Genomic DNA, 57,019 nt, shown 5'->3' on the forward strand with positions numbered 1-57,019 from the left:
GTAGCCGAGGAAAGCGTAGCGTAGTATAGTAGAACCGTCTTGCAGGAAGGCAAACTGTCAACACAACTCGTGACTACCGCATATTATTGATTATTCCCATTGATCTCCAGAGCGTAAAGATATCCATCTTGACTCCCAAAGTAGATGACATCCTCCTCTACAATGATAGAGCTAAAAACCCGGCCTCCTGTTTTAAACCTCCAAAGCAATTCGCCATTATTTGCATTAAGAGCGTAGAGTTTATGATCATTGCACCCAACGTAAATAATGCCGTCAACCACCGTGGGAGGTGACATCGCGATACCTCTCATTTTGCATTTCCAAAATAGCTCACCAGTATCAATATCCAAAGCGTATAAATAGTCATCCACGCTACCAAAATAGATCACACCATCAAATACCGCTGGGGGAGTAGTCAATCTACCTAAATCCGCTTCGTATTTCCATTTTAACTCACCGCTTAAAGCATCAATGGCATAAAGATAGTCTTTTTCGGTCTTAAAATAATTCACACTAATATATACAATACCATCTGCTTCTGTTGCGGTATTTATTAAGCTTGTTTTCTTACTTTCCGTTTCCCACTTCAATTCAAGATTACCGGTAATAGTGTCAACAGCATAGAAATCCTCTTTTGTATAAAAATACACCATGCCATCTGAAACAGAAAGTATGGAACGTATAGATGCTTCATCTAATATAATGTCTACACGCCAAAGTGGTTCATGACTGTCCATATCAATGGCATAGAGGTAATAAAACGGGCTCGCCATATATACAACACCGTCAGCTATTGTAGGTTTGATATCATAATTATAAATGACTTCATTATCACCCAGATTAAAACGCCACATCAACTCACCATCCGTGCTATCAATGGCATACAAGAAATTCGTTTCGTAGCGATCACATCCGTACGAACAAAATCTCCCTACATACACAACGTCATCAGCCACTGAACAATTAGTAAAACCTTTCTCTTCATCATGATATTTCCATTTCAGTGTACCGTTATTTTTGTCAATTGCATACAGATCACCAGATGGATATGACGCATAGAGCACATCATCGACAATTTCAAAATAATGGTTATAAATAAGTCCTGTATCATAGGTCCATTTTATCGAGACAGGGCTGTTTCTTTCACATCCGATCAATAGAAAGACAATTGATAACAAAATGAATGCAGTCACATGGAACATTTTATATTTATATACGTTCCGCACGGACCCCTCCTTTGCACATCTATGATATTGCATTTCCTATTTCCGGCTTCGCACGTTTACGACAAGTACCTTCATCTCACAAAGCTGGAAAAGTATAAAATAATGTGCTAACTCAAATGAGTTATTTCAATACAGCATCACCCCAGCTTCGCCAGCTCGCCCACCAGCTTTTTCGCCCCGTCGATGATGTCGTCGATGACCTCTTTCGCGGTCTTGATGTCCATGATCATCCCGCCGATCCGGCCGCAGTAGACCATCCCCTCATTTATATCTTCCCAGACAGACCACTCCATAAACCACCTAACAATCGGCAAAACTATAACCACTATCACTCTATTCCTGTTTAAGTATACCGATATCTTTGTCTATATGATACAGATTTCCTTCCTCATTATTTTCATTTTCTCTTTACTCATCATGGTCTGTAAGTTCTTGACCATTGCTATTTATTTCAAGGGCGTAAAGATACCCATCAAAACTCCCAAAGTAGATGACATCGTCTTCAACAATGATTGAGGAACATACAGGACCTCCCGTCTTAAATCTCCAAAGTAACTTTCCAGTATCGGCATCAAAGGCGTAAAGTCTTTTATTCTTACATCCAACATAAAGTATATCATCAACCACTGTGGGAGTAGTCGCTGTGTGAGGTCTCCCTCTATATCTTATTCTTATTTTTTGTTTCCAAATCAATTTGCCGGTATCTGAATCCAACGCATACACATAAGAATTGTCACCTCCAAAGTAGATTACTCCATCAACTACATGAGGAAAATATATCCAACCCATTGCATCTTCTCTATATCTCCATTTCAATTTACCACTCTTCGCATCAATGGCATAAAGATAGCTTATTTCTTCACGACTAACAATATCATATACAGGTATGTACGCAACGCCGTCGGCTACCGTTGCGGAACTTATCATGCATTTCTTAGCCTCCCACTGAAATACTAAGTCACCAGTTGCAGCATCAACAGCATAAAAATATTTATCCGTATAAAAATATACCATGCCATCGGTAACTGAAGAAATGGAGCGTATATCAAAATATTTTGCATTAAAACGCCAGAGTAATTCATGTCTCTCCGCATCAATGGCATACAGGTTACATTGCGGGCCTGCAATATAAATAATATTGTGAGCTATTATGGGTTTGGTCTCGTAATAAACTACTTCATTACCACCCAAATTGTATCGCCACATCAGCTCACCATTTGTGCTATCAAAGGCATATAGATAATTCATTTCTGAGCGATCACGGCTCAAACAGCCAAATCTCACCAGATAGACCACATCATCTACTACTGAACAATCAGCAAAACCTCTCTCTTCATCATAATATTCCCATTTCAGCTTGCCGTTATGTTTATCTACGGCATACAGATTACCATCCGCATATGACGTATAGATCACATCATCGACAACTTCAAAATAATGAGTGAAATGATATCCTGTATCATAGGTCCATTTTATTGAGACAGGATTGGTTCTTTCACACCCTGTCAGCAGTATCGCAATTAACAACAAAGCAAACGAGATCACATAAGGTATTTTATATTTACATACATTCCGCATACACCCCTCCTTCGAAAATCCCTAGTATCGCGTTTTTCATTTCCAGCCTCGTATAAAAATAATAAGCGCCCTTATCACACGAAGCTGGGAACTACTATATTACGTTACATTGACGAGAAAAGCTTCTTCAACATTCTCACGTTCCCTCACCCCAACTTCGTCAGCTCTCCCACCAGCTTTTTTGCCCCATTGATGATATCGTCGATAACCTCTTTCGCGGTCTTGATGTCCGTGATCATCCCGCCGATCTGGCCGCAGTAGACCGTCCCCTCGTTCAGATCCCCCTCCACCGCCGCCTTCTGGGAGCGGCCCTCGCCGATGAGGTCGAACAGCTCCTCCTTCGTTGCGCCTTTCTTCTCCGCCTCGATGATGCGCTCGGCCAGGGGGTTTTTGACGCAACGGGTCGGGCCGATGGAGCGGGCGGTGATGACCGTCCCGGTGTCCGTCACGTTGACAATGGCGTTCTTGAAATTCTCGTGGGCCCTCGCCTCCACCGTGGCGGCGAACCGGGTGCCGATCTGCACCCCCGAGGCCCCCAGGGCCAGGGCGGCCACGAATCCCCGGGCGTCGGCTATCCCCCCGGCGGCCACCACCGGGATGTTCATGCCCTTCACCCGATCCACCACCTGGGGCACCAGCGCCATGGTGGTGATCTCGTCGAACCCGTCGTGCCCGCCGGCCTCGATGCCCTCGGCAACCAGGATGTCCACTCCCGCCTCGGCCCCCTTCCCCGCCAGCCCCGCCGACGGGGAGACGTGCATGACGGCGCACCCCTTGTCCTGCATCTTCTTGGTGAACCGCTTGGGACTTCCGGCGGAGGTGGAGATCGCCCTCGCCCCCCCGGCGATGGACACATCGATGAGCGCCTCCGCATCGGGACGAAGCAGCGGCACGTTCACCCCAAAGGGCTTGTCGGTCTTCTTTTTCAAAAGCTCGATCTCTCCCTCAAGCTCCTCGGGCATCATGCTCCCCGCCGCAAGGAGCCCCAGCCCCCCGGCGGCGGAGACGGCCCCGGCCAGCTCGTGATCGCATATCCACACCATGCCGCCCTGGATGATCGGGTACTCGATGCCCAGTATGTCGCACAGCCTCGTCCGAAACATAGATTCACCTCCCGGCAAAATTGATAACGATTATATCGCCCTGCAGTATACTTCCTTTAATCGCCTCAGTAAAGGCAAAACAGTTTTCTCTTGCCACAATAAAGCCCCTTCTGGTACTATGCCACCCAATCACTCCGCATCACAGAGAGGAATATCCATGCATATACGCAGCTTCAAAACGATTTTTGTTTTCACCTGTATACTCGCGCTTTGCGCCTCGGCCTGTCTCGGCGCCATGACCACCGATGAGCTCAAGGACCGGGTCATCGAGATCGAGGAGGCGTACCTGGACGGCTCGGTGGATCAGGTCATCACGAAATACGATCGCCTGAGCGAGGACAACCCGGACGACGCCGACTACCGGTATCTCCTCGGCATCGCGTACCTCTACAGTGAATTCGACCTTGAGGGCGCCACCTTCGACGCCGCGTTCGACGAGCTTTTCCGGGCCAAGGAGCTGAACCCGACGATGAAGCACGTCAACTACACCCTGGGATACATCTACTGGGCCCGGGGGGAGTTTGAGTCCGCCATCGAGGCGTACCGCGCCGAGATCGAGCTGGACCCGGAGGACGGCTGGAACTATTTCAACCTCGGCCAGGCCTATGAATCCCTCAAGGAGTGGGACAAGGCGAGAAGCCAGTATATCCTCGCGATCGACAAGGACCCCGCCATCGCCGACGCCTACAACAACCTGGGCGCCATCGAGCTGAACTGGAGGGGGGATTACTTCAGCGCCCTGGAGGCCTTCGAGAAGGCCCTGGCCTTGAGGCCCGAAGAAAAGCTCTACATGATCAACTACAACGAGGCCGTCAAGAAGCTCAAGTCCCTGAGAGATTCCCTGGACCAGGGGGAGGTGACCCTGCCGTCGGACCAGGTGGAGAAATTGAAGGACATGGAGCTCGAGGAACTTGAGATCGAGGGATATACCGATGCGGACGAGGGCACGGAATAACACAAAAGACAGACGACATGCCCCGGTATTTTGTGCTGTATCAACGGGACGGAGGAACATCCGTCCCGTTTCAGATTACCCGGATCAGGTGAGAAAACCGCCGCCATGAACCACATCGTCATATACGGCGCCGGCGCAATCGGCGCCACCGTGGGGGGGTGGCTCTATCCCCACCACCCGTCGGTGACGCTGCTTGCCCGGGGCGAACACGCCGAGAGGATGAAGAAAGACGGCCTGGTCGTCCGGCTGAGGGGAGAGAAGACCGACCCCCTCCCGATCAGGGCGCCGGTGATCACCGGCATGTACGAAGAGCCCGAGGCGAGTCTTTTGATCATCGCCGTGAAGAATTACGGTCTTGAGGCGGCGTGCCAGGAAATATCGGGCCTTTTGGGGAGTGACGTGACGGTCGTCGGCCTGCAGAACGGTGTGGAAAACCAGGAGATACTCCCGAAATACTTCGAGCGGGTCGTGTACGGCGTGGTCTGGTACAACGCGTGGATCGAGTCGCCCGGCGTGGCGTGTGCGAATAAAAAAGGGCCAATCGTCCTGGGGGTGACCACCGACGATCCCGAGGCGATCGCCCTCCGGGACGAGACGGCGGCGCTCCTTTCCCGGGGGATGGACATCGAGACCACCGACCGCCTTGTCGACGCCGTTCACAGTAAGCTTGTTCTGAACCTCACCAACGCCGTGCTGACCCTGGTGGGTCACGGGTTTCGGGAGATCGAGTCGACACGAACCCTCAAGCACATCATGACGGGGGCGCTCCTTGAGGGTATCGACATCGTGAAACGGGCGGGGTATTCGGAATATCAGTTCCCGAAAAACCCGGGCTGGGGACTCATGCGGCTCATCTCCCGGCTGCCGGAGTTCATCTCCGATATGCTGTTCAAAAAGAGCCTTCAATCCTTCGAGATCAACAGCATGGGGCAGGACGTCCTCCAGATCGGGCGCGCCGATACCGAGCTGGAATCCCTGACCGGCTACATCTTGGGCCTGGCGGACGATTTCGGCATTGCGGCACCTATCAACCGGACCGTCTATGAGCTGTGCAGGCGGGAGTTCGGCAAACCGATCTTCACCCCCATGAGCGAAGCGGCCGTCTGGGAGCTGATACAGGCGCGCATCGAGGAGGATGAGCGCTCATGATGCCTTTTGGTCCCACCCGTCACATCCCCAGCACCTCGTCCCTGGTAATCGCCCTCCCCTCATCCTGGGACCGATAGGCCGCCAGGGTCCAGAGCACCGCCTCCCGTGCGTCGTGGATGTTCGCCGCCCAGGGACCGCTGAACTCCCGCATGAGGGAATCGCCCCCCGTTATTCGATCGATGAAGTGGGTCATCTGGCGAAAATAGAGGGTGTTTCCCTTTCCCTGGGGGAGGGGTATGTTTCGATACCGGTCGAGGATGATGTTTCGGGGCCGATACACCTCAAGATGCATGGGATGATGGGTATATTCCTGGAAGGCCTCGAAGGAAATCTTGGCCCGCTCGCCGTAGATATGGCCCACCTCGAATCCCACCGGCCTTCCCATCACCAGGGTGCTCTTTTCCAGCACCGCCACAGCATTGTTTTCCAGGGTGAAGATCGCCGCCGCCAGGTCCTCGTGGGCCCGCGACTCGATAAACCGCCGGGTCCGGCACATGACGGACTCGATCTCCCCGAAGAAAAACCGCATCAGGTCGATGTAGTGGGGGGCGTGGTCGAACAGGTCCCCGCCGCCGGCCCGGGGGTCGAAATAGCGCCAGGTGCCGTATTTCTTTTCCAGATCGATGCCCCAGTCCTTCAGAAAATCGAGCCACTTCTTGAGCCGCCCGGCCCTGAAATCGGGGATGTAGTAGTGCCAGTAGACGCTCATCTGGTAGATGCGACCGAGGGCGTCGGCCTCCATCATCTCCCGAATCTTCTGGAAACCGGTCTCGAATCGTTTGGAGTGGCCGATCTGGACGATCGTCCCCGCCGACTCCGCCCTCTCGGCCTTCTGGGCCATCTTCCGGCAGTCGTCCGGGGTGGTCGCCAGCGGCTTCTCGCACAACACATGGACGCCCCGATCCAGCGCATCCTCCAGGTGCTCCCGATGGAGCCAGGGGGGAGACGCGATGACAACGGCGTCGAGCCGCTCCTTTTTCAGCATCTCCCGGTGATCTGTGTAGGCGTTCTCAACCCGGAATTTTTTCTGAAAGGAGAGACGGCCTTTATCGTCCGGGTCCGCAACGGCACGGATTACGGCCCTCCGATCCTTTTTAATCGCCGGACCGTGGCCCACCCGGGAGACCTGTCCGCATCCGATGATACCGATGGAAAGTCGCTCGGTCATGTGCACCCATCCACAAAAAAAGTATAAAGATATATATTGTGCATATCATTTCACAGCCGATATGTCTCTGTCAAAGGGAATGTGCGGGAAGTCTGTGAAAAATCACGTGCACATCACTTGGAAACTTGCTTTTTCCTCGAGAGTCGGCTATACTTCCAAAATTCGGCGACATTTTTTATTCGAGGTAAGGTGTTTCTTGATGGAATTGAAAATCACCCGCGTCTCCGATGACGCAAAGCGCTACAAGCCGAAACCTGAGGAAAAGGGCTTCGGGCTGTTTTATTCAGATCACATGTTTCTGATGGACTTTCGAGCGAACAAGGGCTGGAGCAACCCCCGCATCGAGCCGTATCGACCCTTCGAGATCGACCCCGCAGCCATGGTGCTCCACTACTCCCAGGGCGCATTCGAGGGACTCAAGGCCTACCCGACGAAGGACGGCAGGGTGCTGCTGTTTCGACCCGAGCTCAACATGCGGCGGATGTCGAGAACGCTGTCTCGCATCTGCATCCCAGAATTCGACGAGGAATTCCTCCTGGAATCCATCAGGGAGCTGGTCAAAATCGATAAAGACTGGATTCCCACGGGACAGGGCGAGTCTCTCTATGTCCGCCCCACGGTCATCGCCACGGAGCCGCACCTGGGCGTGCGTCCGGCAACGGAATACCTGTTCTACGTGATTACGTCTCCGGTGGGGGCGTACTATCCCGAGGGCTTTTCGCCGGTGAAAATCAAGGTGGAGGAAAACTACGTCCGATCCGCCGTGGGCGGACTGGGTGAGGCGAAGGCCTCCGCTAACTACGCGGCGAGCCTCCTGGCTGCGCAAGAGGCCGGCAAACAGGGCTGGACCCAGGTGCTGTGGCTGGACGCCGCCCAGCGCAAGTACGTGGAGGAGGTGGGCACCAGTAACATCTTTTTCGTCAAGGACGATGTCGTCATCACACCGAAGCTCACCGGCAGCATCCTTCCGGGCATCACCCGTCAATCGGTTTTGGAGCTCTGTCGGGAGTGGAATATCCCCACCGAAGAGCGGCAGATAGACATCAACGAGGTAACCGACGGCATCAATTCCGGATCGGTGACCGAGGTCTTCGGGACCGGTACGGCGGCCATCGTCTCGCCGGTTTCGGAGCTGTCATACAAGGGGAAAAGCCACATCCTGCCGGACCCGCAGCCCGGCCCGATATCGGTGCGGCTGTTCGAGGAGCTTTTGAGTGTACAGTACGGCGACAAGCCGGATACCCGGGGCTGGATCGTGGAGGTGTAAGGAAAACATCCATCTCCCTAAAAATAAAAAAGATGCGGGCGGCCCGAGGGCCGCCCGTTTATATTGGTCGGATGTTTTTTTTGGGGGATGCTCAATTCAGAAGACGATGGGAGATGGACGCGCCGCCCCAGAACTGGAAATAGACCCCGGGCCATAATCGCGTTTCGTCTATCAGCGGCGCCCAGTCCTTACCCGGATTGACGCTCACCCGGGCCGTTCCAGGAAGCGTCGGGGTTTCCTTGGTAATATTTTTCACCTGAAACCATGCCCTGACGGGGGTTGATCCCACCCGGGGCGGTCTGACCAGATGCAACACCTCCATTGGAGGCGCTGGGTTTTTGCATGCGGGCCGGTCGTGCTCGAATCGGGGATAGTCCCCGTCCGGCGACAGCTCAACGGCAAACATATCCCTTCCATTCGTCGCCACCCCTCCCCGCCAGATACCACTCACGGGCATAAACTCAATCGAGTCCACCCTTTTTTTCGGGAATCCGATATGTCGGCGCGCCATCGCGGCAAGACCACGTGTCACCGGCATGTCTAAAATGAACCATCCCTCATCATCTTTGAAACGGCTCCTCAATGCGACCGCCCCTTCCCGGTAGGACATCAAGAGGGGCCATGCGGCTATGTGTACATATTCGACGATCGACAGCGAAATCAGCGGCTCATCGGGCATGTCAAACACATCGGGGAGAAGTCCCCGATACAGCTTTCTGTCTGTGGGATCGATAACGGCGGAGATTCCATGGAATTTTTTAAATGTTCTTCTCATTTCCCTGGTGAACTGGTTATCTGTAGAATTAATACAACATTAAATATATAGAATATCACAGAGAAGCACGAACGGGTAAAAAAAATGACCGGCAATTTAAAAAGCCGGCACTGTTTTCAAAGAACCCAATGTTCCTGGGTGACATCCCTGAATCACGTCGAAAGGGATATGCGCTCAGGGTTTTTTGACGCTTTTCTTCCCCTTCCCGATCGGCCTCTGTCGTTCATCTGATTTCTTTATGTTCCACTTTCCATTCCCTGCCGCCGAAGCTTCATCGCCGGAGGAGGTGCCGGACCGGGAACATCATCGCCACGGAATGTGGAAACGCCGGCTCCATGGGATCTATCACGCCGGGGGGGTATCGACAGTGAAAGACCGTCTCCCCCGGAAGAAACGGGCCGTCGGCTAAAACAGCCGGGGAGTAAATGAACATGAGGGAAGGACCCCGGAGATAATTGAAGAGACGATATACCGCCAATGCCCGGGAATAGACGACATTCACCGCCAGAAGAATGGAACGAAGTATATTTGCCGGGGAAAACGGTGTTAATTCCCTCACTCCAAGGCCGCGAACATGAATGAAGAGAGTCGGGGAATTGGATTCATGATGATACTCCTTTATCTTCCAACTCGTTCGGTTTCCCCGCTCACTTCGTTTTATAGGACTTTCCGTCGTGCCACGCCTTTCCGATAATGTCTCCCAGGGAGTAAAATCGGTTATCAGGCATTGAAAGGAAAAAGGGATTCATTTTCTTCGCGTCCGGTTTGCCGTCTGTCAGAAACCGCTCTTCCGTCCACACCGCCTTGACCTCGCCGATATAGAATGTGTTGGTGGGAAGATCGACGGTGGTGTGAAGTTCGCACTCGAAGCTGAGGGGGCAGTCCGTGATCATCGGCGCCGCCTTCAGGTCTCCGTAAAAGACGTCGAAGAGCCCGGATTTGTCGACCTCTTCCGCAGATACCAGCCCGACGTAGTCCGTCGCTGCAACCATAAGGGCGTCCGGAACCCCTATGCTGAACTGGCCCGTCTCCCTGATTGCACCATGGGACGCATGACTCCGGTGCACACAGGCGCCCACCAGACACGGCTTGTGGTTGACCCTCGTGGTCCATCCAAGCGCCATGAAATTCGGCTTTCCATTGTACATGGTGCCCAGAATGGTTTGAAGCATTGGGGAGATGAATGCATTTGCCCCGATATTGACCTTGTTTGACATACAATAGCTCCTTTTGTCGCTGTTTTGGTATGTTATTTTCTTTATATTTTCAACATATCCTTGAGTTACGATTGATCTTTATATCCCACCCGTCAGTTTCTTATTGGCACCGTCGATCATCCTGGTCAGATCATTTCCAATCTCCACACCCAGAATGTCGGTATATCGTTTATAGAGGCTCGCCCACGCACGGCGTATGTCTGCGCATAGAATCCCGCCTCTTTTCGTGGGGAATAAAAGCACCAGACGTCCCTGCTCCCTCTTTTCCATGAACTCACGCGAGACCAGCGTGTCGACAAATCGGCTGACTGTGGATGGCGAAAGATTGAGAATGTGCGCCGCCTGCTTCTGAGAAATGCCGGGGTGCTCATTGGCTACCAGCAGCAGGAACGAATGGGATGGAGACAAACCCACCACCCCGAACTCCTCCTCGGCCATCCGGGTAATGATCCTGAAGAGCGTGCTGGAGGTAAAATAGAGGCAACTGTTGAGAAGATGCTGAATATAGGAGGTGTCGGATGCGTCTTTATTCAGCGTATAGCCGTCGGATTCGTTCATAGGATGGCCTCATTAGTTGTATGTACATACAAATATATATCCCATGAGCCGTTCCAAGTCAAGGATTTTATAATCAAGACATCGACCCGACCATGAAAATCGGTTGCATTCGATATTTATTTCTCCGAACGGGTTTGTTTCATTGTATCGTTTCACATCGACCACCTTCGGTGAAAGAACCGGGGCTTTTTGAATTGATTACCGGGGCGGCCCGTCGTAAAAACCCCCTTGTCCCCACAGTCATACCGGTGTATGGTATTAATGATGGACGGCTCGGCCGCCGCACTGAAAAGACACCGACTTCCTTTCCCCCACGGAGTGTTCTCATGATATCTGCAAAGGATATGCTTCGCGCCGAGATAGAAAGGATGATCGATACGGAGACCCGGGCCTGGGACGAACAGGACCCGGAGCTGTTGGTGTCGATCTTTCACGCGGACATGGTCTGGCCCTGGCCGCCGGACAATACCGCCCACGATCCCATGGCGTGGGTGTTCGTGCAGGGACGGTTCAACCGGGACCGGTGGCGGGATCGATGGCGGGAGCTGTTTGAAAATTATATACTGGTGCACAACCACAGGGAGACCCTCAGGATAGAGGTGTCGGCCGAGGGTGACGGGGCGTTTGCGGTGGTGGATGTGGACACCCTCTGGCGGCACAGGGAGACCGGCGATGCGCTTCACTGGAAGGGGCGCGCTGGGAAGGGATACACCCTGACCGAAGACGGCTGGAAGCTGATTTTCCACACCGGGCTTCTGATCTATCCCGATGAAATCGTCGCGTGAGGGCGGCGCCCCTCCCCTTCAACTCCGGACGATGAACCGCCGCCTCCCCTATCGGTGGGCGTTCGCGGTGGGTTGCGGCTCGTTCCGACGGCCTGAGGTAACAAGACTCACGAAGCGGTGCGCTGGCCCGATTCCGAGAAAGATTTCAAACATCGAGCACATAAGAAAAGCGGGAGTTCTCAATGGAAGGCACAGGTCTTGAAAAATTAGGGTATGGTGAATGGATTCAGGAAATTGCAGCCGAATACCTGAAAGACGACTTTTCCCTCGCACGAGTCATAGAGGTCAACAAGAACAGCTATATGGTGTCCGACGGCGAGCATGAGATGTTGGCGGAACTCTCCGGCAGATTCATGTTCAACGCGGAGGGTGTTACTGATTTTCCCACGGTCGGTGATTGGGTCACGATACAGGCTTTTGACGATTCCACATATGCAATCGTCCATTCCGTTCTGCCTCGTAAAACTCTGTTGAAGCGCAAAGAGCCCGGTAAACGAATAGATTTTCAGCTGATTGCCGCTAATATTGATTTCGGCTTGGTTATGCAATCCGCGAATCATCTCAATCTCAATTTGCTGGACAGGTATTTCGTTATGCTGCATGAAAGCGGAATTCAACCTATCGCTGTTTTCAGCAAAATCGACCTGGTATCCCCTTCAGAACTGGCGGTGCTGGACAACACACTGTCAAGGCTGAGAAACGAATATCTTCTTATCAGTAATATTACCGATGAGGGTGTAGAGGAATTGTCAAAGAGACTGATACCCGGCGAAACATATTGCCTATTGGGTAAATCAGGAGTGGGAAAGACATCATTGCTTAACAATCTCCTTGGCACAAAAGCATTCAGGGTTGATGAAGTACGAGAAAAAGACGGAAAAGGCAGGCATATCACGACCAGACGTCAACTGATATGTATTGATTCCGGCGGTATTATCATTGACACTCCGGGGATGAGAGAACTTGGGAATTTTGAAATTGAAGATGGACTGGATCAGACATTTGAAGAGTTTTCTTCGTATGCTCCAAAATGTTGTTTCAGAAATTGTACGCACACCCACGAAGATGGATGTGCAATAATCGAAGCCGTCAAAAATGGAGAGATCGAAAAAAGCAGATATAAGAACTATCTCAAAATCAGGAGAGAATCCGAATTCTATGAGATGTCATATCAGGAAAAGCGTACGAAGGATAAATCATTCGGGAAAATGATCAAGAACTATAAGAAAAATACGAGAAAGAATCAAATAGATTAATCAGCCGTTCTCATAATCGGACGGAATTCACACTTTAAGAAATATCCGACCCGTCGTCGACAGTTCAAAAAAGCGCACGGGTCGCATATATGCATGTATCAGGATAAAACGGACGCATACGGGCGATGCGCCCTTCCCCCGCAACTCCCGGCGGCGATCTGCCGTTTCTTCCCCCCGGTCGTTCGCGGCGAACCGCGGCCCGCTCCGACGGCCCGGCGGCCTTGACCACCAGGAAGCTGGACGGAATCGGGATTCAGCGTGCGACCGCCGCGGGTCCGGACCGGGACGAGGAGCGGCGGGAGTATTTTCGGGAGGGTGTGCTCGTGCTGCTGACGGCCCGGACGGCCGATCGGGGGTCATACTAATTTACACACAGGGAGGTGTATACGATGTCCGTCAAACGCGTGTGGCACGGCTGGACGACGGCCGGGAACGCGGACGCATACCAGGCGCTTCTTCACGACGAGGTGTTTCCCGGAATCGAGGCGAAACGGATCGCCGGCTACCGGAGTATCGAGCTGTTCAGGAGGGACCTGACTGGTGAGGTGGAGTTTGTGACCATCATGACGTTTGACTCACTGAAGAGCGTCATCGATTTTCAGGGAGAGGAGTACGAGCGTTGCTATGTCCCCGATGCCGCCCAAAAGCTCTTGAAGCGATGGGATCTATACTCGGCGCATTATGACGCGATAGAAATCCGCACATACTAATATGTGTCACATTTTTATCGAGACGTTCTCCGATACATCCCGACTAAAGCGGCGCATGACCGAGCGATGGGCTTGTCTCCGGAAGGACTATCTCCATGACATCGGTTTTCTAATCGGCGTCTGCGGGCAACGGGCGGCTGTCCAGATCCTGGGTGAACCAAATCCACAGGCCGTACCCGGCATTCACCCACATGACGGCGACCAAAAGCATCATGAAGACCGGTATTGCAAGGGATTCGTGAGCGGGCGCCATCAGGAGCGCCGCACATCCGGTGAGAACCTTAAGCAGCGGACTGAGGATCCGGTGGGTCGGCTCATCGTCCGTGTATTTGAGGGTCAGCTCGAGGGCCGCGAGGATAATTAGAAACGATCCCACCGCAACGGAAAGGATCTGAGATGCCGTATCGGCGTCTCTGGTCACGATGGGTGCCAGCATCGCCCCCATGACGGCGGTGACAATCACCAGCGGCAGGTGGAGATACGACCAAAGCCACGAGGAGAAAACCTTCCCCCTCGGTGGGCGCCGGCGGCCGATAAAATCGAAATAGAGACACCACGCCATGAATCCAAGCATCAGTCCCAGTACTCCCAAGAGTGCACCGGGAAGGCTCACTTGACCCTCTCCTGCGATGCCCCGTATGGCTCCGGCAACCGATTCGCCCAGTACGATGATCACCATCAGGCCGAACCGCTCCGGCAGCTTATTATGGGAAAATGCGGGAAGCCGCTCGGTTTCACCCACTGTCAGCCAGGGGCCGATGACCTCCGCCAGAACCCCCAGCCCCCACCAGATCATCCGCTCTCCCTCGGGCCGAAAGAACGACACTACCACCAGAATCAGGCAGATTATGTATCCGAGGGTGAATCTGGCCGACGACCTGAGAAACATCCGGTTATGGAGCCCGGCCCTGATCCATAGGAAGATGATGAATCCCCGAACCATCAGGTACGTTCCGGCAAATCCTTGATAATTCTCCCCCAGCGAATCGTGGGAAAACACCGCCAGCCCCGCCACACCCGCAATCATCACAAACGTCACCAGCCGGTTTTCGAATCCCTCGGTCTCGAACCGCTCGGCGTAATAGGTGAATCCATTCCAGATCAGCCAGACCGGGAGCATACTGAAAAGAAAAACCGGGAGTTGGGAAAATTCCGGGTGGATGGACAGCTCGTGGGCGAGTCCTGCGATGACCACGACGAACACCAGGTCATAAAACAGCTCAAGCCACGTAACCGCCCGATCAATCCCTTCGTCTTCGTCGGTTCGAAGCGCCGGCCTCTGCCAGAAAACCCGTCGTGTCATTCATCCTCCTCTCAATGAAAAATCAGAGCCTCATCGGCCCCGGCTTCTTTTTATTCCCGGATACCCGTTATCACCGATCGTCATGTCAAAAAGCCCTCGGCGGTTTTGATTACCCGACCCGCCACCCGGATGAGCATCTCCCCGCCCTCTTCTCGTGCGGAGATCGTCAGGATCGAGGGGCGTCCCATCTCGAACCCCTGCTCGATGCGGGCAAAAACCTCTCCCTCACCCAGGACGGCGTGTTTTTTGAGGTATCCCGCCAGGCACCCGGCGGCGCTGCCGGTGGCCGGGTCCTCGGGGACGTCGTAGTAGTGTCCGAACATCCGGGCGCGAATCTGGTTTTCGGAATGCTCCGCGTGGTCCGTGAACACGAAAAACAGCTTCGCATCGAGGTCTTTGACGAAATCACGCAAGAGCGGTGTATCGACCCGGCAGCGGGCGACGGCGTCGAGATCCGCCAGCGGCGTGATGAGAAAGGGGAGGCCGGTGGAGACGATCTGGATCGGCAGGTCCACCCGGATGTCGCTCTCATCGATGCCCAGGACCTCTGCCGCCCCGGCGTGGTCCACGCGGGAGCCGAAGACCGGGGGAAGCTGGGTCATCTCGGCATCATCCCCCCTGAACGTCACGGGGATGGTCCCGGCGAACAGATCGAGGACGATCTCCTCAGACGTACCCTTCAAAAGCTCCTCCCGGATGATCCAGGCGGTGCCCAGGGTGGGGTGCCCGGCGAAGGGGACCTCGCCCGCGGGGGTGAATATGCGCACCGGCCAGCCGTTTTCCCCCGGCTCCCTCGCCTGGATAAAAGTGGTCTCGGAGAAGTTGAACTCCCGGGAGATATCGAGCATGGCGTCGTCGTTGAGAGCGCCGAAGCTCTCCACCACCGCAAGCTGGTTGCCCGCGTATTTTTTTTCGGCAAACACATCCAGGATGTGGAATCTGAGCCGGATCATGGTGCGCTCCTGCAATGAAATGAATGTGTTTACTATATTTGCCTACTATGTATTTAGCATATTCCGATTGGAATGAAAAGGGAAGAGACGTCCGTGTTGACCGCATGCCGAAACAGGCTGATTTCATCGGATGCTGGGATCGGTCGGAAATGAGATGTGATATCTCTCGAGAAGATGCAATACTTCACGGTGGATAACGAATGGGTATCGAGGATCGATCCGCCACCGCGGATCGGTCACACAATACCCGCATGTTGTTGATGAGATCAGATGGTGGGAAATGGTTTGTTAGACCACCCAGAACCCCAGGACCAAAAAGAATATCCCCAAAATCAGGACGAGTACGGAGTATCCCTTCAGGAAGGTCGTGCGCTTGCGCATGGATTCGAAGATCTTCGCGTACATCCCCTGCAGGGCCATCAGCAACAGCCCCTTGATGAGGGCGATCCAGCCGAAGACGGTGATGATGACCGTCCAGTCGAGCACCCAGTCGTTATGAAACGTCACCAGAAGAAAGCCGACCACCACAGCCATCATGCCGGACAGGTACAACAGCGCCGGTGATTTGGAAAAATCCTCCAGGAGATTCTGGAGATATCCGGTTTTCGTCAGCAGCCCCCCCAGCCCCGCGGCTGTGTAAACAAGGCCGAACAATTGAAAAATGTGTGCATCGGTCATGATAGAGTCCTCCTTCCCGGCACCGTTCGGAATGTGGACCGAACCCGAGTCAAACGGGCATGGACCATCACAACGCAGGCAGCGCCGCGTAAGCACAACGGACGTTTTCTACATCCAAATATCACAATATATATTATATCACCGATATACTCTCATTTGGAAAAATCCGACTATAAAATCGACTCTCTAAGATGGACGACTCCCTTCTCTCATGTATCGTCCTCAATCGCCGGCTCCGGCCTTCGCACGCTCAAGGATTCCCCTGATGAACTCCGTCTTGGCCTCGGTGTAGGCCTCCCGGTCGGTCCGGAATCGAATCGAAAGCTCCCGCTTGAGGGCCGCATATGCCCGGGCGGTTTCGGGGTGGGTCTCCAGGTAATCACGGAAGATCAGCCCCTCCCAGAGCCGATGCCCCGCGGGGGCCACGTGCACGTGATGGGTCCGGGGGCCTCGGAACTCCCGCCTCTTGATGAATATCATGTGGTCGGTATATTCCCAGTACTCCCAATCGGGGCCGGAAAGGTGTGGTATCAGCGCGCGGGGGGCCGTATCGAAGGACGGTACCTCTACCAGGATATCAATGACGGGCTTCGCCGGAACGCCGGGGACGGCGGTGCTGCCGTAGTGTTCGATCCGCGTGACGATCCCGGGAAAATCGGCCCGAAGCCGCCTTTCCATGCGGGAAAACTCCTCGGTCCAGGCGGGGTCCGGATCGGAAAGCACGATCGCATCCTCCTCCGGAATTGGATTGTTCACATCCACCGGGGCGTGGACGGTGAGGGTAAAGGGGCGCACGTGCTCCCCCTCGGGATGGGCGCGGTCGAACGGCAGCGGGGCGGAGAACTCGCCCACCGGCCCCAGGGGCGTCTCCTCCCGCCAGGCCCATCGGATGCGGTGGGTGATCCCGGAGCGGCCGGGAATCGTCACGCTCATTGAGGTATCCGAAACGGTCAGGGCGATCATGCCCTCGGGTATTTCTCCCGAGGCGTCCGCCTCGATGCCGAGAAAACGATATTCCTCCCCGGCGCCCGCTCCCGCCCGAAAGCCGATGAGGCGGGACATTTTCGCCGTATGGGGCACCTCTCCCGTGAGGCGAAGTATCAGCGGACGATAAAAAGCAACCACCGCGTCGTCGCTTGTGTCCCTCGACGCACACAGCCGCGCCGTCCCGCCGATCATCCGGATATGTATATCACCTGCCATCTCCCGGCCACTCTACCCTATTCACTATCCTGCCTCAATGAAAAAACAGACGGGTCCTTCGGTGTTTTCCATCCCGTACACACCCCCACAGGGCGGCAACGCACACCGCCTGTATTGAGGGGGTTTTCTTGACCTGAAGGACATATCGTCCTATATTCTATACACAATTTGGTCACTTTGCACTCGGCCTTCCTCCACCGACGGGGGAACATTCGGGAAATGAAACAGCGCGTATACGCGCGTGACATACCCATGAGATCGAGAGGTTTCAATGTTTGAAGAATTGGAGCGAATCAATCATCGACCGCAGCCCTTCGAGGTATATACGGCGGATGATTTGTGGACGGATGAACACACATCGAAGCAGATGCTTGCATATCACCTCAATCCCGAAATCGACGCGGCCTCACGGAGTAAAGAATTCATTGAGCGCTCCGTCGATTGGATCGGGTCGCATTTCCGTCTGGGGGAGAATACTTCGGTAGCGGATTTCGGATGCGGGCCGGGCCTCTATACGAACAGGCTGGCGGCGAAATGGGGGGCTCAGGTGACCGGTATCGACTTCTCGAAGCGCTCCATAGAATACGCACAAGCAATCGCACGCACTGAGAATATCACCGTGCGGTACATACATCAGAACTACCTGGAATTTGAGGACACCGAGCAATTCGACTTCATCATGATGATCATGTGTGACTTCTGTGCCCTGAGTCCCGATCAACGAATGCATCTGCTTGATACGTTCTATTCCCTTCTCCCGCCGGGCGGTTCGATCCTGCTGGATGTCTATTCGCCGAATGCATTCGCACAGCGAACGGAAGCGGCATCGTACGAGCCGAATCTCCTGAATGGATTTTGGTCGCCCCACAGGTACTACGGTTTTTTGAACATCTTCAAATATGAAGATGAAAAGGTGGTGTTGGAAAAATACACCATAGTAGAAAAGGATCGAACACGAACCGTCTATAACTGGCTTCAGTGCTTTACCGTGGATTCCCTGGAGAAAGAGCTGCACCAATCGGGATTCAAAACAACCGGGCGGTATGCGGACGTCGCAGGCACGGTGTTTGACCCGGAGCTTACCGAGTTCGCCGTTGTGGGTGTGAAGGAGTAGATGGGTGCGTCTGTAGAAGACGGATACCACGCTCCCTCACCGAGCACATATGGTGCGATGTCTTCCCCGCGCGCGGCCGGACAACTCCGGCATAAATCGCGCCGTCGCATCGATCCACTCCCCCAGGGACGGTTTGGCGGCCTCGGGATATCCGTGCACAACAGGGTCGCCCGCCGGCGGAGACGGTCGATTATCGTATTCTGCAAGTTGGAGGTTTTCTCACTCGATTGCGTAGAGAAAACCGTCCCCGCCTCCGACGTAGACCACCCCCCCCATTACACAGGGGGAGGAGAAGATGATATCATTCGTCTTGAACCGCCAGAGTTCACTGCCGGCCTCCGCCTCCAGAGCGTAGAAGCCGCCGTCCCTGCCGCCGAAATAGACGACGCCCCCCACCACGCAGGGAGACGAATCCACCCAATAATCGGTCCTGAAGCGCCAGAGCTCCCGGCCCGTCGATATGTCAACGGCATACAGATGAAAATCCATGCTTCCGAAATAGACCACGCCGTCTGAAACGGCGGGGGAGGAATCCACAATCTCATCGGTCCGAAAGCGCCACAGCTCCCGGCCGGCGGATGCGCTCAGACAGTACAGAAATCCGTCCCCGCTCCCGAAGAGAAGCGTTTCACCGACCACCGCCGGCGACGAATTGACCCAGTGCCCCGCCTGAAAGCGCCACAGCTCCCGGCCGGTCTCCCCATCCACGGCGAATACGGCGCCGCCGGTGGTTCCGACATACACCACACCCCCCGCACAGACCGGTGAGGAATGAATGAAATCCCCACCGTCGAATCGCCAGAGCTCCCGGCCGGTGGATGCGTCCACAGCATAGAGGTAATCATCAAAGCTTCCGAAATAGACCACGCCGTCCACGACACAGGGAGACGATATCACATACCCCCCGGTTTCGAACCGCCACAGCTCTTCGCCGTTGTGCGCGTCCACGGCGTAAAGGGCGCCGTCGTGGCTTCCGACGCACACAACCCCGTCGATCACACAGGGAGATGACTGAACGATCCCTCCGGTCTGAAACCGCCACAACTCCCCGCCCGTTTCCGTGTCGACGGCGTAGAGGTATCCGTCGAACCCGCCGAAGAAGACCGTACCGTCCGCCACGCAAGGGGAGGAGCCGATCACCCCGCCGATTTCGAACTTCCATGCCGCATCATGAAAGACCGGGACCCCGTCTGTGGGGTAACTGCCCGTATGGGCGGGATTACCCCGGAACATGGGGATATACGGATCGGCGTCACTCTCGCCTCCCGCAACATGCACAGAAAAGAGACTTCCCGAGCAGACGAGTACCATCAGACATACAGCCTTGGATAACGTTAAAATCCCGCGTTTCATATCATCTCTCCCCTCACATAACCGGTTGTGTGTTCCAAAAAAAGTGTGTGATCCCACGATCGTTCGATACACATCCGCGCCGCCCAATCGATCTGTCGGATGTTCAGGCTGCCCGCCTTCCCCCGGCCACTCTACCCGATTCGGAATCCCAGCTCAATAAAAAAACACCGACGTCCCTTCGGTGTTTTCGATCCCGCACGCGGCCGGACAACCCCGGCATGAATCGTGCCATCATGTTGGTTCCCACCGCAGGTGTAATTCTGCGGCCTCACGATGTCCGGGCCTCATTCTCTTGTGTTCGTCGGAAGGCATTCACGACGGGGATGAAAGCGATTCGGTTTTCCCGGCTCTCTTATGGCGCGTGTTAAAACAGGTCGATGTTTTCGTACGTTTCCCTTGTCCAAGGGCCATCGCCCTTCGTTCACCCGCACCCCTGAGAAGGATACGTCCCCTCGGTATGCATCTCCCGTGTCTCCCGGACAAACAGAAACATGACATCGCCGGGCAACAACAAGACCGGTCTGTTGGTGGTGACGGTGCGGTCATCGTATTCGATGGTCACTTCATCGTCAAAGCGTTTGACGGTTCCGTCGAACCCCACAATGACCAGGTCACTTTTCCCCGGGACATTGGGAATGGAAACGGACGTGAAGTTGAAGCCGCCGTCGGCGGCAAGGGAGCCGGACACATCGACGAGTCCCGTAAAGAGGGGTGCCCCGGGGAGATAGGCCACCGTCTCGTCCCCGCTGGAGAACGTCAGCGTTTCCAGCTCGGGATACCGCCGGGACGGGATGTCTGAAATATCCCGGGCATACTCAACCAACAGCTCATCGGTCAGATCAACCCTGTTTCTGAGTGCGCTGATGTTGAGCACCCGAACGGTCGCCTCTTCCTGGGAGAGCGCAACCAGAGGGAGCGCCGTCATCGCCGCAACGACGGCAACGACAAGAAAGACACCGCGAACGTACTGAAGGGAGGTATGTCTCATATTCATCATGTTCCCACCGAAAAACCGTGTGATAGTGTATAACACAGGAGAGTTGAAAAAAAAAGGGGGAAATAAAAACAGCCAGGAGCCGCCGCGATGCATACCGTCAAACGGATGCGATTCATCTACGTCTCCGACGGCACAATCCCAAAATGGCGTTTGTACTCCCGGCTGAACTGGGCCGGGCTGTTGTATCCCACCATATATCCCGCCTCGCTGACGCTCTTCCCCTGCAGGATGTAGCTTTGCGCCCTGTTGAGCTTCATCGACTTGGCGTATTGCAGGGGAGACACATGCATTACCTCCTTGAATCTTTTGTGAAAACCGGAGCTGCTCATGTTGACCATATCCGCCAGATCATCCACGGACACCGGTTTATCCAGGTTCTGATTTACATACTCAACCGCCCTGGCGATCCGCTGTATCTGTCCCCGCTGCTGGAGGAGATGAGTCAGCGCCCCTCCCTGCACGTCACTGATAATGCGGAAATATATCTCGTCGATGATCGCATCACCCAAAACGGCCGACTCTGTCGGATTCCCGAGAGCCCTCATCAGGCGGACGGCAGCATCCAGCAGGGCATTGCTGACGGGCGCAGTAAATATCCCGGACGCATCAATGGTATCCGGTTTTGGGGGAGGCCGATCGACGTTGTCCATTTTCAGCAGCAGCCTGGTCAGCCTGTTCCGATCAATAATGACTCCGACCCCCAGCAGCGGCCTTTCCGGACTGGCCTCCACGATCTCGCACTCAACGGGCATGGGCACGAACAGGGTGAGAAACGTTCCGGCGCAGTAATCATATCGCTTCCCCTCCAGATAGATGCTCTTTTTCCCCTGGGCGCCGATTACAATTCCCGGTTCATACACCTGGGGAAAGCGATCGATCTGCTGTGAAAGACGCAGGAGGAACACATTGTCGACGCCGGCGGACACCAGACCGTCTTGGACGGTATGTTCCTCCAACAGGCAGACAAGCTCGGCCATTTTTTCGGATCGATGTCCCATTTCCCATTCTCCAATGACTGTGCTTCGAGTATATCAGATTTCCGCCGGTCCCACACATATTTCTCCATTCCGCTGGAGTTTTGTGCAAGCAATGGGCGATTATGTGTATTCATATATACACTATGTATTGGTATGGTAATAACGGTATTTGGACATCGGGTGGGGGCATATGAACATGCGAATGCCCCCCACGATACCGCCCTCGTGGATCGAGATGAATCGAAAAAGGTGACAGCCAAAACAGAAGGCGCACCGGTTTATGAACAATAAGAACCATATGGAGGTACAGATGAACAGGAGAAGGCTGTGTATTATCGGCGGAGCGCTGCTTGTGCTCATCGTCGTCGGTATCCTCGGGATACTCGGCTTCTCACACATATCCGCCAATACATTTATCTATCCCAATCGCCAGCCGATGGTCAAGAATCCCGGAGACTACGGCCTGGAGTATGAAGACGTCAACATCGAGACCGAGGACGGAGTCACCCTGGCCGGCTGGCTCATGAGAGGCACAGGAGACGACGTTGTGATCATCGGTCATCCGTTGACATTCAGTAAATACGGCTATTCCATTGAAAACGAGGGGACCCTCAGCGCCGGCTACGATCGTGACGTCGAGTTCATCCCCACCGCCAAACATCTGGTAGAGGCGGGGTACTCGGTGCTGATGTACGACATGCGGCATCACGGAGAAAGCGGTGAGATCCCGGGCGGAGGTCCCTTCGATGCGCTGGAATCGTACCACGATATCGCGGCCGCGATTACGTTCGTCTCCGAGCATCCCGAGCTGAGGGACAAGGACATAGGTCTGGTCTGTTTCTGTTTCAGCTCTGTTCAAAGCATGATCGCGATGAGCAGGGAGCCGGATGTCCTAAAAGACGCCGGGGTGAAGGCGCTAGTGTCGGTACAGCCGATCAGCACCCAAGCGTTCTACGAACACTTCGGACTTCCCGATTTCATCATCGAACAGGTGGATCGTATTTCGATATGCGAGGGGGCGCCTGCAATGAATGACTATCATCCGCTCCTGTTCGCCGGCGATGTGTGTGTGCCGGTGCTGTTCGTCCAGTCCCTCGAGGACCCCTGGTCGGACATCGACCTTTCGCGTGCTATCTATGACGCCTTCCCGACGGAGAAAGAGGCCGTATGGCTGGAAGGGGAAATGCATCGGTTCGATACGTACAACTGGTTCAACGATCATCCCGAACCGCTGCTCGACTTCTTGGGTCGGCACCTGAGCGAAGAAGACGATATCACCGTGGAGTAGGACGCGCCGATTCCGGACCGAAATCATTACGGGAAGCGTATCCTAATTTTTTTGTGCGATGATGTGACCGCATAAAAAAAGTGGCATCCACCCTGGAAAGTAAGCCGGATAACAACATCCTTATTGCAGGAAAACGACAACGCTGCTGATCGTCTCTCAAGAGGTCCGGTGACGGAACGATCACCGGTCCTCCTTCTTTTCGTATCGGCCCGGATCGCCTCGTGACCGAGTCCCGTGCCGTATGCGATACAGAGAGACGGCAGAACGCGGACGCTGTTCAGATTGATACGGAGGGAACACAAAATGGGAAAACACGTCCTGATAACCGGCGCGACGGGGATGGTGGGAGGCCTTGTCCTGACCCTGTGTCTGGAGAGCCGGGAGGTGTCGAGAGTAACGAGCCTCCTCAGGCGGAAGTCCGGGATCCGGCACGAAAAGCTGACCAAAATTATCATACAGGATTTTTCGGTCCTCGATGAGAACGCGGACTGTTTTGAAGCGGTGGATATCGTCTACTACTGCCTCGGGGTATACACCGGAGCCGTCGACAGAGTTCTCTTCAGGAAAATCACCGTGGACTACCCAGAAACCTTGGCGCGGGCCGTGCTTGCGAAGAATTCTGAAGTAACGTTCTGTCTGTTAAGCGGCGCGGGAGCCGATCGCACCGAAAAAAGCCGGATGATGTTCTCCCAGGACAAAGGGGCCGTCGAAAATCGCCTGTCACGCATGGGATTTCGGGCGTTTCACGCATTCAGGCCCGGATATATTTATCCTGTTACGCCTCGAAATGAGCCGAACGTCACCTACCGGCTGATGAGACGGTTGTATCCTGTATTAAATATGCTCGCCCCTCGATTCAGCATTACGTCGACGGACCTTGCGGCCGCCATATTCACCGTCGGAATGAAGGGGTATGAGCTGGAAATCCTCGAAAACAGGGATATTCTGAAAGTGATCGGAAGAGCGTGACAAGAATCGGAAACAAGGTGACGTACGCCCCGCCGCAGGAGCCTGCCGGCGTATCCTCTCAATATTCCATATCAAAAACGTGCAGGGTTACTCAAGGAGAGTCACCTTGAAAATGACGTTTCCGTTGTCGGGGCACGCCATTTTCGTCTTGGAGAGGGGATTGTCCTCAAAATCGAACCGGGCGCCGGAGGAAAGCGCGACGATAATCGGAAACAGGGTGACGTACGCCCCGCCGCAAAAGCCGGCCGGCGTATCGTATCCGTTGCAGATGATCTTATCGCCCTGCCGATATGAATAGGAACAGTGCCCGGTGACCTGTTCCACTTCTATTTCAAATTGTTTCATCGATTATCTTCAATTGCTTCATTGATGATCTGGTGGAGGCGGCGGGAATCGAACCCTCGTCCGAAGATCTTCACCCGGGGGGTCTAGATGCTAATTCGCCGTTTCATGCCGCGTTTCGACTCCCCGTACGAAAGGGAGATATGTCTCATATTCTTCATTCTCCCACCGAAAAACCGTGTGATAGTGTATATCACAGGAGGGTCGATTAAATCAAGGATCAAAAAATGAAATGAGATTGAATTATATATGAGGCCATTGGTCTGAGGACTATGCAATTGACATTGTTGCTTGATCTCCTTAAAGTGTTGATGTAGTTTATAAAAACGTATCGCGGTTAAGAAACTGTAATCTTCCCTAACGCCTCAACCCGTGTTTCTTCACCCAGCGGAGATAACTTGTTCTGATGTAACACATACACACGATAGGAGCATCCTCACATAATCATATGAGAGTAATCGTCCATTGAAAGAAAGGAGGTTGTATTTGAAGCAGGATCATGATTTCTCTGGTGCCGCCGCGCTTCACGGCGCAAAACTGCGCCACTCAGTGTTATTATTCGGTTATATCCCATAAGGAGATTTCAATATGACTTCATTTCCTGATTATGATCAATACGATGGTATCGGTTTGTCCAAGCTTATCAAAGAAGGGAATATCAGCAGCATAGAGATTTGTGAGGAGGCTATCCACCGAGCTGAAAAACTCAATCCAAAACTGAACGCGATCATAACGACAATGTATGACTTTGCAAGAAAAGAGGCGAAACACCCGAAGAAAGATGCTCCATTCGGCGGGGTTCCTTTCTTATTGAAAGACGTCCATCATGCCTTGAAGGGTTTCCCCATGAGTTCAGGCAGCGCACTACTCAGAAATTATGTGCCCGCATATGACGCGGAAATAGTGAGCCGATTTATAAATGCCGGATTGATTGTTCTTGGAAAGACAAACACTCCCGAGTTCAAACTCGCAAGCGTTACTGAACCAGAGGCATTCGGCCCGACACGTAATCCCTGGAACCTGGAGTATTCATGCGGGGGTTCGAGCGGGGGCTCGGCCGCAGCAGTAGCAGCAGGTATTGTTCCTTTCGCATCGGCTACAGATGAGGGGGGGTCAATTCGTATTCCGTCATCTTATTGTGGTTTGTTCGGCCTCAAACCAAGCCGGGGTCGCAATCCGGTGGGACCCGACTTCGATGAAGAATGGGACGGCATGTCCCACAGCCATGTCGTTTCACGATCGGTCCGCGACTCTGCCGTCATGCTCGATGCTGTCTCGGGTTTTGAATATGGAGCACCTTACGGTATTTTTAATAAGGAAAGGCCGTTTATCGAAGAAGTAAATGTAGATCCGAGAAAGCTGAGGATCGCTTTTCATATGAAATCAGCTTATGGCAAGAATGTACATCCGGAATGCAGAAAAGCTGTGGAGCATACATGCACGCTGCTCGAAAATCTGGGACATACAGTTGAAGAAGCCGCTCCTGAATATCAGGAAGAGGATGTCGTATTGAACTGGTGTATCATTGTAATCGGGAACACAGCCGCACTTGTGGATGGACTGGTACAAACATACGGTCTTTCCATGGTGAAAAACAATCTGGAATCAGCCAATATCGCAATGGACAGCATAGGCAAACAATTAAAGGCGCTGGATTTTGTCAAGGCCAAACGTAGATGGCGGCAGCTCGGGATAATCATGGATCAGATGCTGGACACATATGACATGGTGCTTACCCCGACCCTGGGTGAGCCGCCCGTACCTGTCGGTTCCCAGCAGCCCGGCAAAAAAGACCGGTTCTCGATGAAGTTGATCTCTTCATTCATCGGAAAGTTGATTTTAAGCAGCAGGAGGCTGACCTATTCCATATTGGAAGAAATTATTTATAACACGGTAAAGGATCAGATGCCGTTCACCTTCATTGCCAATATAACAGGCCAGCCTGCCATGTCTGTTCCCTTGTACTGGTCAAATGACGGGCTCCCCTGTGGCGTTCAGTTTATCGGCCGCTATGGCGGCGAGGCTCAATTACTGAGACTTGCAGGTCAACTGGAAAAGGCGCAACCATGGTCTGGAAAGAGGCCAAATATTCTGATTGAGAAGTAAGTGGAATGTTTTCTGTGAAGAGAGAAAAGAAACCGAAGAAGCGCACCCTCAGGAGTAGTGAGTGGTCTCACAGTTCTATCCATATTCAGGTATAACTCATTTCGTGTGCCTTGTCGAAATTATCCTGTTATACAAAAAAGGATGGATATTGTAAGTCTCATTATAACCATCATGGACTGTAAAAAAGTAAGAAGCCCTTGATTTCTCAAGGGCTTCTTATTTTTTACTTTAAACCTTTTTAAATTCTTATCTGGTGGAGGCGGCGGGAATCGAACCCGCGTCCGAAGATCTTCACCCGGGGCGTCTACATGCTTATTCGCCGTTTAATACCACGTTTCGACTCCCCGGCGAAAGGGAGTGCCGAAACGGGCGCCTGTATGGTTTTCGTCCAATCCCTACAGGCATCGGGATCGGCTTATCCCACATTGTAACGCCCAGACTGCCCCCGGTGGGAACGGAAACAGCGGACGCTGGCCGATATTACGCGGCCAGGGCGTAATCGTAGTTGTCTGCGATTATCTTTATTCCCACCATGATTAACGGGTAGGTGAGGCTCCCCGACATGCAGCACCGAGATCAATTACCCCCGTCGAACCCAAATCGCCCCCAATTTTCAAAGAACACGAGATCGGCCGAAAACACCCTCGGCCCGAAACAGCATCTATATTATTGTTTCCATCCGATATATAAATTATACCAGAATCACGGACGTTTGAGAAGATAAATCGCGATTCTCTAATAGGAATCGAACAGCGCGTATCACTCAATTTTATCTCGTTTTCCCAGGTTGTGCCTGCTACAGAGGAGTTGGATATTCTCTGGGGTCTGGGATGAACCTCCCTTAGACCAAGGTATGATATGATCAAAGTGAAGATCATCCGTACTATTGCATATAACACATCTGCCCCCATCACGCTTCCAGACTGCAAGTTTTACCCACGTTGGTATTATTCTACGTGGTTTTGGATTTTTAGGGGCTGATACAGAAAAATCTTCCTCTCCTTCAACAGCAACCAACTCAAATTTAAAAACCTTCCGACTCTCTGACTCTTCTATCCAAGCATTAACGAGATGAAACACCCCATTATAAGACCATATACCTTGTTTAATCTTCTCGTATACTCGAACTCTTTCTGGTGGACTATTTTCTAATTTATAACGATGAGCTGCACTAAAGAACAAACCATTTTGAGTAAGATTGCCAGATGGTGTAAATTCCGATTGATCAACTACTTTTGGATTAGGATTATCATTTGATCGAGGTACATCGTGACCTTCATAGATTAATCTATCCTCCTCGTATCTATCCGCATAAGGAGCATTTGGCCGTAAAGACATAAGAATTACAGAGTGATTATCACGCAATTGGTAATTCATGCCACGTTGTAAGCTTACACCTTCACGTTGACACATTTCAAGATATGATATTACCTCATTCGACATTATTGTATGAAAATTAACGTTGTATAACATTGCATGTTGTATGTATCAACAAGGAACATAGGTGATACTAATCGTGGAATACTTGAATCGGAATTTTACAATATTCTTATCAATGAAGAAGGTTTATAACCTATAAATTCCTACTTATTCCGCTCTTTCAGCGCCCGTTCCAGATCCCTGTATTCCTGTTTTTTCTTGATGGCCTCACGCTTGTCGTATTTCGCCTTCCCCCTACCCAACCCCAGCTCCAGCTTCGCCCGTCCGTTTTTGAAGTATATCGAAAGCGGCACCAGCGTAAAGCCCTTTTCCTGAGTTTTGCCGTAGAGCCGTCTGATCTCCTGCCGGTGTAAAAGCAGCTTTCGCTCCCGCTCGGGATCGTGGTTCTTATGGGTGCCGAAGGCGTATGGGCTGATGTGTGCGCTGACCAGATAGACCTCGCCGTTCTTGATGCGGGCGTACGCATCCTTCAGGTTGACCCGCCCCTCCCTCAGCGACTTCACCTCCGTGCCCTCCAGAACAAGCCCCGCCTCGTAGGTGTCGTCGATGAAGTAATCCCGCTTCGCCTTCTTGTTGGTGGCGACGATCTTGATGCCGGAAGACGCCTTCTCCGGATTAATTTTTTTCTTCTTCGTCGCCATGTGTCTCTCTCACGATACGGGTAATAACGGGTTTCAACGTGTCGGATCGATCCAGTACCGGGTGAAACAGCCGTATGCCGAAAAGGCTTGCCGCAAGGCCGACGACCGCCCCGGCTGCGGCGGAGGCCTCCGGATCCCAGCCCCATCGGGGGGCAAGCCACCCCGCCAGGGCCGCAACGGCAAACAGCCCCGCCACCGGAACCATGTACACGATGAATGATGCGCTCACAAGCGATGACTCACGAATGGAGAGCTCCACCAGGTCTCCGACTTTTGCGTTCAGGTCGTTGTTGACCGTGATCCGGGCGTCTGTGCCGCCTCCCAGAGTATGGCAGACGCCCTGGGCCGCACATCCCTGACACGCGGCGCTTCGCTCCACCAGCACGAGCGCCGTACCGTCCTTTGCTTCGATCACTTTTCCCGTTTCACTGATCATCAGATAATTATAGCAAAATGAAAACCGAAAAGAAATAAAAACCGATTGACAGCCGCCGTCCCCCTGGGTGATAATGGCGGCACACGGACTTGAGTATTGAGAAGTCTGAGAAAGGAATTCGAGAGGAAGATCAAAGGGAGACGATTTACATGTCCGACACAAAAGTCCCCGTCTATTTTGTGGACACCCGATCCGACGCCAAATCAAACATATTCGGCAAGATCCAGAAGCTCATCAAGGCCGTCGAGCTGACCGATAAAATCCCCCAGCGGGCGCTGGTAGCATTGAAAATCCACTTCGGCGAGCGGGGCAACACGGGGTTTCTGCGTCCGTCCTATGTTACGCCCTTTGTGGAAGCGGCTAAGGCGGCGGGGGCTCTCCCCTTCGTGACCGACTGCAACACCCTCTACGTCGGCTCCCGGGCGGAGTCGGTCTCCCACATGATGACCGCCCACGACCACGGCTTCACCCCAGACGCCATCGGGGCGCCGGTGATCATCGCCGACGGCCTGAGGGGCGATAACGTCGCCACGGTGCCGATCTCCGGCGATATGTACGATAAAGTCACCATCGGTGCGGAGATCGTGAAATCCGACTTCCTCATCTGCCTGACCCACTTCAAGGGGCATGAGCTGACCGGCTTCGGCGGCGCCATCAAGAACCTGGGCATGGGATGCGCGGGTCGGGACGGCAAGCTTGACCAGCACTCCGACGTCTCCCCGAAGGTCAAGCAGAAAACCTGCATCGGATGCGGACGGTGCAAGCTCTTCTGCCCCGCCGGGGCCATAACACTGGATAAAACCGCGACCATCAATCCGGAGATCTGCATCGGCTGCGGACAGTGCATCCTGACGTGCCCCAACGGATCCATCCGCATCGTCTGGAACAGCTCCACCGAGATGTTCCAGAAAAAAATGGCCGAATACAGTCTCGGCGTGGTTGAGGGAAAAAGAGACGTTTCGGTCTTTTTCAACTTTATCATTACCGTTACCCCCCAGTGCGATTGCCACAACTTTTCCGATGCTCCCATCGTGGGAGACATCGGGGTGCTCGCATCCACCGATCCCGTTGCCATCGACCAGGCCTCGGCGGACCTGGTCAACCGGGCGTCCGGAATCGTCGGCACGGCTCTGACCACCAACCTGGAGCCGGGGCAGGACAAATTCCGGGGGCTCTACCCGCACATCGACTGGTCGGTTCAGCTTTCTCACGGCGAAAAGGTGGGCCTGGGGACCAGGAAATATGAACTGTTTGAGCTATGAGGAGAAACAAATGAAAGACTACACCACCATGCTGACGGACCGGCCCACAGACGGCCTGCTCCTGGTCACCTTCAACTCACCCGACACCCTCAACGCCATCGGCCCTGCCATGCTCGACGAGCTGGATGATCTCTTCAGTTCTCTCATGAACGATGAGGAGACGAAGGTGGTGGTATTCACCGGGGCGGGGCGCGGCTTTTGCGCCGGCGCCGACCTGGGAGCCGCCGCCGCCAGCGAGGGAAGCGTATTATTCAGCGACCCGGAGCGGTTTCTCAAGCTGGTCCAGGAGCGCTTCGCCTCCATCATTCTGAACATCCGCCGCATTCCCCAGGTGGTCATCTCCGCGGTGAACGGCCCCTGCGCCGGAGGCGGCTTCTGCATGGCCCTGGCAAGCGACGTACGTATCGCCGCCCCCGAGGCGGTGTTTGTGGCGTCGTTCATCAACATCGGCCTCTCCGGGGGCGAGCTGGGCACCACGTACCTCCTGCCCCGGCTCATCGGTCTCTCCCGGGCGTCGGAAATTCTCTATTCCGGCAGGAAGGTCTCGGGCGAGGAGGCGGAAAAATTCGGCCTGGTCTCTAAACTCGTCCCGAAGGAGAAGCTGATCGATGAGGCCCTCAACATCGCCGGGCCGATACTCCAGAAAAGCTTCCCGGCCCTGAAATTCACCAAGGTGGCCCTCAACCAGAACGTGGACGCGCCCAGCCTGGAGGCGGCCGTCAACCTGGAAAACAGGAACCAGGCCCTGATGGTCTTTTCCGGCACGTTCTTCGAGATGGTCAAGCACTTTATAGCCCAGAGCAAGTAAACAGTAATCTCCGGGCGATATCGCCGAACGCCGGGGGGGGCCGATACGTCATTCCCTTCTTTTCGGAGAGGCACATGAAGAACATTGTCTTCACTGTCCTTGACCGATTCGAGAATACCGTCATACTTGTCCTGATGGTGTTGATGACCGCCGTGCTCCTCCTGGCGACCGCCGACCTCGTCTATCTCATCATCACAGACATCATCACACCTCCCCGCTTTCTTCTTGAAATCAGGGAAATACTGGAGATATTCGGTCTGTTTTTGCTGGTGCTAGTGGGGCTCGAGCTTCTCGAAACCATCAAGGTCTACCTGAGCGAGCATGTCATCCGGCTGTATGTGGTTTTTGAGATAGCCCTCATCACCGTCGTCCGGGACGTGATTATCCTGGATTCAAAGAAGCTCTCTGGCGTATCCCTGTTGGGCATTGGCGTATTGATCATCACCCTGTCGGTCGGTTATTACCTGATACACATCACCCACGAGAAGAAAAAGGGCGAAGATTCAGAATCCGTCCGTCCCCATGAATCCGATGACGAATAGTCATATGATCGGCGGCGCCTTTATCAGGGTATACGGAGATATCCCATCGCCCGGGCGCGGTGAAAAGCACGATCCCCGGTGAGGCGACCGAGGGATGCGATGCGCGATCAGAGACGGAGGCACGCATGCGTATTATCCTCATCACCCATGCAGAGACGAACACGCACCCGCCCCGGTGCCTGTCGGACGCGGGACGAGAGCAGGCGAGAGCCCTTGTGGGATTCATCGCCGATGTCATGGGAGCCGACTTCAGGATAAAAAAGGCGGTCTCCTCCCCGGCGGTGCGATGCATCGAGACGGCGCTGATCGTCCTGGACGCGCTTTCCGCGGATACGCTCAGGCGGCTGGACACCGACCCGAGGCTGATGGCCGCAAAAGAGCCGATGGAATCCGATCAGCTCCACCGCGCCCTGATCGATTACGCATGCGACGGGATGCTCGTCTCTTTGCACGCGGACCTCGCCAACGCCCTCCCAAAGCGGGACACCATCCCCAATACGGCCGACGGCTGGTTTCAGACACGGCCCGTGCTCTGCCTTCTGGACTGGGAGCCGGATCGAGGCCTTGAGGAAAGTCGAATACTGAGACTTCTGGGGCCGAACGGAGCCCCCCTGCTTCCCCCCGAGGCCCCGTCCGACACGCCGCTTCTCGGCTGAAAGGAGATCGCTCATGAACACGCCGAACAACCTCATGCCCGGCGCCGAACCCTTCGAGTTTCCCTCCCCCACGGGAAGCGACAGGGCGGTGCTTTTGATCCACGGACTGACCGGCACGCCGTCCGAGATGCGCTTCCCCGCATCCGTCCTCAACGAGGCGGGCTACCACGTCCGCGCGCCGCTCCTGCCGGGGCACGGCACCGCCATCGCCGACCTGAATAAAACCACCTGGCGCGACTGGTACGGTGAGGCGGAGCGATCTTTCCTTGAGCTGAAGAAGGGCTTTCAAACGGTCTTCGTCGCGGGGCTCTCCATGGGAAGCATGATGACGCTGAATCTCTTGATCCATCATAATGACGACATCGCCGCCGCCGGGGTCATGGCACCGCCCTTTCATTTTATCGACTGGAAGGCCAACGTCATCCTCCCCGTCGTCACCCCCCTCGGCATCCCCCGGCTCATCGGGGACATCCCCGAGGATGTCGATGATGTCTCGGGCCAAAGAACCCACGTCTGCTACGGCCGCACCTCCGTGTCCGCCGGGGCGTCGTTAGTGATGCTTTCGCGCCGGGTGAAGCGACGGCTTGGCCGCATCACCGCCCCGGTTATCGTCATCATGTCACGGCACGATTCCATCGTCGACCCGAAGAGCGCCCGGATCGTCTATGACCGGATAGCCTCCGAGAAAAAGCGGCTGGTGATGCTGGAAAAGTCTCTGCACACCGTCACGGTGGATGTGGAGAAAGAAAAGGTGGCGGATGAGCTGGTAGGGTTTTTTAGAAAGTTTTGATATACAGAACAGAAAAGATTTCAATTAGTAACGTTTCTAATTGGCTCAAATAGATGTTTTTTATAAAGCATAATCCAACCGTACCACATGCATTCACACATAAGTAAGCTAAATACTGATCGTCAAGATTTATTCCATCTACTGTACCATGACGATCGCCAGCCTCATTACTGATGCTTCCTACTGCATTAATTATTCCGACAAGCCCCTGAATCAATTCGTGCTCAGATTGACTTTGAGCACGAATAAATCCAACGGCATCTTGTGCTTCTTGCATAAGACGATTGAGTTTGCCTGACTTGTCTGGCTTTCTTCCCCGTTCACTAATAATCGTTTTGAATATGGTTTCTAGAAGAGTTCTTGCAGCAGTTACTGCAGCCGCAGGATTTGTATTTATTCGACTATAAGCGGTCATCCAATCCTTTCTAAAAGCGGTTTCTCTTATTTTGGAAAAACTTAGACCTATTGGAGTTTTAGATATATATGAATGAAGCTCCTCGCGTAATGAAACACAAACGTCCTCGTCAGGATAAGTATATTTCGAATTATATTTAAAACAGGTGAGGTCGTTAAGTGAATAATACTGTTGTTCGGGAGTCAATGCATATACTGAATCCACAAATAATGCCTGGCGCGTAGGTTTTCTTCCGTAGTGGTCAAATGGTTTTACAAGAGGTGAATAGTTAATAAAGTATTCTGTTATTTGTTTCGCAGCAAAACCCACTTTATCGCCAGCAAATGCTCATGCAAATTTGTCTACTAAAATCCGTGGAACTGCTTGCATATTTTTACCTTATACAAATCAGCCCACCTAGTTATATATCAATAAACTATTCTTTTTAATATAACTATTGATTATTATTATAATATATTTTTGTTATTAATGCAAGCATACTTTCAAAATTTCAAAAATATTACTTGATAGTTTTAGAACACCCTCACACCCCGGAAGAACCGAAGCCTCCCTCACCCCGGTCCGTCTCGGGAAGATCGTCCGTCTCCTGGAACTCCGCCCGGGATACCGGCGCGGCGATCAGCTGGGCGATGCGGTCGCCGTTTTTGACTACGAAGGGTTCCTTTCCCTGGTTGATGAGAATGATCTTGATTTCGCCCCGGTAGTCGCTGTCGATGGTGCCGGGACTGTTCAAAATGGTGACGCCGTGCTTCAGGGCGAGGCCGCTTCGGGGCCGCACCTGGCACTCGTATCCGAATGGGACGGCCAAAGCGATTCCGGTGGGCACCGCCGCCCACTCACCCGGCCCCAGCGTCATCTCCTCTGTAAGATGGGCGGAAATATCCGCGCCGGCGGCGCCTGGGCTGATGTATCTCGGAAGGGGACCGGCATATCCCTCTTTTCTCTTGAGCAAGATTTTGATTACATTATTCATATCTCATGAGTTCTATTTAATGCTGATTTAATGCGGTATTAATACTTTATGGCTATTATATAAACATAAAACAAGTTACCTCCTGAATCGGAAACCTCTCTTGCGGGTTTCCATTTTTTTTGCCGATATCACCCTATTAGAAATATTTAATTTCCATTTAAGGTCTTTTTAATAGAGGAATGATACAAAGATAATACCTACCAAGTTTATACGTTACCTTCTTCAAGGAAAACATTTTCTGTTTTCCTTTTTTTTTGTCCGAATACCGATTGCGGGGAAGCCGGCTTGCCGGCTTCCCCGCTCTTGTTTATTCGTTGTAACGCATCGTTCGATCCGTATCGAAAGGCAGCCCCGAACACGCGATAGAACAACTCAACTCTTCCCGTCGGTTTCCCCCGAGTCGCTTTCGCCCATCAGGTATGCATTGATGGCCCGGGCGGCCTTTTTACCCGCACCCATCGCAAGGATCACCGTAGCCGACCCGGTCACGATATCTCCACCGGCAAAGACCCCCCCCCGGGATGTCTGTCCCGTCTCCTCGTCCGCCTCGATGTTTCCCCAGCGCTTTGTCTTGAGGTTCGGGGTCGTATCCGGTATCAGCGGATTGGGGCCGTTTCCAATGGCCACAACCACTATGTCGACCTCGATCTGAAACTCCGATCCCTCAATCGGTACGGGCCTGCGGCGGCCTGAATCGTCCGGCTCCCCTAATTCCATCTGAATGCACTCCACCTTCTTGACCCAGCCGTTTTCATCGCCGATATATCTGATCGGATTCGTCAACAGGTCGATCTCAATCCCTTCTTCCTCGGCGTGATGGATCTCCTCTTTCCGAGCGGGCATTTCGGCCCGGGAGCGACGGTATATCACGAACACCTTCTCCGCCCCCAGGCGAAGGGCCGTCCGCGCGCTGTCCATGGCCACGTTGCCGCCTCCCACCACCGCAACCCGCTTTCCCACCGCCACGGGCGTGTCGTATTCCGGAAACCTGTACGCCTTCATGAGATTCGAGCGGGTCAAGTACTCGTTGGCGGAGTATATGCCGTTGAGGTTTTCCCCCTCGATGTCCATAAACATCGGGAGTCCCGCACCGCTGCCGATGAACACTGCATCATAAACCTCCAGCAGATTATCCACGCTCACGAGCTTTCCCACCACCGTATCCATCTCGATCTTCACGCCCAGTTCTTGTATGTAGTCTACTTCGGCCTGGACGATGTCCTTGGGGAGTCGAAACTCCGGAACGCCGTATACCAGCACTCCCCCCGGCTTGTGCAGCGCCTCGTATATCGTTACGTCATGCCCCAGGAGCCTCAGCTCTCCGGCCACCGTCAACCCCGCCGGACCGGAACCGACCACCGCAACCCTCTTCCCGGTGGCGGGGGGAATTTCCGGCAACGCCACCTTGCCGTGGGTCCGCTCGTAATCGGCGGCGAACCGTTCCAAGCGCCCGATGGCAACCGGCTCACCTTTTTTACCCAGGACGCACCCGGCCTCACACTGATCTTCCTGGGGGCACACCCGACCGCACACCGCGGGTAAAGCGTTATCTTCCTTGATTTTCCGGGCCGCCGCCACGAACTCACCCTCTGTAATCAGCTTGATAAATCCGGGGATGTCTATCTCCACGGGACACCCGGCAACACATCCCGGCTTCTTGCACTGGATGCATCGGGCGGCCTCGGTGAGTGCCAGATCGATGTCGTAGCCGTAGGGGACCTCGTCAAAATTCTTCCCCCGCTCTTTCGGGTCCTGTTCCGGCATCTTCTGCCGTGGTATCTTCATCCGCTCTTTATTGTCCATCCGATCAACCCTCACCTGTAACGCCACAGGAGTAACGAAGAACGGCCTTTTTCTCCGCCTCCAGGTATGCTTTCTGGCGTTTCGCCAGCCCGTCGAAATCCACCTCGTGACCGTCGAACTCCGGCCCCTCCACGCACACAAACCGCGTCTTTCCACCCACCTCGCATCGGCACGTGCCGCACATGCCGGTTCCGTCGAGCATGATTGAATTGAGACTCACCACGGTATTTATGCCGTAGGGTCTGGTCAACTCCGCCACCGCATGCATCATCGGTACCGGTCCCACCGCCACGACGATTTTTATCTTCTCCTTCCGCTCGACGACCTCGGACAGGAGACTGGTAACAAATCCCTGAGGACCGTACGATCCGTCGTCGGTACAGATCAACAGCTCGTCGGAGACCGCCCCCATTTCGTCCTCGAGCATCAAGAGATCTTTATTCCGAGCGCCGATGATGGAGATAACCCGGTTTCCCGCATCGTGGAGGGCATGTGTGATGGGATAGAGGGCGGCGATACCGACCCCTCCTCCGACGCACACGGCCGTACCGAAATTCTCAATATAGGTCGGCCTGCCCAGGGGGCCCACCACGTGGGCGATCTCATCACCCTCGTTGAGGGCGCCCAGGTGCATGGTGGATTTTCCCACCTCCTGAAAAATAATCGTGAGTGTCCCTATCTCGGGGTCAGAGTCTACGATGGTCAGGGGAATCCGCTCCCCCTGTTCATTGATGATCAAAACGACGAATTGTCCGGCCTTTCGCTTCCTCGCGATCCTGGGCGAGACCACAGTCATCCTTACGACCTGCTCTGACAGGCGTTCCTTCGTTACAATTTTCGCCACGGGGTTTCTCCTTCGGTGTCTCTATGGCTGCTGCCGACGTTTCTCCTCCACCACGTTCATCAATCCCAAAAGAAATCCCAGAGTGATAAACGCGCCGGGGGGAAGCACCATAACAAGGAGCGGATGAAAGCCGGTTCCGAAAATGCTCAGCCCCAGAATGCTGCCGTTGCCCAGGACCTCTCGTATGGCACCCAGGATGAAGAGACCCAGAGTGAATCCAATGCCCATGCCCAGACCGTCGATGAGAGAATCGAATATCGGTTTTTTTGAGGCGAAGGCCTCAGAGCGTCCCAGAATGAGGCAGTTGACGACTATGAGCGGAATAAACAATCCAAGCGTTTTGTGCAGATCGTGAAAGTAACCGTTCATGACCAAGTCCACGATGGTCACGAACGACGCGATAACCACGATAAAGGACGGGATACGTACCTTGGAGGGAATAATGTTTCTGACAGACGATACGACGATGTTGGAACAGACCAGCACAAAGGTTGTGGCAAGACCCATCCCGATTCCGTTTATCGCCGAGGTGGTCACCGCAAGGGTGGGACACATCCCCAGCACCAGCACGAAAATCGGGTGCTCCCTCCACAATCCTCTGGTGAAATCAGACCACGTCGCCATATCGTTCCTCTATTTCATCTCCCCGGACATATTGTCCGGGACTTCCCCGGACGCTTCGTCCAGGTTGTATTCTTCATGTTCCGCCTGAGCGAGAATATCCTCCCGATGTGCGGAAAAAACTTCAAGGCCCTCATACACGGCCTCCACCACCGCCCGGGGTGATATGGTTGCGCCGGTGATCTGGTCGATATCACCACCGTCCTTCTTCACCGCCCAGCGGGTGTTTTCGAGATCCCTTCCCGGGAAGAGAGCCAAAAACCAGCTTTCCGTGATCTTTGAGCCGAGGCCCGGTGTCTCTGCGTGACTGATCACCTCCACGCCGGTAATGATCCCATCCGGGTCCACCCCCACCATCAGCCCGATATCCCCGCTGTAGCCCGCGGACGACGACGCCACAAAGGCGACGCCGATAATATCCTCTCCGCTTCTGCCGATGTAGTAATCGGTGATGATCTCCGTCCCCTCTTCGTCGGTCCCCGTTATGACGCTTACCACATCCCGGTCCGGTTCGTTATCATATGACGGAAGGACGGTGCGAATCGCCCGGAGCCTCTCCTCCCGCAGGGCGTTCTCGATGGGGACTTTGGTAAAGGAGTAGACCTGTGAGAGGGCCAGAGCCGCCACCAGGCAGATGAGGACCAGTACCAGTATAAGCCGGGCCGTTTCCTTCATGACGCCCCTCCCGCCTCACTCGGTCTGACGTGTCCGAACTTCTTGGGCGCGGTATATCGATCGATGATCGGCGTTGCGGCGTTCATCAAAAGAATCGAGAAGGCGACTCCTTCGGGATAGCCGCCGAAGAGGCGGATCACTACTGTGATTATACCACATCCCAGCCCGAATATGATCATCCCTCGGGGAGAGACCGGCGACGTCACCATGTCCGTGGCCATGAAACAGGCCCCCAACACCAATCCTCCGGCCAGCACGTGAAAGAGCGGATTCGCATAGGTCGTGGGGTCAATCATCCAGAATATACCGGTGAGGACGAACACCGTCGCGATATAGGTCACCGGGATATGCCAGGTGATGTATCCCCGAAAGAGGAGAAACAAGGCGCCCAAAACAAGCGCGATCACCGACATCTCCCCCAGGCTGCCACCCATGAATCCGACGGTGAAGTCGAGGTAGTTATATCGGGCGAGGTCGATGGCCCCGGTGGTCATAAGCTCCGTCTTGATCTCCCCCAGGGGCGTGGCCATCGAGACCATATCGATCCCCGAAAAGAGGGGCGCCGGCGACACCCAGTTTGTCATCTGAACCGGAAAGGAGATCAACAGCACCACCCGGGCAATCAGGACCGGATTGAAGGGGTTGTACCCCAGCCCGCCGTATACCTGCTTGCCTAGTACCACCGCCGTCAGTCCCCCCATTACAACCAGCCACCAGGGTGAAGACGGCGGCAGGTTCATGGCCAAAAGAACCGCCGTCACCAGGACGCTTCCATCGGTGACGGTAATGGGCCGCGCCATGATCTTCTGACACACTGCCTCCGCGACGATACAGGTGACGATGGATATCGCATACATCACCAAGGCGGCGGTGCCGAAAAACAGGATCGACACGACCACCGCCGGCAACAGGGCGAGCACCACCGAATACATGACCCTGGGGATGCTGTCCGCGCTATGGATATGGGGTCCGGAGGTTATGAGATAGACGTCTTTCACCCGGCAGCCTTCCTTTTTCTGTTTTGAATCTCCGCCTTCGCGTATTTCGCATATTGCACAAGGGGGATATGCGCGGGGCATTCATACGCACAGCAGCCGCACTCGATACAATCGGCCACATTGGACTCCGCCGCCTCATCGAACATGCCCAGCTCCGCGAAGCGTGCGAACATCAGCGGCGTCAGCCCCATGGGACATACCCGAACGCAGTTCCCGCAGCGGAGACACGGCCCGGTCCGGAGGATCTGAGCCGTTGATTCCGTCAGCAGCAACAAACCGGAGGTGCCCTTGATAACCGGCACGGACAGGTCAAACTGGGCGTTGCCCATCATGGGGCCTCCCATGATCACCTTCCTCACATCCGGGACGATCCCCCCGCAGAAATCCAGCACCTCGGAAAGCGGGGTCCCGATTCGGGCCCGTATGTTCTTCGGGGTTCCGATTCCCGGACCGGTGACGGTCATAATCCGTGAGACCAGCGGCACACCACCCGTCACCGCATCATACACCGCCGCGGCGGTGCCCACGTTTTGCACCACCACGCCCACGTCCATCGGGAGACCGCCAGCGGGAACCACCCGGTTGACGGACGCCTTGATAAGCTGCTTTTCCGCCCCCTGGGGATAGCGCACCTGAAACGGAATCACGATTATGTCTGATCCGGCGGCGTCCGTGAGGGCTTGGACGGCGTCCATCTTGTTCTTTTCCACCCCCACAAGAATGCGGGTTACACCGAGGGCCCGGGCGATGAATCGCACACCGCCGATGACTTTTTCCGGGGATTCAAGCATCAGGCGGTGATCGGCGGTTAGATACGGCTCGCATTCGGCGCCGTTGATGATAAGGGTGTCGATGGGTTTTTCCTTGGGCGGCGAGAGCTTTACGTGGGTGGGAAAGGCCGCCCCCCCCATTCCCACGATGCCGGCGTTTTTGATAATCTCCCGGATCTCCGCGCCTTCAAGCGAATCGGTGTCGGAACGGGGCGCTATTTGGTCGTCCCATCGGTCTTCGCCGTCCCCCTTGATAACCACGGCACTCATCGGCCTCCCCGCCGGGTGCGGATACAGGGCGATTCCCTCCACCGTGCCGGAAATCGAGGCGTGAACGGGCGTGGAGACGAATCCCCCCGCCTCGGCAAGAACCGTACCCACAAAAACCGTGTCCCCCTCCTTCACCACCGGCGCCGCCGGGGCGCCGATGTGCTGAGACAGGGGGATATACACCTTCTCGGGAATCGGCATGATTTCCGTTTTGAGCTGTGACGTCAGCTTCTCCTCGGGAGGATGCACGCCGCCCTGAAAGCGATGGATTTTATATCGTGTATGCGTGCTCATCATCTCCCCCCGCCGCCCGCGGACGCCGCGGTATTGATCGCGCGATCATCGGTACCGTCTACGGTGATCATCGAAATGGCCCCCCGCTTACAGAGGTCCGCGCATATGCCGCAGCCGATACAGCGGGTCGGATCAACGGTGTACTGTTCCTTCGGCGTTCCGGTGATGGCGTCTACCGGACAGGCCCGGGAGCACAGGGAACAGCCATTGCAGTCATCACCGATGACCGCGACCTTTCGCACCTTCAGCTCGTCCCGGTGATCCCTGATGGCATTGGTGGGACAGACCGAAACACACAGGCCGCATACCCGGCATTTGGAATAATCGACCGCCGCGAGGTTGTCCACCAGGGTCATCGCCTCGAAGGGACACACCCGCACACAGGCGGCGCATCCGATGCAGCCTGTGCTGCAGATCTTTTTGACCGCGGCGCCCTTGTCTCTTGACGAACAGTGTACGGAAACCGCCGACGACACCGGCACCAGCATCAGGACGTTCTTGGGGCACTCGGCGACGCATACGCCACAGCCGGTGCACGTGTTCGGATCGATGATGGGAAGGCCGTCCGCGCTCATAACAATGGCCCCGAAGGGACATACCGAGGCACAGGTCCCCAGCCCAATGCACGCATATTTACAGGCCTTCGGGCCTCCGCCTATGAGGTTCGCCGCCCGACAGTCCGAGATACCCGCATATGTAAAGGTATCCTTCACACCGCCGTCGGCATGGCGGCACAGCACGACCGCCCTCTCTTTTTCCGAGTCGGTATACTCGATGCCCATGATATCCGCAATGGCGCGCGCCCCCTCATCGTCGATGGCGGAACAGGCCTCGATATTTCCTTCCCCGGACACGATCGCCTGGGCAAGGGCGCTGCAGCCGCCGTACCCGCAGCCGCCGCAATTCGCCCCGGGGAGGATATCGACGATGGTGGAGACCCTGGGGTCCATCTTGACGTAAAAAACCCGGGAGGCAACCGCCAATCCCAGGGCCGCCAGGAAACCCAGACCCGCAAGGGTTAATACCGCAGAAAGCATTTCAGTATCCCGTTATTTTACAAGTCCCGCAAATCCCATGAAGGCCAAGGACAACAAACCCGCCGTAATCAGGGCGATGGCGGTGCCTTGAAGCGATTTCGGCACATCCGCCAGGTCCAACCGCTCTCGTATGCCCGCAAAGAGGATCAACGCCAGGGCGAACCCGAGCGATGCGCCGAATGCGAATATAATGGCCTCCCAGAAGGTATGCCCCTTCTGAATATTCAGAACGGCCACGCCGAGCACCGCACAGTTTGTGGTAATCAACGGCAGATAGATACCCAGCGCCTGGTACAATACCGGGCTGACCTTCTGGATGACCATCTCCACAAGCTGCACCAGGGATGCAATGACAAGAATAAATACTATCGTTTGGAGATATTGGATCTCGAGGGGAATGAGAATATACTGTTGCAACAACCAGGTCGCCAGCGCCGCAATGGTCATCACGAAGATGACCGCCATGCTCATTCCGATGGCGGTTTCAGTCTTTTTGGAAACTCCCAGGAAGGGACAGATGCCGAGAAACCGCGCAAGAACAAAGTTGTTTACAAAAACCGCACTGATGATAAGAAGAATAAAGTGAGCCATGTGTTGATGTAATCGCCAACATCATCTGAATTACAAAAGGCCTTATTATCACACACGCCTTCACAGACTGTCAAGACTTTTCGGCAGTACAATTGGTTTTTCGGTTGGATTTTCGCCGTGATGAATTTCAAACCGTGGTCGGGAACAATACAACACCCCCTTAAAAACTCTTCGCTTTCGCCGGCGATACTATCAGTATTTTACCCACATTATGATATTGTACGATAATGAATAAATCTGCTTGTTTTTTTTTGATATTTTTTATATTATAGCATTTACGTTCTTACTGTGACCCAGCTATCGGTGCAATCATGAAACTTTCTGGAAGTCTCGAAAAAAACAAACTTGCAGATATCCTTCGGGAAGTAAAGCGCGACAATTTAACGGGCGTATTGGCGGTCAAATCCCAGGAAGGTTTTGGGACGATTCATTTTCTCAACGGCATAATCGTGAAGGCTTACTCTCCGACCTTCAAGGAACGTATGGGGAGGAGACTGATCGAAAAGCGTCTCATAAGTGAAAAGGACCTCCGAAAAAGCCTGATGTTTCAGAAAAAGGAGGCGCCGAACACACGCCTGGGCGACATCCTTCTCAAGCAGGGATTCATCACAGAAGACAACCTGAAGAGCACCCTCAAGGAAATCATGGAGGATACTTTGTATTCCATGTTTTTCTGGGACGGCATCTATCGATTCGAGGATGAACAAATCGATGATGAAGAGGTGGAGCTCTCTGTGGATGTGGACGAGTTCCTTGAGGAAATCGACCGATCTTTTTCAAATATGGAAATCGATTTCCTCTCCGAGGAACATGACGAGGACATGCCGGTAAAATCCGTTCCAACCGATCAGGCGAACATCAAGGACGAGATTATTAAATCAATCGAGAACGTGGCCAACAGCATTTCCTCATTCTCTCCCCAGGAATTGGTCATCCTGGTGGAAGACGAAAAACTGATGCGGACCATCTTCGCTGATGGATTGATGAATTTCGGCTACACGGTGGAGAGCTACGACAATCCGACGGAAGCCCTGGAGCGCATCAACAGCCTGGAGTTGACCCGGGTGTCTCCGGTGCTCATCCTTGACCTGGTTATGCCGGGGATCAAGTCAACCGTTGAGATTTACGGCGGTCTCGAGCTCCTCAGCGAAATCAATCAGAACTTACCCCAAATACCGGTCATCATCATTACCTCCATCAATGATACGGAAATCCGGCTCAAATCGCTCTTTATGGGCGCCAGCTATTTTCTCAATAAACCGGACAAATCCCATCTCAGCAGCAACCTGTTGAGAACGGGTTTGGATCAGTTCGTGGAGGAACTGTCGCTCTGCGTCGAGAACCTGTTTCGCAACAAGCGCATCCACAACGAAAAAGAACAGCTTGCGTTCATTCGGGAACAGCTCATCAGCGAGCTTCTTGACGCAAAGCTGGAGCTGGGAAGCGCCGAGCGGGAAATCGAACGGGACATCTTCGATTTGACTTATCTGAAAAAGACATCGAAGGAGCTGCTCAGAAAACAGAGCTTCGCCTTTATTTCGGACACTATCTTTAATTTCCTGAAAATCGATCACGATCGCGGATTCATCGCCGTACTGAAGAAGGCGGATATGAGCTATTATAAAGGATTCTCCAAGAAGGGCGGCGACAATATCGAAAAACTGAATCAGACCTCCTCGGCATTTTCAATGGGTGTGTTGGAGTTGGATTCGTTTGAAGAGGTGGTCACCAAGAGGACATTCTATTCCGGCAAGATGAGCGACTCGGATTCTGAAAAGCTGCACAAGCACATCGGGGGCTACCTGCCGGCAAACTGCCTGATTATCCCCTTTGTGGTGTACGATAAAACCGTGGCGATACTCTATTGCGATGACGAGTCCGGCACTGTCGCCGACAAAAACCTGGACCAGCTCCAGATCCTCGCAAACGCCGCCTCCCTGGCAATGCAGATTACCATTCTTAACGAGAAGATCGCCCGAAAAAGCTGATGCAACCGCACCGGCTTTTTTTGCCGAAGACGTATTAAAAAACCGGCTTCTTCGTAAAAAACGAAGAGCCGGTTTTTCATGCGATGAAGTACTTTCAAACGGGAACAGACCGCCCATCAATGCCTCCCCGTCGACTTCTCCCCCTTCCTTCCCATCCCCACCTTCCCCCCTCATCCGGGAGACATGACTGGATTCGCGAGATGCTCAAACGTCTATCGTTTTTGGATCGGCCTCCCCCTGTATTGGAATCCCGCCGGTTCTACCTCTTGAGAAGCCGTATAACCTCCTCCCGCAAATGAAACAGAGCGGTGGGCCCCTTGTGAACGAAGGAGTCGGTCATTTTTCGAACGGCCAGCGGAACTTTTTCCTCGGACATCACCGTGTACATGACCACCTTAATATCCTCGGATGAGCCTTCCGCCACGCCTTTCTTGATGGTCCTGATAATATCAAGCCCCTGGGGATTGCCGATGCCCAAGAAAATATCCACAATAACCACCAGCGGGTGGAGCTCCTGTACCAGCCTCAGTCCGTCTTCGGCCGTTTCCGCTTCCACAACAGCGATACCCTCCCCATTGAGGGCCTCACTAATTTGCGTCCTGGCGAATTTGGAATCTTCAATGACAACAACACGGGGCTTCGTCGAGGACGGGAGCCCCCTATTTTCATTCGGCTGTTTATCCCTTTTCCCAAGTTTTACCTTGAAGGTGGTGCCGCACGAGGAACAGATGACACTTTTCCCCGACTCCGGAACCTCTGACGGGTCCATGTAAATATCTTTACTGCAGCTCGGGCAAATAACCCTTACAAATTTCGCCATATAACACTCTTATACGTGTCATGTGAAAAATGAACGCAGCACTCCCCAAATTCGATACGTTCACTCATACACATAAGCAAACGCAAGCGCAATTATACCACAAACAAATCAGACAATGCCACTGTATCGTAATATTTTTTACCTTTTTTACTAAAACTTTTCGGTAACAATAACAAACAAAGCCGGAAAATATCATATCCGCCCACATGTATCCGTGATATTCGTTCAATTAATTGTCATTCACCACCCCCTTACACCCCACGCCTCTTTCACCCCGCCATTCAGTCGGTTTTCAGTCGGCCGGGATGACAGCGCCCTTGACCGACATGTATTCGATCCCGATCGGCAGTCCGAACAATTGACGTGAATACCTGTCCTTACCCTGCCGTCGTCGGTATGCGTCATTATCTCTTTTTGACACACTAATACCCCGATCTCTTTCAATATGATGTGTCGTGTATGCCTCTCTTTCCACATCGTACTATGGAAGCGAATCGTCTATAAAAGACGCTTGAGCAAGAGAAATTTTAATAAGACACTGTCAAAAAAGCAAGGTTTATTTTTCTTTTCATGGGTGATGTCTCCCCGGTTACAACGAAAAAACAGCCCTCCGCATGGGAGAAAACACCCGTTTTCATAGATATCCTGACCACCCCCGTTTTCCCGCTTGGTTTTTCCCTCATGCACCACGGGAGGGGAGTATACGGGAAATGACATGCGTCCGTCTTATGCCGTGTATTATCGGGGCGGCGCCCCCCGGCCGGTTCATCCTGTCTCGCATTGAAAATGGATCAGACCTCTCTATATGTTTTCTCTTATATGATCACTTTTTCCATAAGCGTTTTTTCACCCTCGATGTGCCTGCCAGAGCGATGCCCCGGTGGTATTGATCATCGCCGAAAGGCGACACTGTGGAGTCGATCGAATATATCCTCCCGTATGTACTTCTTTCACGGCTTGAGTATCCCCGGGGCTGCCGTTGTCCCTGTACATGCAGGAAAATACACCGGGAAAAAACCCGGACGTGAAACACCTCATGTACTCCATGCATGAAAAAACAACCACTATTACAGATCTATACTATTTGATGGCATTGTGATATACTCAGCGACGTCGATCTATTGTTGATCAATCCCGTTATTGTTCACTCAGTTCGGAATAAAGGATAGCGGAAAATGGGCGTCATACTCATACTCTTCGGTATTACACTCTTCGGGCTTTCGTTCCTCTATTATCTTGAAACCTCCGGCTATATTCTGATGTTCTCCGGTTTTTTGCTTTTCATACTGGGTTTGAGGAATATCAAGACGCGAAAACGGGAATCGATACAGAACGATACGGAAAAACGGGTTGTAACGATCGCCGACGATTCGAGATTTCCCGTTAAAAACTGTGCGAATCCCAATTGCGACAAGGAGATCAGGATTGACGTCAATCACTGTCCTCACTGCGGCTGGAAGTATCAATATTTTTACAGCATGAAGGTTTTCAGGCCGGAGGATAACGAGACATTTATGACGCTTGTAGACGACCTTTCGAAGAAAACGCGGACACAGAAAGAAAAGATCGCAAAGAAATTGACCGGTGGAATGATCATGCGATACTCGTCTCTCGACATCCTGCTGGGAAGCAAGACCTCCTTCGAGAAGTTCGGCTGCACGGTGGAAGTGATACACGCCCTGACGGTCTTCAAACCCGCGAAGTACGATCGGGCCCTGAATCTGATTAACAGTCTGTCCAAACAGACCGGCCGTACTCCCGACGACCTCAATCGTCAGTTGGAAAACGGCATGATTTTCAAATACACCGCACGGGAGACAATGGCGAAGAGCCGTCAGGTGTTCGAAAGCTTCGGGTGCACGGTCATGGCCGGGGAGCTTATTCCGTCTCCATAAGCGGGTGTGTGTTTCTCCCGATGGATACCGATCGGCAGGCGATATTAAAAGACCCGATATCGTCCCGGGCGTACCCTGAGGGTACGTTACCGTCACCCGACATCCCGCTGCATTGAACAACGATACCCACCAGGAGAAGCCCTGTGTGTTCTCGTTTCCCACGGGTTTTTTATATCCATACGGAAAAGACGGGGCGTGAACATCGCCCCGTCTTTCATATACGGATATCAATCCGCCTCCCCTCTCTCATATCACCTGCGTTATCTGTCCTATAAAAAACCGGTACCTACAGCAACTCCTCGGTGGTGATCTCCGCCGCCGGCTTTTTCTGTAAGAGCTCCCGGAATCGCTACTGACGTTCCAACATTTTTGATGAATGGGTCATGATGAAGGTGCAGTGCTTATCTCCCGCCGCGGCGCAGGACACCTCCCGGGCGTCAAGGGGGATATTGAAGCTTTCCGCGCACCAGCCGGAAGAATACCCGGCGTTAATAAAACAGACCGGGTGGGACGATGTAATGTTATCGGACATAAAAACCTCGGCCTCAAAGGAGCCGGGGTGATGATAGGTCAGGATATAATCTTCGTCCGAACGAGGAGCGCTAAAGGGAAGAATATCCACGAAAGCCCAGCCGCTGTACGCGAAATAGATGGGCCCCGCCGCCAGTCGTTCCATTGGATCCACAAGACCGAACCTCTCGTGAAACGCCCTGGCTTCGTTTCTCCCCGGGGCCTGGCCGAACCTGTACAGAATTTGCTCGGATTCCTTCTCGCCGAATATCTCGGTCACGGAATCTCGAAAGGTCATGGCCAGTCCACGGGCCTGGGTCTACATGAACCGAGTCCCGTTTACCTGAATTCTCCCCCATTCGGGAATCGTGGTGATATCTGAAAAAAAGCCCTTGATTTTCTCCTCGGCGGACGCGAAGGCCGGCTCCAGTTCCTTGGGTACTCCCGCCGCTTTCAACTCGCTCATCATCCACTCCTTCAGGTGAATTCCAATGGGATTTTGAAGACGAAGACGACATTAGAATCATACCATCACGGCTTCTGTGACAATAATCGGAATATCTTTTTGTATTCTCGAATGGAAATGGGATCTCCGTATTTTCATTCAGCTTGTCCCACAAAACAGTAAACTTCTAATAAAGATCATGTGATAATTCAGGTATGGGTCGTCACCACGCCTTTTCTTCGCGGATTTGGTTTACTCCGGGACGACAAACGCCTCTCTCGACTTGACGTTGACGACCAGAATTCCCACGGCGATACAGACAAGTCCCGTCACCAGACGAACCGTCAGCTCATCATTCATACACAGCACCCCCAGTACGACACCGGATACCGGCATCAGAAAAACAAACGTGGACAACGTGCTCGCCTGGTATTTCAAGAGAAGGTGTGTCCACGTCAGGTATCCGAATCCGGCGACGATGACCGCCTGGTAGAATATCGCCGCCGCCACCTTCGGGTTGACAACCACCGACTCACCCCGCTCCAAGACCAGATATGCGGCGACCAATATGTACACGCCGATAATCATCGGGACGAGCACCACCGTAATCGGGTCCCAATCCTCGAGATGCCTCTTGATATAGACGGTCTGACTCGCCCATAAAAACGCCGTCACCGTCATCACGGCATCCCCCACGAGCGTTTGCGACCCCCCGGTCTCCGACCGTGAAAACAAAAAGACCACCCCGACAAAGGCGAGGAGAATGCCGATAATCTTTCGGGGCGTCAAACGATCGTCTGTGAGAAAAAAGTGGGCGAAAATAGCCACATAGAAGGGCTGGAGATTCATCAGGATGGCGCCGTGGGAGACGGTCGTATTGTTGAGGCCGATATACAAGAGAGAAAACTGGGCGCCGAAAATTGCTCCCACCACACACATATGCCGCCAGCCGCCTTTTTGGACGACTATATTAATACCCACAATGCGGGAATAGGCATAGATCACCAGGGCCGATATGGTAAACCGCACCGCGGCCAGGGCGATCGGCGGCATCCAGATCAGGGCGATCTTAATGGGCAGGGCGTTCGACCCGAACAGGAGGCAGAATAATACCGCCAGTGCGGCGCCCCGGGCATTCATTGGCTCATGAGACATGAGGCATACCATATCACCGGGGAAGATGTTACGCAAAGCAAAAATTGTCCCCCTGAAGTCACCAATTACGTGTCGTTCTTTCAAAGAGAAATAATTTGCGCCGGCATTATCAGTTCTGATACAATGAGTCGACCATGTTCCCTTATACTTACATATATTTATTAGTGTATGAGTGCATCCCTTTTTGGTCAACGGGGAACGTACGCTATGTGTTACGGAGGTCATTATGCATCCAAAAGAACGTGTGGAAAAGGCTCTCAATCATCAGGAACCGGATCGAGTTCCGACCATATCGTGCATCGATGTGCAGAAGCATGTCTATGATATCTTGGGCGACACACCCGACAATTCGTACAAGTATATAACCAACCCGATCACCGCAAAAATCATAGACATCACCGCCCCCATCCTGAACCGCATCGGCATCTTTGAACGGGACGTAACGGAGTTCATGCTGAAAAAACTGGAGTCGGATATCATAATGGGATACGATGCGTCCTGGGCGTTATATGCAAACATTTTCCTTTTTAAAGACTCCAAAGAGATGACCGACGTGTACGGACGCCTCTATAAGATCGTCGATGACGGGTACGGGAATATGGACACTCCCATGTATCTGAACGGCCTTTTCACGACCCCGGAGGACTGGAAGAAGTTCAACAAGAAAAACTGGGAGGCGTTGCCCGAGAAGATGTACAAATTCAACAGCCTCATCCAGAAGAAATTCGGGGACGACATTTTTCTTTTTGGCTCGGCTTTATACGGCCTGTTTGAAAACACCTGGCAGCCCTTCGGATTTTCCACTTACACCCGCCTGATCAAAAAGGAGCGGGGCTTCATGGAGGATATGATTGAATACAACAAGAATATCTATCTGAAGTTTATCGACGTCTCCGTGGACGCGGGCCTCCCCGGATTTATCTATTCCGACGACCAGGCCTACAAGTCCGGCCCCATGCTCAATCCGAAGACGATGGACGAGCTTTTCGGCAGGGCCTTCACGGAAATCACCGATCACGCCCACAAGCGCGGCATCAAGATCGTTATCCATACCGACGGCTGGACCATCCCCTTGCTTCCCTACTACGTGAAATGGGGCTTCGACGGACATCACTCCCTGGAGCCGACGGCGAACGTGGACCTGGCCGAATACAGAAAAACCGTGGGGCATGACCTGTCACTCCTGGGTCACCTGGATATCGCCCATGTTCTCTCTCACGGCACCCGCCAGGAGGTCTTCGATCATGTGAGGGAGTCCATTGAAAAGGCTGGAAAGGGAGGCGGCCTGATTCTGGGTCCCTGCAATTCCCACGCGGATATCAAGGTTCAGAACATCCGCTGGATGATGGAGGCGATCGAGGAGTACGGTAACTACCCGCTGTCGTCCTGATGTTTGTGGAAGTTATCTGTGGCGAGAAGATCCATTCACGGCCGTCGCCGCTGCCTCATTCGTCCGCACCATGGTGAAAAACAGGCACATCCCCCTTGCACTCACGGGCATGTGATGTTACAATTTCGCCCCTGTACCGATTGCATCGATACAGGGGCGATGAACGTATTCACTCACTGCATGTTACATAATCGGAGGAAATGACCGTATGGAACAATTCATGTCATTCATCTCCCAGGAGTTTTTCGGCAATACCCTTGACCGATATCTGTATTTCTTCCTGGTTGTCATCGGCTTTACCCTGCTGGCAAAAATCATCTATCGACTGCTCAAACATAATATGAGGAAGATCACCCACCGCACCGCCACTCATATCGACACGATGATCGTCGATAACGTGGAGGAGCCGCTGGTGCTTATCCTGATCGTCGCGGGATTCCACTTCGGATTCAAGATCCTCACCCTCACAGAAGGCGCGAAGGCCTTCATCGACCGGGTGATACTGGTGGTGTTTCTGTTGGTGATTACCTGGCTCATTATCAGGCTTCTGGACGTAATCATTAAGGGAATACTCAATCCCCTTGTGGAAAAAACCGAATCAAAACTGGATGATCAGATCATCCCGGTGGTCTCGAACCTCATGAAGGCGGCCATCTGGATTATGGTCATTATTGTGATGCTGTCGGAGCTGGGCTATGACGTCTTTTCCCTGATTACCGGCCTCGGACTGGGGGGCGTTGCCATCGCCATGGCGGCCAAGGATACCATCGGCCATATGTTCGGGGGCTTCAATATCTTCATGAACAAGCCCTTTCAGATCGGCGACATCGTCAATTTCAAGGGCACCGAGGCGGTGGTGGAACAGGTGGGCATACGTATGACCACCATGCGCACGTGGGACAACACCCTCATCTATGTCCCCAACAGCGACATCGCGAACTCAATGCTGGAGAACATCTCTGCACGGAACGGGAGGCGTACAGTGCACGGCATCAGGATTTGCGGGGACACACCGGCTGGGAAAATCGAAGCGGCATGCGCGGAGATCGTCACGGAACTGGCGAAAAACGACGGGCTCATGGAAAAGCTTCGCTGCCACCTCTATACCTTTGACGACTATGCGCTCTCGATTCGAACGGAGTTTTGGATCAAACTGGACGTAAACTACTTCGATATCAGGCATCAGTGCAACCTGACGATCAAGGAGATACTGGAAAAACACGACATCAGTCTGGTCTCCCCGATGCCGGAGCAGGTGCGCTCATAACCACGGAGAATAATCCTGTTGCGCATGTAAAGAAGCGGCACATCGCGGATTCCCGCGATCCCTGCCGCTTCTAATGCATTCTGACCGATACCTTCTTTTTTCGATAGCTCCAGAGGAAATAGACGTAGAGCCCCGCAAACAGGAGATCCACGGCCCCGAAAGCGATATAGGCAACGCCCAGCCCCAGACCGAGCGCCGCCCACACCAGGTACGCCCCGGCCCACGTGCGTAACCCCACGCCGAATATCGGTATGTAGAACTTGTATTTTTCGTAGTTGACGAACGGGAAGAGGTATCCCAGTCCCACGAAAAACATGAACATACCGTTCACCTTCATGTGGGTCATGGCCGTCATCCTCAGGCCCGGCGGCTCTCCGGCGACGGGCACGGACGAGAGGTTACACAGATTCGGGTCCAGGGCGCTTAGGACGACATAGAGAATCGGATAGACAAAAAAGAGCCCCAGCCCCGCCAGCATGTCATAGACGCCCCCGGCGAGGATAGCGCCCCGATACCCTCGGGACACATACGCGGAATCAATTCGTTCCATACCAACTCCAAAAATTGTCGCTTCATCGACATGCTATCACGGAGGATGAGTCCATCGCAAGGTATTTTCTTCTCGGATGGAGAGGTCGACACGGCCGCCCGGGACGACGCTAAATCTTAGTAAAATGCTGTATGTTTGAACAAATCGAGCCGTATAGGTCTTGACAAATGTGGGGAAAAAATATAGAGTACGTTGTCTTCAGCCGGAGTAGCTCAGTGGAAGAGCAGCTGATTCGTAATCAGCAGGTCAGGGGTTCAAATCCCCTCTCCGGCTCCAGTGATTTCAAGGGGTTGCGGGTTTTATCCCGTGACCTTTTTTTGTTTGTAAGCATATATAATCTACAACTTTTGCACCGTATTTCGTACGTATTTCCCGTACAAATATATATTTCATGGTCATACTAAAATCTTTATGACCAAGAAGTTGTCGGATGGTCTTAAGAATAAAAGTTGATTAAACGAGAAATTCAGCATTCTCGAATTGATGGAATCTCGGAGGTACTATTTTCTAGAGATGCACAATCAACGGGCTCTCACAACAAAAACTCTACGATATCAAGAAAGCATACAGGGAGCACGGCATTGAGGATCTCATGGAAAAGACGCCAGAACCGAGAAGAATAAAGGGTGACCGCCCAGCCCGAAAGATGTTGACAGCGCCAAACCCAGATATTAGAATTCAGCAAGGAATGGCTTCTTTTTTTGCATCACCCCGGCTCTTTTTCACATATACAACGCCATCAGCTTATGAATCCACGCGTTACAACCGACGAAACTGGAGAATATATGTCAAAAATATCAAATGTACCCAAGAAAAACAATTTTTTAGTCAACGCTATCAGAGGATTATTGGAGCATCGAGCGACATGGCTGTACCTTCTATTACATGAAGTGGGTAAGAAAGGAATTACCTGGGAGGAGGTTGGCTCTCCGGCTGTCAGGGCATGCGGTCACATGCACGGGCAGGATCTTGTGGATTTGAGCGGAACGCACAGTCTGAAGGGATTGAAAAAGAAGTTGTTTACCAAACCCGCTCAAATTGTTTTTGAAATGAAGATTTTAAAATCCACCGACAATGAGCTGTTTATAGATTTCGGATTCTGCCCGCTGGTAGCGGCCTGGCAGAAGCTTGGATGCAGTGATGAAGAGATTTCCAGGCTTTGCGATATCGCCATGGAAGGAGACAGGGGAATTGCAGAGAGTTTTGGCGGAAGACTGGAACTGGGCGATACCATTGCGAACGGCCATGAATGTTGCCAGGTTCGGTTCAAGAAGTAAGATGACCGGCAGTAATGAGGCAACAGACTGCTAATCTTACCTTTGCTTCTTCCTGATCTCCGCCAGGTAATCCAGCGCCTTGTCCAGCGTAACGACGTTCAACTCATACTCTTCGATCAACCGCGCCCGGACATCCTCGTCATCGGTCTTCAATATCTCATCCTGCTTGAACATAAGCGCGATGATGGCAAGGGCATAGTTGTCCTGAAACTCTCTCGATGGAATCATCCAAATCACCTCCTCCCGGAAAAAGGCTAACCCAAAAAAGCGGACTATGAAAGTCCGCATCCATGCGTCGGGATCGCTCCCGCCAATTCCTCTGTAATGTTGTTTCAGGCCGGAAAAGCCCGTAAGTACCCCATATCAGATTTTATATATAGGGTGTGAAATGGCTGTTACCCCCTTTGCTATCATCCTCTCAAAGTGAGGCAGGGTTATATCCACTTTGATATGGTTTCCTTATTATCTGGGAGTGGTAACTGGCATTTAATGGTTTCGATTAAAAAAGTATTGACAGTTGGCCTCAATAAAAGTTACAAATATTTCGAAATAATGTATGCAAATATTTCAAAGGATAGAAGTGATGATATCTATTACTGGCTTAGAGAAACATAATTCAAGGAGAAATTTTGTAAAGAAAGGTGGAGCTTTCATTTTATCGTTTTCATCATTATTAGGAATTATTCCAGTAATAAATGATCGCTTTATTAGTACTGCTTATGCAATCAACTTTTGTCCTTATTGTGGAACAGAATTGCCTCCAGGTGCTAAATTTTGCCCAAAATGTGGGAAGTCACTTGATTTTGGAGGAGAATCAGATACTCCCCTGATTGGTGAGCATAAATGTGAAATGAGCGCTGATAGGTCAGAAGTATCAGGATATCTAACTGGGCCTGGTGATGTGTGTTCTTTTACTTTAACATTAGAATCTTCTCCAAGTGTTGGAGTAACTGATGTTGTAGAAATCCTATTCTATGGACCTGATGATGCGGAATTCAGGGTAAAATGGGGTCCTCCCTATAGAGATCAAAGTTTTGAAGAAATACAGTCGGATTATACGATTTTTGGTTCTCCAAGTCCTGAATTAAGAATAAAAAACTGTTATAAGGATCATACTATGGTTGTTAACTTTGAAGTTTATTCAAAAAAAGGGTATGGTGCTTGGCATGCAGAAATTTCATGGAGTGTAAGTTATATTTGAACTTAATATTATATGCATATTGTTCTTTTATAGATGTATATAGTTTAAGATAATATAGTTACTATATGTGACCATATAAATCACACATTTACTCTTTAAATACCGAAAACTATATAAACCAGTAGTACCACTCTATTCCCATCCCGGAGTGGTAACAATGGATACATACTATCTTTCAAAACTGGACATAATCCTGAAAGGACTTTTAGAGAGCCAGAAATCGAAAACTATAAAAACCCTGACGACAGAAATATCTCCGCAACCTACACTAACAAAAACAAAACACCACACTAATCATCGATCTACTCTACGCACAGATCGATGAGCGACACGCCCTGAAACACAAAACCCTCAAAAGCCTGGAAGACCAGATCATGAAGGTCCAGAGACCCTTCCCCAGGCGTCCGGCGGCTATCACGATAGTCCCTTTTTGAAGGCCTCGCCGGAAAAGACCTGGATCGACCTGAAAAAGGAAACGAAACCGGAGATTCCTCTACGTCTTTAAGGTCGACTCCCGCCCCGAGGCGCTCTTTTACACAGTGAAGGAGTATCCGAAAGATCTCTTCTCTCTCACCAAAAGAGCCCTTCCCTCCTCCCACAATCAGTCCCGAGCCGATGTATGTTTCACCGGTAATGCCGAATACGATGATGACCGGGAACAGGATCCCATCGACCCTCGCCTAGACCCGGGTCGATGGTTCAAGGCCGCCGTTCGCCGCCGTTATTCCTCCCCACGCCGCATCGGCTGCGGTACGACCGTTCGGGGGAGTTGTACTGTTTATATAACGCGTTGTCTTTTCTCAAAAAACACACATCTGATATTATAGTATTTATATAATGAATAATTCATAATAGTGTTGACCCGAATGCCGTATTTTTTTATACTATCATCGTACGTATCGGTACAGGTGAGGACTCTTTACCGTGAAGAGGAACATACATGTCACCGCCCTGATAATTGTTTTTTCACTCTTTCTCTGGACACATCTCGCCGGGCAGGAGATATACAAGAACTATGATGAAAACGGTGTCCCCGTCTACACGGATACCGGAACCGGCGATCCTCATGAGGTGTTTATGAACACCACGCCTCTTTCCAATATTCCGCCCGATGATTACGCGGAACCGGAGGACACCTCACATGAAGCGGAAAGAAATATCTATGACTTCTTGAGCATTGAAACGTTACTGAAAGAAGCGGAGAGATGTTACACGGAAGGCGAATTTGAAGAGGCTGCTGAAATATACACATACGTCCTGAAGAGGACGGATGACACGAGCCTCTATCCATTCATATACTATTCAAGAGGGAATTGCTATTATTCAATTGTTATCAACACGATATTCAAATTCAGTGATGATATCAAATTGAAAAATGAGGGCAAGATCACCGATATGGAGTTTCAACAGCGTAATATTGAGAGAGAATGGGTTATTCATGAAAATGAGATAAAATCGTATAACGATCTTGCCATGGCATGTTATTTGGGTGAACCGAGGGGATGTGACATCTTAGAGATTTACCCATTCAAATAGGTTTTTCCCGTTTGAATCGATTCACCGGAAGAATCCTTTCCGGTCGGTTTCTTTCAGGAGGGTACAGAAATGAAAAAGGGTATGCTTCC

59 protein-coding genes, 1 tRNA gene and 1 other RNA gene (1 of these 61 cut by a window edge) are annotated in these 57,019 nt (G+C 52.8%); 25 read left to right on the forward strand and 36 right to left on the reverse strand.

Annotated features, from left to right (window positions below; all coding sequences use genetic code 11):
- Positions 1 to 83: 83 nt before the first annotated feature.
- The 4 genes from JW885_14200 to JW885_14215 all read right to left on the reverse strand — a co-directional run bounded on the left by JW885_14200 (position 84) and on the right by JW885_14215 (position 3,907).
- Positions 84 to 1,226, reverse strand: a complete 1,143-nt coding sequence (locus JW885_14200) for a PQQ-binding-like beta-propeller repeat protein (GenBank protein MBN1883316.1) — start codon at positions 1,224 to 1,226, stop codon at positions 84 to 86.
- A 137-nt stretch (positions 1,227 to 1,363) separates the two neighbouring features.
- Entirely contained in the window at positions 1,364 to 1,519 is a 156-nt protein-coding gene (locus tag JW885_14205) for a hypothetical protein (protein MBN1883317.1), read from the reverse strand.
- Positions 1,520 to 1,634: 115 nt separating this feature from the next.
- Positions 1,635 to 2,804 carry a PQQ-binding-like beta-propeller repeat protein gene (locus JW885_14210; protein ID MBN1883318.1) on the reverse strand — a complete coding sequence of 390 codons (1,170 nt, stop codon included), beginning with the start codon at positions 2,802 to 2,804 and terminating at the stop codon, positions 1,635 to 1,637.
- Positions 2,805 to 2,950: 146 nt separating this feature from the next.
- Entirely contained in the window at positions 2,951 to 3,907 is a 957-nt protein-coding gene (locus tag JW885_14215) for a nitronate monooxygenase (protein MBN1883319.1), read from the reverse strand.
- Between the two features lie 157 nt (positions 3,908 to 4,064).
- Here JW885_14215 and JW885_14220 point away from each other — a divergent pair, with 157 nt between their 5' ends.
- Complete coding sequence (locus JW885_14220; protein MBN1883320.1) at positions 4,065 to 4,862, forward strand: tetratricopeptide repeat protein; 798 nt, start codon at positions 4,065 to 4,067, stop codon at positions 4,860 to 4,862.
- Between the two features lie 105 nt (positions 4,863 to 4,967).
- Positions 4,968 to 6,011: a ketopantoate reductase family protein gene (locus JW885_14225; protein ID MBN1883321.1), complete on the forward strand. Its 1,044-nt coding sequence runs from the start codon at positions 4,968 to 4,970 to the stop codon at positions 6,009 to 6,011.
- A 19-nt stretch (positions 6,012 to 6,030) separates the two neighbouring features.
- Here JW885_14225 and JW885_14230 read toward each other — a convergent pair whose 3' ends face one another.
- Positions 6,031 to 7,179, reverse strand: a complete 1,149-nt coding sequence (locus JW885_14230) for a Gfo/Idh/MocA family oxidoreductase (GenBank protein MBN1883322.1) — start codon at positions 7,177 to 7,179, stop codon at positions 6,031 to 6,033.
- Positions 7,180 to 7,378: 199 nt separating this feature from the next.
- Here JW885_14230 and JW885_14235 point away from each other — a divergent pair, with 199 nt between their 5' ends.
- Complete coding sequence (locus JW885_14235; GenBank protein MBN1883323.1) at positions 7,379 to 8,446, forward strand: branched-chain amino acid aminotransferase; 1,068 nt, start codon at positions 7,379 to 7,381, stop codon at positions 8,444 to 8,446.
- A gap of 91 nt (positions 8,447 to 8,537) precedes the next feature.
- Here JW885_14235 and JW885_14240 read toward each other — a convergent pair whose 3' ends face one another.
- From JW885_14240 to JW885_14250, 3 genes are all read right to left on the reverse strand, one after another.
- The gene (locus JW885_14240; protein MBN1883324.1) at positions 8,538 to 9,221 is read right to left on the reverse strand and encodes an acetoacetate decarboxylase family protein; all 684 of its coding nucleotides are present in this window, start codon (positions 9,219 to 9,221) and stop codon (positions 8,538 to 8,540) included.
- A gap of 647 nt (positions 9,222 to 9,868) precedes the next feature.
- A complete protein-coding gene (locus tag JW885_14245) occupies positions 9,869 to 10,438 on the reverse strand; it encodes a flavin reductase family protein (GenBank protein MBN1883325.1) in 570 nt (189 codons plus the stop codon).
- 78 nt (positions 10,439 to 10,516) lie between these two features.
- Positions 10,517 to 10,996: a MarR family transcriptional regulator gene (locus tag JW885_14250; protein ID MBN1883326.1), complete on the reverse strand. Its 480-nt coding sequence runs from the start codon at positions 10,994 to 10,996 to the stop codon at positions 10,517 to 10,519.
- Between the two features lie 326 nt (positions 10,997 to 11,322).
- On the opposite strand from JW885_14250, the gene JW885_14255 reads away from it, so the two are divergent.
- From JW885_14255 to JW885_14270, 4 genes are all read left to right on the forward strand, one after another.
- Positions 11,323 to 11,781, forward strand: a complete 459-nt coding sequence (locus tag JW885_14255; protein MBN1883327.1) for a nuclear transport factor 2 family protein — start codon at positions 11,323 to 11,325, stop codon at positions 11,779 to 11,781.
- Positions 11,782 to 11,963: 182 nt separating this feature from the next.
- Positions 11,964 to 13,037: a ribosome small subunit-dependent GTPase A gene (rsgA, locus tag JW885_14260; protein MBN1883328.1), complete on the forward strand. Its 1,074-nt coding sequence runs from the start codon at positions 11,964 to 11,966 to the stop codon at positions 13,035 to 13,037.
- A gap of 125 nt (positions 13,038 to 13,162) precedes the next feature.
- Positions 13,163 to 13,402 (forward strand): hypothetical protein, encoded by a 240-nt coding sequence (locus JW885_14265; GenBank protein MBN1883329.1) that lies wholly within the window; start codon positions 13,163 to 13,165, stop codon positions 13,400 to 13,402.
- A 24-nt stretch (positions 13,403 to 13,426) separates the two neighbouring features.
- The gene (locus JW885_14270) at positions 13,427 to 13,747 is read left to right on the forward strand and encodes an antibiotic biosynthesis monooxygenase (GenBank protein MBN1883330.1); all 321 of its coding nucleotides are present in this window, start codon (positions 13,427 to 13,429) and stop codon (positions 13,745 to 13,747) included.
- 109 nt (positions 13,748 to 13,856) lie between these two features.
- Here JW885_14270 and JW885_14275 read toward each other — a convergent pair whose 3' ends face one another.
- The 4 genes from JW885_14275 to JW885_14290 all read right to left on the reverse strand — a co-directional run bounded on the left by JW885_14275 (position 13,857) and on the right by JW885_14290 (position 17,884).
- Positions 13,857 to 15,050 carry a low temperature requirement protein A gene (locus tag JW885_14275; protein ID MBN1883331.1) on the reverse strand — a complete coding sequence of 398 codons (1,194 nt, stop codon included), beginning with the start codon at positions 15,048 to 15,050 and terminating at the stop codon, positions 13,857 to 13,859.
- A gap of 80 nt (positions 15,051 to 15,130) precedes the next feature.
- Complete coding sequence (locus tag JW885_14280; protein MBN1883332.1) at positions 15,131 to 16,003, reverse strand: PhzF family phenazine biosynthesis protein; 873 nt, start codon at positions 16,001 to 16,003, stop codon at positions 15,131 to 15,133.
- A gap of 288 nt (positions 16,004 to 16,291) precedes the next feature.
- A complete protein-coding gene (locus JW885_14285) occupies positions 16,292 to 16,681 on the reverse strand; it encodes a hypothetical protein (protein ID MBN1883333.1) in 390 nt (129 codons plus the stop codon).
- A 222-nt stretch (positions 16,682 to 16,903) separates the two neighbouring features.
- Positions 16,904 to 17,884: a GrpB family protein gene (locus tag JW885_14290; GenBank protein MBN1883334.1), complete on the reverse strand. Its 981-nt coding sequence runs from the start codon at positions 17,882 to 17,884 to the stop codon at positions 16,904 to 16,906.
- A gap of 271 nt (positions 17,885 to 18,155) precedes the next feature.
- On the opposite strand from JW885_14290, the gene JW885_14295 reads away from it, so the two are divergent.
- Positions 18,156 to 18,998 carry a methyltransferase domain-containing protein gene (locus tag JW885_14295; GenBank protein MBN1883335.1) on the forward strand — a complete coding sequence of 281 codons (843 nt, stop codon included), beginning with the start codon at positions 18,156 to 18,158 and terminating at the stop codon, positions 18,996 to 18,998.
- 219 nt (positions 18,999 to 19,217) lie between these two features.
- Here the strand turns inward: JW885_14295 and JW885_14300 are convergent, their stop codons facing one another.
- From JW885_14300 to JW885_14310, 3 genes are all read right to left on the reverse strand, one after another.
- Positions 19,218 to 20,351, reverse strand: coding sequence for a PQQ-binding-like beta-propeller repeat protein (locus JW885_14300; GenBank protein MBN1883336.1), 1,134 nt, complete (start codon positions 20,349 to 20,351; stop codon positions 19,218 to 19,220).
- Positions 20,352 to 20,772: 421 nt separating this feature from the next.
- Positions 20,773 to 21,348 (reverse strand): hypothetical protein, encoded by a 576-nt coding sequence (locus JW885_14305; protein MBN1883337.1) that lies wholly within the window; start codon positions 21,346 to 21,348, stop codon positions 20,773 to 20,775.
- A 116-nt stretch (positions 21,349 to 21,464) separates the two neighbouring features.
- Positions 21,465 to 22,346, reverse strand: coding sequence for an AraC family transcriptional regulator (locus tag JW885_14310; GenBank protein ID MBN1883338.1), 882 nt, complete (start codon positions 22,344 to 22,346; stop codon positions 21,465 to 21,467).
- A gap of 289 nt (positions 22,347 to 22,635) precedes the next feature.
- Here JW885_14310 and JW885_14315 point away from each other — a divergent pair, with 289 nt between their 5' ends.
- On the forward strand, positions 22,636 to 23,613 hold the full coding sequence (locus tag JW885_14315) for a hypothetical protein (GenBank protein MBN1883339.1): 978 nt from the start codon (positions 22,636 to 22,638) through the stop codon (positions 23,611 to 23,613).
- Positions 23,614 to 23,916: 303 nt separating this feature from the next.
- Entirely contained in the window at positions 23,917 to 24,582 is a 666-nt protein-coding gene (locus JW885_14320; GenBank protein MBN1883340.1) for an NAD-dependent epimerase/dehydratase family protein, read from the forward strand.
- A gap of 87 nt (positions 24,583 to 24,669) precedes the next feature.
- On the opposite strand, the gene JW885_14325 is transcribed toward JW885_14320, so the two are convergent.
- Positions 24,670 to 24,927, reverse strand: coding sequence for a TIGR04076 family protein (locus tag JW885_14325; GenBank protein ID MBN1883341.1), 258 nt, complete (start codon positions 24,925 to 24,927; stop codon positions 24,670 to 24,672).
- 585 nt (positions 24,928 to 25,512) lie between these two features.
- On the opposite strand from JW885_14325, the gene JW885_14330 reads away from it, so the two are divergent.
- The gene (locus tag JW885_14330) at positions 25,513 to 27,030 is read left to right on the forward strand and encodes an amidase (GenBank protein MBN1883342.1); all 1,518 of its coding nucleotides are present in this window, start codon (positions 25,513 to 25,515) and stop codon (positions 27,028 to 27,030) included.
- Positions 27,031 to 27,281: 251 nt separating this feature from the next.
- On the opposite strand, the gene ssrA is transcribed toward JW885_14330, so the two are convergent.
- The 4 genes from ssrA to JW885_14350 form a co-directional block, all read right to left on the reverse strand.
- Positions 27,282 to 27,638, reverse strand: a transfer-messenger RNA (tmRNA) gene (gene ssrA / locus JW885_14335).
- 151 nt (positions 27,639 to 27,789) lie between these two features.
- Positions 27,790 to 28,473 (reverse strand): HNH endonuclease, encoded by a 684-nt coding sequence (locus JW885_14340; GenBank protein MBN1883343.1) that lies wholly within the window; start codon positions 28,471 to 28,473, stop codon positions 27,790 to 27,792.
- Positions 28,474 to 28,613: 140 nt separating this feature from the next.
- Positions 28,614 to 29,111: an SsrA-binding protein SmpB gene (smpB, locus tag JW885_14345; protein MBN1883344.1), complete on the reverse strand. Its 498-nt coding sequence runs from the start codon at positions 29,109 to 29,111 to the stop codon at positions 28,614 to 28,616.
- A complete protein-coding gene (locus JW885_14350) occupies positions 29,086 to 29,547 on the reverse strand; it encodes a SoxR reducing system RseC family protein (protein MBN1883345.1) in 462 nt (153 codons plus the stop codon). The genes smpB and JW885_14350 overlap by 26 nt, the downstream gene beginning before the upstream one ends.
- A 149-nt stretch (positions 29,548 to 29,696) precedes the next feature.
- Here JW885_14350 and JW885_14355 point away from each other — a divergent pair, with 149 nt between their 5' ends.
- The 5 genes from JW885_14355 to JW885_14375 all read left to right on the forward strand — a co-directional run bounded on the left by JW885_14355 (position 29,697) and on the right by JW885_14375 (position 33,605).
- Entirely contained in the window at positions 29,697 to 30,809 is a 1,113-nt protein-coding gene (locus tag JW885_14355; GenBank protein MBN1883346.1) for a DUF362 domain-containing protein, read from the forward strand.
- Between the two features lie 10 nt (positions 30,810 to 30,819).
- Positions 30,820 to 31,617: an enoyl-CoA hydratase/isomerase family protein gene (locus tag JW885_14360; GenBank protein MBN1883347.1), complete on the forward strand. Its 798-nt coding sequence runs from the start codon at positions 30,820 to 30,822 to the stop codon at positions 31,615 to 31,617.
- 74 nt (positions 31,618 to 31,691) lie between these two features.
- Complete coding sequence (locus tag JW885_14365; GenBank protein MBN1883348.1) at positions 31,692 to 32,159, forward strand: phosphate-starvation-inducible PsiE family protein; 468 nt, start codon at positions 31,692 to 31,694, stop codon at positions 32,157 to 32,159.
- 125 nt (positions 32,160 to 32,284) lie between these two features.
- Positions 32,285 to 32,815: a histidine phosphatase family protein gene (locus JW885_14370; protein ID MBN1883349.1), complete on the forward strand. Its 531-nt coding sequence runs from the start codon at positions 32,285 to 32,287 to the stop codon at positions 32,813 to 32,815.
- A gap of 13 nt (positions 32,816 to 32,828) precedes the next feature.
- Positions 32,829 to 33,605, forward strand: coding sequence for an alpha/beta fold hydrolase (locus tag JW885_14375; protein ID MBN1883350.1), 777 nt, complete (start codon positions 32,829 to 32,831; stop codon positions 33,603 to 33,605).
- On the opposite strand, the gene JW885_14380 is transcribed toward JW885_14375, so the two are convergent.
- From JW885_14380 to rsxA, 10 genes are all read right to left on the reverse strand, one after another.
- Entirely contained in the window at positions 33,592 to 34,329 is a 738-nt protein-coding gene (locus JW885_14380) for an abortive infection family protein (protein ID MBN1883351.1), read from the reverse strand. The two genes, JW885_14375 and JW885_14380, sit on opposite strands and share 14 nt — an antisense overlap.
- A 214-nt stretch (positions 34,330 to 34,543) precedes the next feature.
- A complete protein-coding gene (gene dut, locus JW885_14385; protein ID MBN1883352.1) occupies positions 34,544 to 34,993 on the reverse strand; it encodes a dUTP diphosphatase in 450 nt (149 codons plus the stop codon).
- Positions 34,994 to 35,365: 372 nt separating this feature from the next.
- Positions 35,366 to 36,796 carry an NADPH-dependent glutamate synthase gene (gene gltA, locus JW885_14390; GenBank protein ID MBN1883353.1) on the reverse strand — a complete coding sequence of 477 codons (1,431 nt, stop codon included), beginning with the start codon at positions 36,794 to 36,796 and terminating at the stop codon, positions 35,366 to 35,368.
- Between the two features lie 4 nt (positions 36,797 to 36,800).
- Entirely contained in the window at positions 36,801 to 37,640 is an 840-nt protein-coding gene (locus tag JW885_14395; GenBank protein MBN1883354.1) for a sulfide/dihydroorotate dehydrogenase-like FAD/NAD-binding protein, read from the reverse strand.
- Positions 37,641 to 37,661: 21 nt separating this feature from the next.
- Positions 37,662 to 38,264, reverse strand: coding sequence for an electron transport complex subunit E (locus JW885_14400; protein ID MBN1883355.1), 603 nt, complete (start codon positions 38,262 to 38,264; stop codon positions 37,662 to 37,664).
- 9 nt (positions 38,265 to 38,273) lie between these two features.
- A complete protein-coding gene (locus JW885_14405; GenBank protein MBN1883356.1) occupies positions 38,274 to 38,936 on the reverse strand; it encodes an RnfABCDGE type electron transport complex subunit G in 663 nt (220 codons plus the stop codon).
- On the reverse strand, positions 38,933 to 40,015 hold the full coding sequence (locus tag JW885_14410) for an RnfABCDGE type electron transport complex subunit D (protein ID MBN1883357.1): 1,083 nt from the start codon (positions 40,013 to 40,015) through the stop codon (positions 38,933 to 38,935). The genes JW885_14405 and JW885_14410 overlap by 4 nt, the downstream gene beginning before the upstream one ends.
- A complete protein-coding gene (rsxC, locus tag JW885_14415) occupies positions 39,931 to 41,268 on the reverse strand; it encodes an electron transport complex subunit RsxC (GenBank protein ID MBN1883358.1) in 1,338 nt (445 codons plus the stop codon). The genes JW885_14410 and rsxC overlap by 85 nt, the downstream gene beginning before the upstream one ends.
- Positions 41,268 to 42,305, reverse strand: coding sequence for an RnfABCDGE type electron transport complex subunit B (locus JW885_14420; protein ID MBN1883359.1), 1,038 nt, complete (start codon positions 42,303 to 42,305; stop codon positions 41,268 to 41,270). Before JW885_14420 ends, rsxC begins: the two co-directional genes overlap by 1 nt.
- 12 nt (positions 42,306 to 42,317) lie before the next feature.
- Positions 42,318 to 42,896, reverse strand: coding sequence for an electron transport complex subunit RsxA (rsxA, locus tag JW885_14425; GenBank protein ID MBN1883360.1), 579 nt, complete (start codon positions 42,894 to 42,896; stop codon positions 42,318 to 42,320).
- A gap of 311 nt (positions 42,897 to 43,207) precedes the next feature.
- On the opposite strand from rsxA, the gene JW885_14430 reads away from it, so the two are divergent.
- On the forward strand, positions 43,208 to 44,884 hold the full coding sequence (locus JW885_14430; protein ID MBN1883361.1) for a response regulator: 1,677 nt from the start codon (positions 43,208 to 43,210) through the stop codon (positions 44,882 to 44,884).
- Positions 44,885 to 45,143: 259 nt separating this feature from the next.
- Here the strand turns inward: JW885_14430 and JW885_14435 are convergent, their stop codons facing one another.
- On the reverse strand, positions 45,144 to 45,704 hold the full coding sequence (locus JW885_14435) for a response regulator (GenBank protein MBN1883362.1): 561 nt from the start codon (positions 45,702 to 45,704) through the stop codon (positions 45,144 to 45,146).
- A gap of 1,175 nt (positions 45,705 to 46,879) precedes the next feature.
- Between JW885_14435 and JW885_14440 the strand changes: the two genes are divergently transcribed.
- Positions 46,880 to 47,599 carry a hypothetical protein gene (locus JW885_14440; GenBank protein MBN1883363.1) on the forward strand — a complete coding sequence of 240 codons (720 nt, stop codon included), beginning with the start codon at positions 46,880 to 46,882 and terminating at the stop codon, positions 47,597 to 47,599.
- Positions 47,600 to 47,948: 349 nt separating this feature from the next.
- Here the strand turns inward: JW885_14440 and JW885_14445 are convergent, their stop codons facing one another.
- The 3 genes from JW885_14445 to JW885_14455 form a co-directional block, all read right to left on the reverse strand.
- Positions 47,949 to 48,407: a 4-vinyl reductase gene (locus JW885_14445; GenBank protein MBN1883364.1), complete on the reverse strand. Its 459-nt coding sequence runs from the start codon at positions 48,405 to 48,407 to the stop codon at positions 47,949 to 47,951.
- A gap of 21 nt (positions 48,408 to 48,428) precedes the next feature.
- Complete coding sequence (locus JW885_14450) at positions 48,429 to 48,575, reverse strand: hypothetical protein (GenBank protein MBN1883365.1); 147 nt, start codon at positions 48,573 to 48,575, stop codon at positions 48,429 to 48,431.
- Between the two features lie 231 nt (positions 48,576 to 48,806).
- A complete protein-coding gene (locus JW885_14455; protein ID MBN1883366.1) occupies positions 48,807 to 49,709 on the reverse strand; it encodes a DMT family transporter in 903 nt (300 codons plus the stop codon).
- Positions 49,710 to 49,935: 226 nt separating this feature from the next.
- On the opposite strand from JW885_14455, the gene JW885_14460 reads away from it, so the two are divergent.
- Both JW885_14460 and JW885_14465 read left to right on the forward strand, forming a co-directional pair.
- Positions 49,936 to 51,099 carry a hypothetical protein gene (locus tag JW885_14460; GenBank protein MBN1883367.1) on the forward strand — a complete coding sequence of 388 codons (1,164 nt, stop codon included), beginning with the start codon at positions 49,936 to 49,938 and terminating at the stop codon, positions 51,097 to 51,099.
- Between the two features lie 208 nt (positions 51,100 to 51,307).
- Complete coding sequence (locus JW885_14465; protein MBN1883368.1) at positions 51,308 to 52,366, forward strand: mechanosensitive ion channel family protein; 1,059 nt, start codon at positions 51,308 to 51,310, stop codon at positions 52,364 to 52,366.
- Between the two features lie 70 nt (positions 52,367 to 52,436).
- Here the strand turns inward: JW885_14465 and JW885_14470 are convergent, their stop codons facing one another.
- A complete protein-coding gene (locus JW885_14470) occupies positions 52,437 to 52,916 on the reverse strand; it encodes a hypothetical protein (GenBank protein ID MBN1883369.1) in 480 nt (159 codons plus the stop codon).
- A gap of 201 nt (positions 52,917 to 53,117) precedes the next feature.
- On the opposite strand from JW885_14470, the gene JW885_14475 reads away from it, so the two are divergent.
- Together JW885_14475 and JW885_14480 are read left to right on the forward strand one after the other, a co-directional pair.
- Positions 53,118 to 53,192: transfer RNA gene (locus tag JW885_14475), tRNA-Thr, on the forward strand.
- A gap of 509 nt (positions 53,193 to 53,701) precedes the next feature.
- Positions 53,702 to 54,193 carry an L-2-amino-thiazoline-4-carboxylic acid hydrolase gene (locus JW885_14480; protein ID MBN1883370.1) on the forward strand — a complete coding sequence of 164 codons (492 nt, stop codon included), beginning with the start codon at positions 53,702 to 53,704 and terminating at the stop codon, positions 54,191 to 54,193.
- Positions 54,194 to 54,229: 36 nt separating this feature from the next.
- On the opposite strand, the gene JW885_14485 is transcribed toward JW885_14480, so the two are convergent.
- Entirely contained in the window at positions 54,230 to 54,421 is a 192-nt protein-coding gene (locus JW885_14485; GenBank protein ID MBN1883371.1) for a hypothetical protein, read from the reverse strand.
- A gap of 355 nt (positions 54,422 to 54,776) precedes the next feature.
- Between JW885_14485 and JW885_14490 the strand changes: the two genes are divergently transcribed.
- From JW885_14490 to JW885_14500, 3 genes are all read left to right on the forward strand, one after another.
- Positions 54,777 to 55,394: a zinc ribbon domain-containing protein gene (locus JW885_14490; protein ID MBN1883372.1), complete on the forward strand. Its 618-nt coding sequence runs from the start codon at positions 54,777 to 54,779 to the stop codon at positions 55,392 to 55,394.
- A 924-nt stretch (positions 55,395 to 56,318) separates the two neighbouring features.
- Positions 56,319 to 56,930 carry a hypothetical protein gene (locus JW885_14495; protein MBN1883373.1) on the forward strand — a complete coding sequence of 204 codons (612 nt, stop codon included), beginning with the start codon at positions 56,319 to 56,321 and terminating at the stop codon, positions 56,928 to 56,930.
- Between the two features lie 69 nt (positions 56,931 to 56,999).
- A protein-coding gene (locus JW885_14500; protein MBN1883374.1) for a hypothetical protein crosses the window boundary here: on the forward strand, positions 57,000 to 57,019 show its 5' portion. Its footprint extends 415 nt past the window's final position; 20 of the gene's 435 nt are visible here — the first part of the coding sequence; it begins with the start codon at positions 57,000 to 57,002; the stop codon falls past the right edge of the window.

The sequence above is a fragment of the Candidatus Zymogenaceae bacterium genome (genome assembly GCA_016931225.1).
In the GTDB taxonomy this organism is placed as follows: Bacteria; Desulfobacterota; Zymogenia; order Zymogenales; family Zymogenaceae; genus JAFGFE01.

Excerpts from the sequence above, each read along its gene's own strand:
- JW885_14205 (MBN1883317.1), bottom strand. The coding sequence starts at position 1,519 with ATGGAGTGGTCTGTCTGGGAAGATATAAATGAGGGGATGGTCTACTGC.
- JW885_14210 (MBN1883318.1), bottom strand. The coding sequence starts at position 2,804 with ATGCGGAATGTATGTAAATATAAAATACCTTATGTGATCTCGTTTGCT.
- JW885_14215 (MBN1883319.1), bottom strand. The coding sequence starts at position 3,907 with ATGTTTCGGACGAGGCTGTGCGACATACTGGGCATCGAGTACCCGATC.
- JW885_14220 (MBN1883320.1), top strand. The coding sequence starts at position 4,065 with ATGCATATACGCAGCTTCAAAACGATTTTTGTTTTCACCTGTATACTC.
- JW885_14225 (MBN1883321.1), top strand. The coding sequence starts at position 4,968 with ATGAACCACATCGTCATATACGGCGCCGGCGCAATCGGCGCCACCGTG.
- JW885_14230 (MBN1883322.1), bottom strand. The coding sequence starts at position 7,179 with ATGACCGAGCGACTTTCCATCGGTATCATCGGATGCGGACAGGTCTCC.
- JW885_14235 (MBN1883323.1), top strand. The coding sequence starts at position 7,379 with ATGGAATTGAAAATCACCCGCGTCTCCGATGACGCAAAGCGCTACAAG.
- JW885_14240 (MBN1883324.1), bottom strand. The coding sequence starts at position 9,221 with ATGAGAAGAACATTTAAAAAATTCCATGGAATCTCCGCCGTTATCGAT.
- JW885_14245 (MBN1883325.1), bottom strand. The coding sequence starts at position 10,438 with ATGTCAAACAAGGTCAATATCGGGGCAAATGCATTCATCTCCCCAATG.
- JW885_14250 (MBN1883326.1), bottom strand. The coding sequence starts at position 10,996 with ATGAACGAATCCGACGGCTATACGCTGAATAAAGACGCATCCGACACC.
- JW885_14255 (MBN1883327.1), top strand. The coding sequence starts at position 11,323 with ATGATATCTGCAAAGGATATGCTTCGCGCCGAGATAGAAAGGATGATC.
- rsgA (MBN1883328.1), top strand. The coding sequence starts at position 11,964 with ATGGAAGGCACAGGTCTTGAAAAATTAGGGTATGGTGAATGGATTCAG.
- JW885_14265 (MBN1883329.1), top strand. The coding sequence starts at position 13,163 with ATGCGCCCTTCCCCCGCAACTCCCGGCGGCGATCTGCCGTTTCTTCCC.
- JW885_14270 (MBN1883330.1), top strand. The coding sequence starts at position 13,427 with ATGTCCGTCAAACGCGTGTGGCACGGCTGGACGACGGCCGGGAACGCG.
- JW885_14275 (MBN1883331.1), bottom strand. The coding sequence starts at position 15,050 with ATGACACGACGGGTTTTCTGGCAGAGGCCGGCGCTTCGAACCGACGAA.
- JW885_14280 (MBN1883332.1), bottom strand. The coding sequence starts at position 16,003 with ATGATCCGGCTCAGATTCCACATCCTGGATGTGTTTGCCGAAAAAAAA.
- JW885_14285 (MBN1883333.1), bottom strand. The coding sequence starts at position 16,681 with ATGACCGATGCACACATTTTTCAATTGTTCGGCCTTGTTTACACAGCC.
- JW885_14290 (MBN1883334.1), bottom strand. The coding sequence starts at position 17,884 with ATGGCAGGTGATATACATATCCGGATGATCGGCGGGACGGCGCGGCTG.
- JW885_14295 (MBN1883335.1), top strand. The coding sequence starts at position 18,156 with ATGTTTGAAGAATTGGAGCGAATCAATCATCGACCGCAGCCCTTCGAG.
- JW885_14300 (MBN1883336.1), bottom strand. The coding sequence starts at position 20,351 with ATGAAACGCGGGATTTTAACGTTATCCAAGGCTGTATGTCTGATGGTA.
- JW885_14305 (MBN1883337.1), bottom strand. The coding sequence starts at position 21,348 with ATGATGAATATGAGACATACCTCCCTTCAGTACGTTCGCGGTGTCTTT.
- JW885_14310 (MBN1883338.1), bottom strand. The coding sequence starts at position 22,346 with ATGGGACATCGATCCGAAAAAATGGCCGAGCTTGTCTGCCTGTTGGAG.
- JW885_14315 (MBN1883339.1), top strand. The coding sequence starts at position 22,636 with ATGAACAGGAGAAGGCTGTGTATTATCGGCGGAGCGCTGCTTGTGCTC.
- JW885_14320 (MBN1883340.1), top strand. The coding sequence starts at position 23,917 with ATGGGAAAACACGTCCTGATAACCGGCGCGACGGGGATGGTGGGAGGC.
- JW885_14325 (MBN1883341.1), bottom strand. The coding sequence starts at position 24,927 with ATGAAACAATTTGAAATAGAAGTGGAACAGGTCACCGGGCACTGTTCC.
- JW885_14330 (MBN1883342.1), top strand. The coding sequence starts at position 25,513 with ATGACTTCATTTCCTGATTATGATCAATACGATGGTATCGGTTTGTCC.
- JW885_14340 (MBN1883343.1), bottom strand. The coding sequence starts at position 28,473 with ATGTCGAATGAGGTAATATCATATCTTGAAATGTGTCAACGTGAAGGT.
- smpB (MBN1883344.1), bottom strand. The coding sequence starts at position 29,111 with ATGGCGACGAAGAAGAAAAAAATTAATCCGGAGAAGGCGTCTTCCGGC.
- JW885_14350 (MBN1883345.1), bottom strand. The coding sequence starts at position 29,547 with ATGATCAGTGAAACGGGAAAAGTGATCGAAGCAAAGGACGGTACGGCG.
- JW885_14355 (MBN1883346.1), top strand. The coding sequence starts at position 29,697 with ATGTCCGACACAAAAGTCCCCGTCTATTTTGTGGACACCCGATCCGAC.
- JW885_14360 (MBN1883347.1), top strand. The coding sequence starts at position 30,820 with ATGAAAGACTACACCACCATGCTGACGGACCGGCCCACAGACGGCCTG.
- JW885_14365 (MBN1883348.1), top strand. The coding sequence starts at position 31,692 with ATGAAGAACATTGTCTTCACTGTCCTTGACCGATTCGAGAATACCGTC.
- JW885_14370 (MBN1883349.1), top strand. The coding sequence starts at position 32,285 with ATGCGTATTATCCTCATCACCCATGCAGAGACGAACACGCACCCGCCC.
- JW885_14375 (MBN1883350.1), top strand. The coding sequence starts at position 32,829 with ATGAACACGCCGAACAACCTCATGCCCGGCGCCGAACCCTTCGAGTTT.
- dut (MBN1883352.1), bottom strand. The coding sequence starts at position 34,993 with ATGAATAATGTAATCAAAATCTTGCTCAAGAGAAAAGAGGGATATGCC.
- gltA (MBN1883353.1), bottom strand. The coding sequence starts at position 36,796 with ATGGACAATAAAGAGCGGATGAAGATACCACGGCAGAAGATGCCGGAA.
- JW885_14400 (MBN1883355.1), bottom strand. The coding sequence starts at position 38,264 with ATGGCGACGTGGTCTGATTTCACCAGAGGATTGTGGAGGGAGCACCCG.
- JW885_14405 (MBN1883356.1), bottom strand. The coding sequence starts at position 38,936 with ATGAAGGAAACGGCCCGGCTTATACTGGTACTGGTCCTCATCTGCCTG.
- JW885_14410 (MBN1883357.1), bottom strand. The coding sequence starts at position 40,015 with ATGCCCCGCGCATATCCCCCTTGTGCAATATGCGAAATACGCGAAGGC.
- rsxC (MBN1883358.1), bottom strand. The coding sequence starts at position 41,268 with ATGAGCACGCATACACGATATAAAATCCATCGCTTTCAGGGCGGCGTG.
- JW885_14420 (MBN1883359.1), bottom strand. The coding sequence starts at position 42,305 with ATGCTTTCTGCGGTATTAACCCTTGCGGGTCTGGGTTTCCTGGCGGCC.
- rsxA (MBN1883360.1), bottom strand. The coding sequence starts at position 42,896 with ATGGCTCACTTTATTCTTCTTATCATCAGTGCGGTTTTTGTAAACAAC.
- JW885_14430 (MBN1883361.1), top strand. The coding sequence starts at position 43,208 with ATGAAACTTTCTGGAAGTCTCGAAAAAAACAAACTTGCAGATATCCTT.
- JW885_14435 (MBN1883362.1), bottom strand. The coding sequence starts at position 45,704 with ATGGCGAAATTTGTAAGGGTTATTTGCCCGAGCTGCAGTAAAGATATT.
- JW885_14440 (MBN1883363.1), top strand. The coding sequence starts at position 46,880 with ATGGGCGTCATACTCATACTCTTCGGTATTACACTCTTCGGGCTTTCG.
- JW885_14445 (MBN1883364.1), bottom strand. The coding sequence starts at position 48,407 with ATGACCTTTCGAGATTCCGTGACCGAGATATTCGGCGAGAAGGAATCC.
- JW885_14450 (MBN1883365.1), bottom strand. The coding sequence starts at position 48,575 with ATGAGCGAGTTGAAAGCGGCGGGAGTACCCAAGGAACTGGAGCCGGCC.
- JW885_14455 (MBN1883366.1), bottom strand. The coding sequence starts at position 49,709 with ATGTCTCATGAGCCAATGAATGCCCGGGGCGCCGCACTGGCGGTATTA.
- JW885_14460 (MBN1883367.1), top strand. The coding sequence starts at position 49,936 with ATGCATCCAAAAGAACGTGTGGAAAAGGCTCTCAATCATCAGGAACCG.
- JW885_14465 (MBN1883368.1), top strand. The coding sequence starts at position 51,308 with ATGGAACAATTCATGTCATTCATCTCCCAGGAGTTTTTCGGCAATACC.
- JW885_14470 (MBN1883369.1), bottom strand. The coding sequence starts at position 52,916 with ATGGAACGAATTGATTCCGCGTATGTGTCCCGAGGGTATCGGGGCGCT.
- JW885_14480 (MBN1883370.1), top strand. The coding sequence starts at position 53,702 with ATGTCAAAAATATCAAATGTACCCAAGAAAAACAATTTTTTAGTCAAC.
- JW885_14485 (MBN1883371.1), bottom strand. The coding sequence starts at position 54,421 with ATGATTCCATCGAGAGAGTTTCAGGACAACTATGCCCTTGCCATCATC.
- JW885_14490 (MBN1883372.1), top strand. The coding sequence starts at position 54,777 with ATGATATCTATTACTGGCTTAGAGAAACATAATTCAAGGAGAAATTTT.